This is a genomic window from Oceanobacillus sp. FSL W7-1309 (assembly GCF_038002145.1).
GTDB lineage: Bacteria > Bacillota > Bacilli > Bacillales > Amphibacillaceae > Oceanobacillus > Oceanobacillus profundus.
Genome location: NZ_JBBOBX010000001.1, coordinates 403,202 through 460,872 on the forward strand (window position 1 = coordinate 403,202; position 57,671 = coordinate 460,872).

43 protein-coding genes, 20 tRNA genes and 3 rRNA genes (2 of these 66 running past the window's edge) are annotated in these 57,671 nt (G+C 38.9%); 5 read left to right on the forward strand and 61 right to left on the reverse strand.

Going from position 1 to position 57,671, the window contains the following annotated elements; genetic code table 11:
- The 9 genes from NST46_RS01805 to NST46_RS01845 form a co-directional block, all read right to left on the reverse strand.
- On the reverse strand, positions 1-209 hold the 5' portion of the coding sequence (locus tag NST46_RS01805) for a PRD domain-containing protein (protein ID WP_095313337.1). The gene continues 175 nt to the left of window position 1, outside the view; only the first 209 of its 384 coding nucleotides appear in the window; it begins with the start codon at positions 207-209; its stop codon lies off the left edge, out of view.
- A 41-nt stretch (positions 210-250) separates the two neighbouring features.
- On the reverse strand, positions 251-1,324 hold the full coding sequence (locus NST46_RS01810) for an amidase (protein WP_095313339.1): 1,074 nt from the start codon (positions 1,322-1,324) through the stop codon (positions 251-253).
- An 86-nt stretch (positions 1,325-1,410) separates the two neighbouring features.
- The gene (locus NST46_RS01815; RefSeq protein ID WP_095313341.1) at positions 1,411-2,580 is read right to left on the reverse strand and encodes a YhfX family PLP-dependent enzyme; all 1,170 of its coding nucleotides are present in this window, start codon (positions 2,578-2,580) and stop codon (positions 1,411-1,413) included.
- Between the two features lie 15 nt (positions 2,581-2,595).
- Positions 2,596-3,804 (reverse strand): phosphopentomutase, encoded by a 1,209-nt coding sequence (locus NST46_RS01820; protein ID WP_095313342.1) that lies wholly within the window; start codon positions 3,802-3,804, stop codon positions 2,596-2,598.
- 12 nt (positions 3,805-3,816) lie between these two features.
- Complete coding sequence (locus NST46_RS01825) at positions 3,817-4,926, reverse strand: aminotransferase class V-fold PLP-dependent enzyme (RefSeq protein ID WP_187393184.1); 1,110 nt, start codon at positions 4,924-4,926, stop codon at positions 3,817-3,819.
- A 10-nt stretch (positions 4,927-4,936) separates the two neighbouring features.
- Positions 4,937-5,821 carry a phosphotriesterase family protein gene (locus NST46_RS01830; RefSeq protein WP_340002227.1) on the reverse strand — a complete coding sequence of 295 codons (885 nt, stop codon included), beginning with the start codon at positions 5,819-5,821 and terminating at the stop codon, positions 4,937-4,939.
- Positions 5,822-5,880: 59 nt separating this feature from the next.
- Positions 5,881-6,807, reverse strand: coding sequence for a GntR family transcriptional regulator YhfZ (gene yhfZ, locus NST46_RS01835; RefSeq protein WP_095313345.1), 927 nt, complete (start codon positions 6,805-6,807; stop codon positions 5,881-5,883).
- Between the two features lie 99 nt (positions 6,808-6,906).
- Positions 6,907-8,268: an FAD-binding oxidoreductase gene (locus NST46_RS01840; RefSeq protein WP_095313346.1), complete on the reverse strand. Its 1,362-nt coding sequence runs from the start codon at positions 8,266-8,268 to the stop codon at positions 6,907-6,909.
- Between the two features lie 240 nt (positions 8,269-8,508).
- Positions 8,509-9,360, reverse strand: a complete 852-nt coding sequence (locus tag NST46_RS01845; protein WP_341136657.1) for a MurR/RpiR family transcriptional regulator — start codon at positions 9,358-9,360, stop codon at positions 8,509-8,511.
- A 154-nt stretch (positions 9,361-9,514) separates the two neighbouring features.
- Here NST46_RS01845 and NST46_RS01850 point away from each other — a divergent pair, with 154 nt between their 5' ends.
- Together NST46_RS01850 and NST46_RS01855 are read left to right on the forward strand one after the other, a co-directional pair.
- Complete coding sequence (locus NST46_RS01850; protein WP_341136658.1) at positions 9,515-10,858, forward strand: sodium/glutamate symporter; 1,344 nt, start codon at positions 9,515-9,517, stop codon at positions 10,856-10,858.
- The gene (locus tag NST46_RS01855; protein WP_341136659.1) at positions 10,858-11,982 is read left to right on the forward strand and encodes a tyramine oxidase subunit B; all 1,125 of its coding nucleotides are present in this window, start codon (positions 10,858-10,860) and stop codon (positions 11,980-11,982) included. Before NST46_RS01850 ends, NST46_RS01855 begins: the two co-directional genes overlap by 1 nt.
- 158 nt (positions 11,983-12,140) lie before the next feature.
- Here NST46_RS01855 and NST46_RS01860 read toward each other — a convergent pair whose 3' ends face one another.
- Complete coding sequence (locus NST46_RS01860) at positions 12,141-12,857, reverse strand: HAD family hydrolase (protein ID WP_341136660.1); 717 nt, start codon at positions 12,855-12,857, stop codon at positions 12,141-12,143.
- 203 nt (positions 12,858-13,060) lie between these two features.
- Between NST46_RS01860 and NST46_RS01865 the strand changes: the two genes are divergently transcribed.
- Complete coding sequence (locus tag NST46_RS01865; protein WP_205126996.1) at positions 13,061-13,363, forward strand: PepSY domain-containing protein; 303 nt, start codon at positions 13,061-13,063, stop codon at positions 13,361-13,363.
- Positions 13,364-13,572: 209 nt separating this feature from the next.
- Here NST46_RS01865 and NST46_RS01870 read toward each other — a convergent pair.
- From NST46_RS01870 to NST46_RS02095, 46 genes are all read right to left on the reverse strand, one after another.
- Positions 13,573-13,663: transfer RNA gene (locus NST46_RS01870), tRNA-Ser, on the reverse strand.
- A gap of 3 nt (positions 13,664-13,666) precedes the next feature.
- Positions 13,667-13,741: transfer RNA gene (locus NST46_RS01875), tRNA-Asn, on the reverse strand.
- Between the two features lie 10 nt (positions 13,742-13,751).
- Positions 13,752-13,825 (reverse strand) — tRNA-Arg (locus NST46_RS01880).
- Positions 13,826-13,891: 66 nt separating this feature from the next.
- Positions 13,892-13,965: transfer RNA gene (locus NST46_RS01885), tRNA-Ile, on the reverse strand.
- Between the two features lie 14 nt (positions 13,966-13,979).
- Positions 13,980-14,053: transfer RNA gene (locus NST46_RS01890), tRNA-Gly, on the reverse strand.
- A 16-nt stretch (positions 14,054-14,069) separates the two neighbouring features.
- Positions 14,070-14,155: transfer RNA gene (locus tag NST46_RS01895), tRNA-Tyr, on the reverse strand.
- A gap of 9 nt (positions 14,156-14,164) precedes the next feature.
- Positions 14,165-14,240: transfer RNA gene (locus tag NST46_RS01900), tRNA-Phe, on the reverse strand.
- A 25-nt stretch (positions 14,241-14,265) separates the two neighbouring features.
- A tRNA-Ser gene (locus tag NST46_RS01905) sits at positions 14,266-14,358 on the reverse strand.
- A 20-nt stretch (positions 14,359-14,378) separates the two neighbouring features.
- Positions 14,379-14,452 (reverse strand) — tRNA-Ile (locus tag NST46_RS01910).
- Between the two features lie 22 nt (positions 14,453-14,474).
- Positions 14,475-14,550, reverse strand: a tRNA-His gene (locus NST46_RS01915).
- A 25-nt stretch (positions 14,551-14,575) separates the two neighbouring features.
- Positions 14,576-14,652 (reverse strand) — tRNA-Met (locus NST46_RS01920).
- A gap of 10 nt (positions 14,653-14,662) precedes the next feature.
- Positions 14,663-14,735 (reverse strand) — tRNA-Ala (locus tag NST46_RS01925).
- A gap of 90 nt (positions 14,736-14,825) precedes the next feature.
- A tRNA-Arg gene (locus NST46_RS01930) sits at positions 14,826-14,899 on the reverse strand.
- An 81-nt stretch (positions 14,900-14,980) separates the two neighbouring features.
- Positions 14,981-15,062, reverse strand: a tRNA-Leu gene (locus tag NST46_RS01935).
- Between the two features lie 8 nt (positions 15,063-15,070).
- A tRNA-Lys gene (locus tag NST46_RS01940) sits at positions 15,071-15,143 on the reverse strand.
- 13 nt (positions 15,144-15,156) lie between these two features.
- Positions 15,157-15,232, reverse strand: a tRNA-Thr gene (locus NST46_RS01945).
- Between the two features lie 3 nt (positions 15,233-15,235).
- Positions 15,236-15,312: transfer RNA gene (locus tag NST46_RS01950), tRNA-Asp, on the reverse strand.
- Positions 15,313-15,402: 90 nt separating this feature from the next.
- Positions 15,403-15,479: transfer RNA gene (locus NST46_RS01955), tRNA-Met, on the reverse strand.
- Positions 15,480-15,507: 28 nt separating this feature from the next.
- Positions 15,508-15,583: transfer RNA gene (locus NST46_RS01960), tRNA-Val, on the reverse strand.
- 4 nt (positions 15,584-15,587) lie between these two features.
- A tRNA-Glu gene (locus NST46_RS01965) sits at positions 15,588-15,662 on the reverse strand.
- Between the two features lie 129 nt (positions 15,663-15,791).
- Positions 15,792-15,907, reverse strand: a 5S ribosomal RNA gene (gene rrf, locus NST46_RS01970).
- A gap of 65 nt (positions 15,908-15,972) precedes the next feature.
- A 23S ribosomal RNA gene (locus NST46_RS01975) occupies positions 15,973-18,891 on the reverse strand.
- A gap of 258 nt (positions 18,892-19,149) precedes the next feature.
- Positions 19,150-20,711: ribosomal RNA gene (locus NST46_RS01980) — 16S ribosomal RNA — on the reverse strand.
- The 16S, 23S and 5S rRNA genes sit together here with 20 tRNA genes alongside, the layout of an rRNA operon.
- Before the next feature lie 772 nt (positions 20,712-21,483).
- Positions 21,484-22,158 carry a serine/threonine protein kinase gene (locus NST46_RS01985; protein WP_095313905.1) on the reverse strand — a complete coding sequence of 225 codons (675 nt, stop codon included), beginning with the start codon at positions 22,156-22,158 and terminating at the stop codon, positions 21,484-21,486.
- 297 nt (positions 22,159-22,455) lie between these two features.
- Positions 22,456-25,005 (reverse strand): EAL domain-containing protein, encoded by a 2,550-nt coding sequence (locus NST46_RS01990; protein ID WP_341136661.1) that lies wholly within the window; start codon positions 25,003-25,005, stop codon positions 22,456-22,458.
- A 637-nt stretch (positions 25,006-25,642) separates the two neighbouring features.
- The gene (locus NST46_RS01995) at positions 25,643-26,473 is read right to left on the reverse strand and encodes a glycerophosphodiester phosphodiesterase (protein ID WP_341136662.1); all 831 of its coding nucleotides are present in this window, start codon (positions 26,471-26,473) and stop codon (positions 25,643-25,645) included.
- Positions 26,474-26,670: 197 nt separating this feature from the next.
- Positions 26,671-27,972 carry a S8 family peptidase gene (locus NST46_RS02000; protein ID WP_341136663.1) on the reverse strand — a complete coding sequence of 434 codons (1,302 nt, stop codon included), beginning with the start codon at positions 27,970-27,972 and terminating at the stop codon, positions 26,671-26,673.
- 290 nt (positions 27,973-28,262) lie between these two features.
- On the reverse strand, positions 28,263-29,930 hold the full coding sequence (locus tag NST46_RS02005; protein WP_303451323.1) for an alpha amylase family protein: 1,668 nt from the start codon (positions 29,928-29,930) through the stop codon (positions 28,263-28,265).
- Between the two features lie 171 nt (positions 29,931-30,101).
- Positions 30,102-30,812 carry an alpha/beta hydrolase gene (locus NST46_RS02010; RefSeq protein ID WP_341136664.1) on the reverse strand — a complete coding sequence of 237 codons (711 nt, stop codon included), beginning with the start codon at positions 30,810-30,812 and terminating at the stop codon, positions 30,102-30,104.
- 23 nt (positions 30,813-30,835) lie between these two features.
- Positions 30,836-32,404, reverse strand: a complete 1,569-nt coding sequence (locus NST46_RS02015) for an FAD-dependent oxidoreductase (RefSeq protein ID WP_341136665.1) — start codon at positions 32,402-32,404, stop codon at positions 30,836-30,838.
- Positions 32,405-32,443: 39 nt separating this feature from the next.
- Positions 32,444-33,964: a DUF4127 family protein gene (locus NST46_RS02020; protein WP_341136666.1), complete on the reverse strand. Its 1,521-nt coding sequence runs from the start codon at positions 33,962-33,964 to the stop codon at positions 32,444-32,446.
- Positions 33,965-33,979: 15 nt separating this feature from the next.
- The gene (locus tag NST46_RS02025) at positions 33,980-35,647 is read right to left on the reverse strand and encodes an ROK family protein (protein ID WP_341136667.1); all 1,668 of its coding nucleotides are present in this window, start codon (positions 35,645-35,647) and stop codon (positions 33,980-33,982) included.
- A 62-nt stretch (positions 35,648-35,709) separates the two neighbouring features.
- Positions 35,710-36,534, reverse strand: coding sequence for a carbohydrate ABC transporter permease (locus NST46_RS02030; RefSeq protein WP_341136668.1), 825 nt, complete (start codon positions 36,532-36,534; stop codon positions 35,710-35,712).
- Positions 36,535-36,836: 302 nt separating this feature from the next.
- A complete protein-coding gene (locus tag NST46_RS02035) occupies positions 36,837-37,739 on the reverse strand; it encodes a carbohydrate ABC transporter permease (protein ID WP_095313890.1) in 903 nt (300 codons plus the stop codon).
- Positions 37,740-37,801: 62 nt separating this feature from the next.
- Positions 37,802-39,124, reverse strand: a complete 1,323-nt coding sequence (locus tag NST46_RS02040; RefSeq protein WP_303448704.1) for an ABC transporter substrate-binding protein — start codon at positions 39,122-39,124, stop codon at positions 37,802-37,804.
- A gap of 647 nt (positions 39,125-39,771) precedes the next feature.
- A complete protein-coding gene (locus NST46_RS02045) occupies positions 39,772-41,019 on the reverse strand; it encodes a lactate racemase domain-containing protein (RefSeq protein ID WP_341136669.1) in 1,248 nt (415 codons plus the stop codon).
- Between the two features lie 162 nt (positions 41,020-41,181).
- A complete protein-coding gene (locus NST46_RS02050; protein WP_303448707.1) occupies positions 41,182-42,171 on the reverse strand; it encodes a hydroxyacid dehydrogenase in 990 nt (329 codons plus the stop codon).
- A gap of 248 nt (positions 42,172-42,419) precedes the next feature.
- A complete protein-coding gene (locus NST46_RS02055) occupies positions 42,420-43,097 on the reverse strand; it encodes a FadR/GntR family transcriptional regulator (RefSeq protein ID WP_392391126.1) in 678 nt (225 codons plus the stop codon).
- Between the two features lie 79 nt (positions 43,098-43,176).
- On the reverse strand, positions 43,177-44,532 hold the full coding sequence (gudD, locus tag NST46_RS02060; RefSeq protein ID WP_341136670.1) for a glucarate dehydratase: 1,356 nt from the start codon (positions 44,530-44,532) through the stop codon (positions 43,177-43,179).
- Positions 44,533-44,729: 197 nt separating this feature from the next.
- Entirely contained in the window at positions 44,730-46,193 is a 1,464-nt protein-coding gene (gene gucD / locus NST46_RS02065; protein WP_095313881.1) for an alpha-ketoglutaric semialdehyde dehydrogenase GucD, read from the reverse strand.
- Between the two features lie 9 nt (positions 46,194-46,202).
- The gene (gene kdgD / locus NST46_RS02070) at positions 46,203-47,138 is read right to left on the reverse strand and encodes a 5-dehydro-4-deoxyglucarate dehydratase (protein ID WP_095313880.1); all 936 of its coding nucleotides are present in this window, start codon (positions 47,136-47,138) and stop codon (positions 46,203-46,205) included.
- A gap of 104 nt (positions 47,139-47,242) precedes the next feature.
- A complete protein-coding gene (gene garD / locus NST46_RS02075) occupies positions 47,243-48,775 on the reverse strand; it encodes a galactarate dehydratase (protein WP_095313879.1) in 1,533 nt (510 codons plus the stop codon).
- A gap of 49 nt (positions 48,776-48,824) precedes the next feature.
- Positions 48,825-49,841 (reverse strand): mannonate dehydratase, encoded by a 1,017-nt coding sequence (locus NST46_RS02080; protein WP_303448716.1) that lies wholly within the window; start codon positions 49,839-49,841, stop codon positions 48,825-48,827.
- A gap of 163 nt (positions 49,842-50,004) precedes the next feature.
- On the reverse strand, positions 50,005-51,012 hold the full coding sequence (locus NST46_RS02085; RefSeq protein WP_095313876.1) for a tripartite tricarboxylate transporter substrate binding protein: 1,008 nt from the start codon (positions 51,010-51,012) through the stop codon (positions 50,005-50,007).
- A gap of 54 nt (positions 51,013-51,066) precedes the next feature.
- Positions 51,067-52,572 (reverse strand): tripartite tricarboxylate transporter permease, encoded by a 1,506-nt coding sequence (locus NST46_RS02090; protein ID WP_316246668.1) that lies wholly within the window; start codon positions 52,570-52,572, stop codon positions 51,067-51,069.
- Between the two features lie 21 nt (positions 52,573-52,593).
- A complete protein-coding gene (locus NST46_RS02095) occupies positions 52,594-53,109 on the reverse strand; it encodes a tripartite tricarboxylate transporter TctB family protein (protein WP_303448721.1) in 516 nt (171 codons plus the stop codon).
- A 296-nt stretch (positions 53,110-53,405) separates the two neighbouring features.
- Between NST46_RS02095 and NST46_RS02100 the strand changes: the two genes are divergently transcribed.
- On the forward strand, positions 53,406-53,573 hold the full coding sequence (locus tag NST46_RS02100; RefSeq protein ID WP_158586299.1) for a hypothetical protein: 168 nt from the start codon (positions 53,406-53,408) through the stop codon (positions 53,571-53,573).
- A gap of 244 nt (positions 53,574-53,817) precedes the next feature.
- Here the strand turns inward: NST46_RS02100 and NST46_RS02105 are convergent, their stop codons facing one another.
- On the reverse strand, positions 53,818-54,717 hold the full coding sequence (locus tag NST46_RS02105) for a glycine betaine ABC transporter substrate-binding protein (RefSeq protein WP_118890208.1): 900 nt from the start codon (positions 54,715-54,717) through the stop codon (positions 53,818-53,820).
- Positions 54,718-55,204: 487 nt separating this feature from the next.
- On the opposite strand from NST46_RS02105, the gene NST46_RS02110 reads away from it, so the two are divergent.
- Complete coding sequence (locus tag NST46_RS02110; protein WP_341136671.1) at positions 55,205-55,612, forward strand: hypothetical protein; 408 nt, start codon at positions 55,205-55,207, stop codon at positions 55,610-55,612.
- 132 nt (positions 55,613-55,744) lie between these two features.
- Here the strand turns inward: NST46_RS02110 and sipW are convergent, their stop codons facing one another.
- The 4 genes from sipW to NST46_RS02130 form a co-directional block, all read right to left on the reverse strand.
- Positions 55,745-56,317 (reverse strand): signal peptidase I SipW, encoded by a 573-nt coding sequence (gene sipW, locus NST46_RS02115; protein WP_341136672.1) that lies wholly within the window; start codon positions 56,315-56,317, stop codon positions 55,745-55,747.
- Positions 56,311-56,634 (reverse strand): hypothetical protein, encoded by a 324-nt coding sequence (locus NST46_RS02120; RefSeq protein WP_118890210.1) that lies wholly within the window; start codon positions 56,632-56,634, stop codon positions 56,311-56,313. The genes sipW and NST46_RS02120 overlap by 7 nt, the downstream gene beginning before the upstream one ends.
- Positions 56,635-56,732: 98 nt before the next feature.
- Positions 56,733-57,299: a TasA family protein gene (locus NST46_RS02125; RefSeq protein ID WP_341136673.1), complete on the reverse strand. Its 567-nt coding sequence runs from the start codon at positions 57,297-57,299 to the stop codon at positions 56,733-56,735.
- Positions 57,300-57,423: 124 nt separating this feature from the next.
- A protein-coding gene (locus NST46_RS02130; RefSeq protein WP_341136674.1) for a phosphodiester glycosidase family protein crosses the window boundary here: on the reverse strand, positions 57,424-57,671 show its final stretch. Its footprint extends 3,172 nt past the window's final position; the window shows 248 of its 3,420 coding nt (coding positions 3,173-3,420); the start codon falls outside the window, past its right edge — the gene reads right to left on this strand; its stop codon occupies positions 57,424-57,426.

Below are 57,671 nucleotides of genomic sequence, written 5' to 3' on the forward strand. Positions count from 1 at the left end.
GCTGGTTCTTCTACTTCCTCTCCTGCATCAATTCTTGTAAGTGCCATTGGCAGGTGGGTAAAGAGCATCTCAGCTTGGTCAATATCCGTTTTATTAACAACCCCCATGATTTGCGTGAATGCCTGTAAGGCAACTTCATGTGCAGTATTAGAAATTACCTTTTGCTCGAGCAAAAGTTGTAGCCTTTCCTTATAAGCCTGTAAATTCATAAAAACACCTCCAATTCTTCTAATTGTATGATGAATAACCACTACCAAAAATCTAACCGCGAAACGTGCTGATCATTTTCCAGGTAGTATCTTCTCCAAACCTCCGGCAAATGAATAGCTCCCTCCAACTGCTGGGCTAAATCAAAAGCGTATCCACAATGAGCAATTCCGCTTTTGGCAATTATCGTGATGCCACTAGCCAACGTACTTGTAGGAACAGTAATAGCTGTCGTTTGACACATATTAGCAGCTCGAATAAGGTATTTACCATGGTTTTTGGTTAAATTTATACCTGCTTCTCCAAAATGCTGTGGGATGGTTTCCCCATATCCATATACGTCAACAGGTCCTTCACAGGTAAGAATCATATCCGCTTGTCTCTCTTGCAAACAATAACGAATGACGTCAATAGCTGTCTTTCTCTCATCAATTCCATTCATATCAATCTCTTCGATTTGATAGTTGCTCAATTGAATAGAAGCTAAGTGTTCCATTACTTTATCATGCATATCTATCTGATCGGGACCGATTATAGATCCCTTTTTAGGAATTACAATTTTTAACCTTTTCTCTGAAGATGGCGTTAACTTTTGTTCAAGCATGCATTCCATTACTTCTTTTAACATCGAAATACGCTTTGCAATGACACCTATACTCCCTGTAAATTCATATTGGTCAGTGGACAGCTTTTTATTTTTTACAAACAGCCCAGTTCCTGCACCAATTATGGATGGAAGCTGGCAGCTCATTGCAGGAGCAAGCACAGAACCACCACCGTCTGTACCTATAACAAAATCGTTGATTCCTTTTAAAATATTAATAGGTCCACCACTAGTTGAACCGGTCATAGCGCGATACGTTAATGGGTTTATTAAATCCGTATCTATCGCCCTCCCCTTATCAGCAGATTTATCAATGGTTAGCCAAGCAAAATTCGCATGTGTCCGAACCTGCCGGATTATGTTTTCCGGAATTTGACTCGTATTCTTTATTCCGAAATAGAGCATATTCCTATTTTTATCCCTTATTTCATTCACTATCATTGGATTAACTGCAATTACAGATCTGCCTATTTCTCCTTTTGCTAGCTGGATTTTATCTATCAGGCCTGGCATGATAGCTCCCTCCATATTTTCTTCATAACAGGTTATTGTTGTAATACTTACCATTCCTTTCATTTATAGATTTCAAAAGCCATCATTTATTCGTCTATATTATTAGTTGGAATGACATGTCCTACTGAATCATAAATCCCTAAAAGCTTTGGATCATCATTTATATTTTCAACGATTGCTATCTGGGCATTTGTTACAAAAACCTGTGTACGAAACGCATAAATAACGGTATCGCCAACATGTACATCCTCGGTTTCCAATGTTCCATAATAATCAATATTTGCTGGGTCATTTTCAATCACTGAAACTCTTTGCAAATTCCTTTTATCCGTTGCAACTAAAGCACCCTCCATACGTGATCGTGGATAGAAGCCACCTCCAAACACATATGCCTGGTGATTATATATATGAGATACCTCGGTTACATAAACCATCGATGGCTTTTCAGGCAGGTCACCCGAGGCATGTAAAGGAGTCGTGCCAGTCATAGCATGACCCGGCTCCCCTTGTGTAGCGCCATTTTCTTTTAATAGTTTCATCGTAGCTGTAGAGGTGGCACTTGGCATATTCATCTCTAAGTCATGGATACCTTTTTCAGCTAACAATTTCTTTGCTTGTTGCATCGTTAAAACGTTTTGTGTTACCTGTGGTGAATTATCCTTAATTAATATACATGGGAAACTCGTTAATCCTGCGATTTCGATACCTGTTAATCGCATTAAATTTTCCACATCATGATGCAGTTGGGATAATGTAAATCCTCCATTTTGTCCGTTATACAAAAAATCCTCTGTATCGGCAATTCGTAAATATATTTTCTGCTTTTTATTCATTTGTACCGCAACTTCACTAATCTGACATGCATTTTCATAACTAAAAACGGTTACAAATTCTGGTTCTAATTGCAAGATTGTACGAATCATCCCCTTTGGAATTTGCACCAAATGTCCAACATGGCCAATTTTAATGCCATATTGATTTAATGTAATTGCTTCCCAAGGATCTACTGCTACCGCTTTCTTAATACCAGCTTCAACAATAGCCTTAGCAACTAATTCATTTCTGCCAAACTGTTTTGTCATAAACAATAATTCAATATCCTGTTTTTTGGCTTCTTTGGACAACAGTTGAACATTATGCTTCACCATATCTAAGTCCAGTACATATGTGTTCGGCGAAATTAGTCCTTGCTGATGAAACTCAATCGCTGTTTCAATTAATTTTCTATTCTGTTTTAATGTTGCATCTAAGAACATATGAAAACCTCCTCTCTACTTTATTAAAGGAAGAAATGACGTACCATTTTCTGTCCTATCCAACCCTAAATAGGCTGCACCTGTAGCTGCAATATCAGATAATGTCTCTCTTTCCCCAAGATATTTAGACTCCTTTTGCTTCTGATACGCTAATAAATACGTTTTTTCTCGGGTATGCTGATTATGACCAATCGTTGGGTCATTCCCATGATCAGCACTCAATATTAAAAGATCTTGTTCCGTCATTTTTTCGATAATTTCTGGTAAATAGCGATCGACTAACTCAATCCGATCTGCATACCGTTCAGGGTTTTGAGCATGCCCTGCTAAATCTGTTTCCTGAATCGTGGCTGCAATTACACCATGCTGCACATGGTCCATTTCGTTTATAATTTCCTTCATGACTTGTTCTGTATCAACTCCGGGTAATTTTGTAGCACCTTCACAATAAATGACATCCTGCATTTTCCCAACTAGCGATACATCCAGACCAGCTTTTTTTGCCAGAGTAGGTAGTTGATATTCAGGTGATATACCGTATCCTAAATGACGTACCTGATACCCTTGTTTATAGACATTTGATTTTGGTGAGTTTACTCCTACTAAGCCATCTTCTCTTCTCTCTACTGATTTTCGTAAATGCTGGGGTGTTACATTTTCTCCACCGAGTGCAATAACACGATTAACCTTCACCTGTTTACGTACACATTGGCCAATTCTTAATACCTCTTCAAAGGATATATAATCAAGTGGTGCGGTTACATTATAAATTTGACCAAAGTCCGTTTCGATATTGTCCGCAACAATAACTAAATCATCTACTAATAAATAAGCTAGATTAGCATCTGGTATTCTCACATTATATCCTTCTTTTTCCAATGCTCGCTTTACCTCTTCCATATTGTCAATAAAGGGTGCTAAATATGTTTTCTTCGGTTTAGAGCCCATGATTTCATTATGACCCTCAAAGCTATCCGCTCCGTTATGCATCAAATTTAAGCAACCATAGCTGGCAAGTTGATTCTCACCTGTCTTTAAGGCTGGATGATTCACAATCTTGTTAATCCCTAGTTTCTCCAGAGCAGGGATTTGTATGGATGGAACCGCATCCATAATATGATAGAATGTATTCGCTCCTATATCCTGTGGGTGGTAGTATTTGGCGTCCTCCATATACCCAACACCTAAGCTATCTAGGATGATTATTATAACTCTTTTCTTCAAGCTAATTCCTCCCTATTTACTTCGCTGCTTTGCTTGCTCAATGGATAAGGTAAGGATTCTAAGAACGGTATCAACTCCACTTCGTAAAGGATTTATCCGAATCATCGTTTTCTCTAATGATGGATCAGAAGCTAAAAACGTACCAGACACCTTATAGAACATTGGTACAAATTCATATTTCGATTCTGCTCCTACTGGATTCGGTGCAGCCCCAAGTTCATTAGCATGATGAAGTACTTGATCTGCAATTGGTTCGTCGAATTCCACCAGTAGTACCTTCGATTGAGCATTTGCGAGAAAGGCGCTTTTCACACCAGGGATAGCTCCATGGTTAAGCTGTTTAACTAATTGCTCATTAACTCCAGCTTGAATTGCTAACATGACAGGTGCATAAATAAGACCTCTTAATGCTTCTAATGCTTCATATCCTTGAATTTGACTTCCACCAGAATAGTTAAATGCTTCTATCTTTTCGATCAAATCTGCTTTCCCTGCGATTAGACCTACACCTTCTGGCCCTAATAACTTAAACAGAGAAAAGGTAGATAAATCAGCTCCGATTTGTGCTCCAATCTGACCAACTTTCATCGCAGCATAGTTATCATCCGTAATAATAGTCAGAGATGGCTCAACCGATTGAATAACTTCAATTATTTCGGCAAAATCATAATGATCATTTATTTGCTGACGCGTGTGTTGGATCAGTACCCCTTTTAGATCAGGATGTGCAGCAATCCCTGCTTTGATTTCCTCATGTTTATGGAAATCAACTGCAATCGGAATTATCCCCATTGATTCTAAGGTTGTTTTACTAGTTGGATAGATAGGAGCGTCATGCACTAAAATCTTATCATTCGGTTTTAAGAAACTCATAAAACCATAGCGTAATGCACCGGTTCCAGCTCCACGTACTAGTTTCGCCCGCTCAACACCAAAGAACGCTGCTAATACTTCCTCTACCTTTTTGGTATAAGTCGGTTTATTCAAGCCCTTTACCACACCCAAATCACCAAGTGAAAGTATCTCATCACCTCTAAAGTGCTTTGTAATCACATCGATTAATAAAAATTGTCTTTGCTGTGCTTCCTCTAAGGAAATACTTTTTAGTGGGCTTGTTTGCATTAAAATCACCTTAGCCTTTCATAAACGTGATTGGATTTTTTACCAGCAATTTATCAATGGAAGCTTCTGTAATTCCAGAACGTTCCAGCATCGGAATAAATGCATCTAATAAATATGCATAGCCAAGTCCACCTTGATACTCTAAATGTGACTTTCTTGTTATATCCATTGATAAAACGACTTGATCCATGTAGCCTCTTTCTTGTATTTCCTTTAATATATCTGCTCGCACTTGATCCGGCATATAATTCTCTTTGCCGATTGTATCAAATTCAACATATGCTCCTTCTCGCAACATGTGGAGAATATAGTCTCTATCCCCGGTTAAATCGACATGTCCGATAATAACTCTGCTTAAATCAATCCCATTTTCTTTGAAAAATGCTACCTGTTCATGACCTAGTGTTCCTAAAGTCGTATGCGTTGTAATCGGCTTTCCTGTTTCTTTATGTGCAATAACAACCGCTTCAAATACCTTTTTTTCTGTCTCCGTCCATTTATGATGGCTCGTGCCAATTTCTCCAATGATTTCAGCCTTTACAGACGTTCCTTTTATACCCTCATTTATGTCTTTAATCATTCTTAACGCAAGCTCTTCCCTTGTTTCCCTGAATACTTGAATCGGATAAAACTTCTCCTGGTAAAAGCCAGTTGAAGAAATTATATTTATACCACTTTCTTCGGCTACTTTTTGGACATAGGGAATATTTCTCCCCATTCCAAAGTTAGTGACATCAATAATATTACGAACACCTTTATCATATAGCTTCGTATATTCTCGAACTGTCTCCGAAAATACATCCAGCTGACAATCTTCATTATTTTTAATTTCCGATAGATCAATCGTTGTATGCTCGTGCATATAGGTAATTCCATCTACTAACAACTGGATCACTCTCCCTTAAGTGGGACAGGGGATAGATTCCTGATTTCTCTGTTCCTGTCTGCACATTGTTAATACCGTGGAATTTTATCCCCTGACTCAACTTGCTTTTGAATTTCTAAAATGCTTTTTATTTCAACAGTCCCCCACTTTTCAGCAATTTCTTGCTCTCTATCACCATCGATTATAATAACTGCTTCTGATGTTTCTTCTGCTATTTTCTTGGCTTCCGGCAATTGGAAATCTATTGCTTTAAAAGATTTTGTTATTCGTTTGTCATCTATACTCCAGATAGCAGCATCTAATTGCTTCGAATCTAGCATATCTAAAAGTTGCATATAATTAATATGCACATACTCTACGTCCAGCCCCTTGAATTCATTGAACGTTAATTCTTTCTGGTCAGGTGAATCCATATCGACTCCTACTCGCATTCCATTTCGAATCGAATTTTCATGTTGATCAGCCAAAAAGATTTTATGTGCTGATACATAGCTATTAATGCCAAATTCCTTCATGATTTTTAAGTTGGGATAATTCGATAAGCTATTAACTGCTGTCATTTTCGAAACAATTGAAAAATCACTTCGCTTTGTGCGGATAGATTCAATACGGTTTAAACCTCCACGCATGTAAGATAAATTAATTCTTTTGCCAGATAATTCAAAGGCTTCCACCATGCCAGTGGCGAGCCCTTCATATTTTCTTGAATATGGCAGCGGCATGGAACCAATCAATGGTGCTATACCAGCGATTTCCTGCAATAGCTCTATATCTTTATCTACTAGATATGTTCCTAGATGCCCTCTTGCCTCCAGTCGAATTGCTTTTAATTCTTCTAATAAACCTAGCGCAATTTGTACGGTTCCTCTACCGATGGATAACTTCACACTATAGTCAGTAACTCTAGGAATCTTATTACCAATCTCCACGTCTAATAATTCTTTTGCAATATTTTTGGCCGTTAACCCATTTTTTGAATATAACTTTTCCCACATATCATTACCTCAAATCAATATACTATTTTTTGTATATTATAATTATAAGCGTTTACAACAGGTAAATCAATGGGTTTATCGAATTAAAAAGTTACTATATTAAAATAACTTCCCTGGATTTAATCTGGTATTTGGATCAATCGCATTTTTAATTTTACGCATCAAATCCAATTCTACAGGATTACGCATTTTTTCTAGATAAGGTTTCTTTATAATGCCTATCCCATGTTCAGCTGAAGGTAATCCACCCAACTCATTAACTTTTTTATAAAGATCTTCTAATAGAGCTTGTCTCCTTACCTGCCATGTTGCTTCATCTAAACCTTCCTTCATTAAAACAGTATGGATATTTCCATCCCCTGCATGCCCAAAATTGATTACTTTCAAGTCATACTTTGCTTGTAATTCTTTTGTATAATCAATCATCTCACTAAATCTATTAATCGGCACAACTTCATCTAACATTTCATATTCTGTAAACTGCATAAGCGCAATCAGTATATTATCTCGAAGTAACCAAGCCTTTTCCTCTTCTTCTTGGGTAAGTAAAGGAATAATTTCTGCTGCTTGACCTTTTAAAATATTATTCACAGTATTAATCTTGCGAAATACAGTCTCCTGTTCATTACTATCAATTGTCATTAAGACATATGCTTCGCCCTTTTGACTTTGTAATAAAACCTTTGTATATTTTTCACTATATTCAATCGTTCCTCTTTCAAATAATTCTAATGCTGTTGGCTCGATGCCATTTTGAAGAATAGTTAATACACCATTTGTCGCATCTTTTAATGTATGAAAAGCCAATAGAACCGATTCTTTATATTTTGGCAGCGGTAACACTTTTAATTTGATTTTCGTTGTTATTCCTAATGTCCCCTCTGAACCTATAAATAAGTTCTTCAAATCGTATCCAGAACTGCTTTTTATGTTTAAACTTCCCAGTGTAACCTTTTCTCCTTCTGGCAAGACAACTTCCAATTCACGAACATAGTCTTTCGTTGTACCATATTTTACTGCTCGCATACCGCCTGCGTTTGTGGCAATATTACCTCCAATAGTAGAGTTTTTTGAGCCCGGATCTGGTGGGTAAAAATAACCTCTATTTTCAACAAATGCTTGAATTTCATTTAACTGCACTCCTGGTTCCACAGTTAATGTCATCGTCTCTTCATCTAATGCTAGAATGCGATTCATTTGATGAACATCAATAATTAATTCTCCTCCGTTTATTGGAACTTGAGAGCCTGCTACACCTGTACCAGCTCCACGAGCAATAATGGGGATATTTTCTTTATTAGCAAACTTGACTAAATCGATTACTTCTTGTGTTGTATTGGGAAGCGCAACCGCATGTACAGTAGCAACTTGTTTATAAGAGAAATCCGTTTTGTATACATCAGGAACTTCCGTTTCTAGGAATAGACGTTCTTTATCGGTTATGATATCTTGCAATTGCATTTAGATCCTCCTCTTCTTTCTATAGATTTTTAGATTAATTTCTTAGATTACAATATACTAAATTTCGTATATTTATATTGTAAACGTTTTAGTTTTATTTTGCAAATAGAAGAAACGTAGACTAGCAAGTGTCAAAGCAGTCTACTCCCCCTACAAAAAGAATAGAAATAGCTCATCTTAAACAACAGCAGGATAGCTATTTCCTTCTATATATATCAATTTACGATTATCCACTCAAATTCAGATCGTAGTAACATTATTATCCTGGTGGATTTGATTTAACTTCGAAATCTTTGAAATAGAATCCGGTTGATTTTTACCAAGGTCAATGATGAAAGATTCAATTAAAGCAATCGTAGAAATAATACTATACCGATTTTTACTTTGACCTACGATTAAATGCGTATCACAATATTGTATAATTGGACAGGTTTCTATATCAGTGATTAGAGCGATGGAAACATCTTTCTTTTGACGACAGTATTTTATAAAATCAATAGTCTGCTTAGCATAAGGTGATAGCGCGATTACAACTATCGTATCGTTTTTATGAAAATTCAAGGAATCATCGTATAAGAAATCAGGATTCCAACTCAGTTGTGCTAAATTATCAAGTATTCCCCGCAGCATCATTTCAAAATAAAGTGCAATCGACTTTGAAGTTCTCATCCCTAAGAAACAAACTTTATTCGATTGTAGAAGCAGATTTAGAAATTTATTGTATTCCTCTACATCCAATTCTCTTAGCATTGATTCTATATCCTGTATACTGCTATTCCCCACTTTAACCAAGGAATTCTCTGCTTCATCCATTTCCTCTAAAGACTTCTGCAGGTGCCACCATGTATTTTTTCGATCATTGAAAACATGTTTAATCACATCTTTTTTGAAATCCGGATATTTTTTATAACCCACCTTTTCAATCAACCTTAAAATGGTTGTTGTACCTACTTGGCTTTTTATTGACAATTCATTAATTGTCATTGTTGAAATTTCACCTATATTTTCAATCATATATTTACAAAGCTTTTGTTGTTGCCTTGGCAAGTCATATTGAATTGCTATTAGCTGATCTTTTATGTTTGAATCCATAATTATCACCCCTATTAATCTATTATATATAATATAACTTTACCTGATACCCATAAAAATTAAAAGGAAAAAAAATTCCTATCATACTAAAAAAGGTTTATTTTTTCCTGAGATAATGATATAGTATTAACAACTTAATGAAAGGGGTTACAATATGGAGTTTAGTGTTTGGGATATCTTAGTTGATTTAGGTATCATTTCTACGTTATTGCTGATTGGAGCATTTTTGAGGGCAAAAGTAGGGATATTTCAACGATCTTTTATGCCAGCTAGTATTATTGCTGGAATCCTAGGACTTATTCTAGGAAAAAGTGGATTTAATATATTACCATTTTCGGATTTTATTGATAGTTATCCATCCATATTAATTGCAATTGTATTTGCTGCCCTCCCTTTATCTACCCCGAAATTTAAGTGGTCGGATATGTTTGATAAAGTTGGAAGATTATGGTCCTATTCGCAAATTATTATGCTATTCATGTGGGGCGGTGGATTACTATTTGCGCTGATATTATTGGTACCACTATTTGATGTTCATAATGGCTTTGGTTTATTACTAGCAGCAGGATTTGTCGGCGGCCATGGTACCGCAGCAGCATTAGGAGGAGCTTTTCAAAGCCAGGGTTGGGAAGAAGCCACTTCCCTTGCAATGACCTCAGCAACTATAGGAGCAATTATTGCAATCGGCGTTGGACTACTATTAATTAAGTCAAATGCCAACAAAGGAAACACAAATTATATTAGCAGTTTTGACAAGCTCCCGGATGAATTAAAGTCGGGCTTATTACCAAAAAATAAGCGTGATTCATTAGGTGAAAATACTGTTTCCAGTATATTAATCGACCCTTTTGCATTCCATTTGATACTGGTACTATTCGCAACCATGATTGGGTATTATTTAAGCCAATTCGGAGAATCTTTATATGCAAATCTATCTATCCCTGCATTCTCACTTGCCTTTTTAGTGGGACTAATATTAAAGAATCTTATGCAATTGGTAAAAGCAGACGAATATATTGATAACAGGATAATGAATAGTATTGGTGGAACTGCTACTGACTTGCTTGTCGCTTTTGGAATAGCATCTATTAATTTAACAGTTATTGTTGAAAATATGATTCCATTTAGTATTCTCATCGTCTTTGGAATTATCATTAGCTATTTCTTCTATAGAATTCTATCGAAAAACTATTTCCAGGAAAACTGGTTTGAAAAAGGTATCTTTACATTTGGATGGATTACAGGTGCTGTTGCAACTGCAATTGCTTTATTGAGAATTGTTGATCCAAAGTTTAAAAGCAATACATTAGATGAATTTGGTCTCGCATATATTCCAATAGCTCCAGTCGAAATAGCAATTATTACATTTTCACCGTTGTTTATATTAAATGGACAACATTGGCTTCTTACAGTAATTACTATTGGTCTCGGATTCGTGATATTGCTGGTTTCTTACTATAAAAAATGGTTCAGATTTAATTTAAAGGGGAGAGCATAATGAGTCAAAAAGTTGAATTTTTATATCTACAAGAAGAGGATCTAATTGAAGCTGGTGTTTTAAATATGAAAGAATGTGTGGATACGATTGAATCCATGTTTCATTTGATTGGTAAGGGCGACTATATGATGGGAGGCCCCAATAGAAATGATCATGGGTTAATGCTCTGGTTTAATAAAGAAGAGCCATTTGAAAACATGCCTAAAGCTGGTCCAGATAGAAGATTCATGTCACTTATTTCCTATCTCGGAGGAGATTTCAATGTAATTGGTAATAAATGGTATGGTTCTAATATTGAAAATCTCAATAATGGACTACCACGCTCTGTTCATACATTTACGCTTAATGATAAAGATACTGGTGCACCACTTGCGATTATGGCAGGGAATCTGATTAGTTCGATGAGAACCGGCGCAGTTCCTGGAGTTGTGTCCAAGTATCTAGCCAAAAAAGATGCAAAAGTAATAGGTGCTGTAGGTGGAGGAGCCATTAACCAGTCTTGTATTGAAGCAATCATTACTTCAATTGATAGCATTGAAAAGGTGGTACTCTTTGATATTAACCTCGAAAAAGGAAAACAAATTGCAAGTAAACTTGAGCAATTATTCAATATACCAATTGAAGTCGTCGACGATCTAGACCGATGTATAAAACAATCCGATATTGTGACAGTTGCCACATCAGGGAAAATAAAACCACAAATAAAAGCAGAAAGCATGAAGCCCGGATCGCTCATTATCCTTACAGGAGCAGCTGATTTATCAGATGGAGTCTATGCAAACGCTAGAATAGTGTCAGATTTATGGTCGATGCATGAAAAATGGCTAGAAGATGGATTAGCGCATCCTGATGGACTCTCGAGTATCCGCGACTGGACCATGTCAGGTCAATTACTAGAATTAATCCATAATGGTGAATTTGATAGCAGCACTGTTGACGATATCGGTGACATTATTACCGGAAGAAAAACAGGGCGAAAATCAGATGATGAAGTTATTATCTGTATGACCGGGGGACTTCCTACAGAAGATGTTGCATGGGCATATAAAGTATACCAAAATGCTTTAAAGAAAAATGTTGGTACCGTACTACCATTATGGGAAAGCTCGTACTTAACAAAATAAAAAATAAGTATAAAATATTTTCTATTAACCTATATAAAAGAAGCCGATTCTAGATAATCGGCTTCTTTTTATAACATATGGTTAAGAATGTTCGACTTTCAACTAGAAACCGTCCATACCATTGCGTCAATATTACTTAGTTAATATGAATGTGATAGCTATCTAACTACAAACAACTCATCTGAAAATAAGTCCAATAACTCTCTCGCACTATACACTACCTTATCTGGTTTAACAGTACCCTCCGGCATATCTCGCTTTCGATGGTTCATCCACACAGCATGCCAGCCCACTTGTTTTGCACCAACAATATCATTTGCAAACGAGTCCCCAATATAAATCGTTCTATTCTTGTCCAACCCAAGTTTATGCTCAAGAACTTCGAACGCTTCTTTGGATGGCTTGGCGTGACCAATGGCACTTGAAATAAACATATTTTCTTTAGAGATCCACCTATCTAACCTTAATTGTTTAATTTTCATCGATTGATGCCCTTCTGCTCCATTTGTTAAGACAGCAACTTGCTTATTATTGGCTATGAGAATATCCATCAGTTCCATAACTTCATCAAATAACGCTATCTTTCGCTGTTCAGCTACATAGGCTTCTTGAAAATCTATTGCTTGTTGCTCCGTCATTTCAATACCAATCTCCGTACATGCATCCTTAATCCGGCGGATATGCATTTCCTGAACGGTTAGTTTCCCTGCTACTTGATCGTCAAATAATGCATCGCTGTATTTGCGACTTATGATATAAAAATTATTTAATTCCTCATCTGTAAAAGGTACATCAATCATTTTCTTACATGTATTTTTAAATGATGCTGCTTGATCGTACAATGTATCATCTACATCAAAAATAATCGTATCCATGCTATCGACCTCCATTACTTACTATCATACTATATTATAAAAGACAGGAGAAGCGCTGGATATATTCCATTATTGATCAAATGTAACGCAATAGTTCGGTTAAACTAAAATAGGCTTCTTCACTATTTTATTCGGGCATCAACACAGACTCGGGACATATGCATAAAATGTGACTGAATGAATTCAAAGAAGGAGCATGATACATGATGCATCGAAATTGGAATTACCAAAATCTATATAACCAGCCTCAACACCACTGGCAAAATCAAGGATGGAATGACCAAATAAATTACAACCAATCCCCACAGTTTCAACGTCAAATCACTATTCAAGAAGCAATAGATATTGCACTTGCACAAGTACCTGGTCAAGCTGTTAAGGCAGAATTAGACACAAAACAAGGTGTAAGGGTTTATGAGGTGGATGTTATAACTGCCCAAGGAGTAAAATATGAAATAGCAATAAATATGAATACTGGAGAAATAGTTGAAATAGAGTTAGATTAATCGGTGGGATGAGGAATGGAGTTATGCTCTTTTCCTCATTTTATATGTAATTGTGTATGAATTACTTCAATCAGTTTGGAAAAGATTTAAAAGTAGTGGACCTACATAATTGTGGAGTGATATTTCATTATATAGTTAAGGGGATAACAGAATTTAAACCTATGATAAAAAAACAAACCAAAATCCTTATCACTTGGTGAACCAAATACTGGCGGAGAAGGAGGGATTTGAACCCTCGCGTCGCTTACACGACCTACACCCTTAGCAGGGGCGCCTCTTCAGCCTCTTGAGTACTTCCCCAAATGGCTCCACAGGTAGGATTCGAACCTACGACCGATCGGTTAACAGCCGATTGCTCTACCACTGAGCTACTGTGGAATAGTTTATACGCGCCCTAGAGGATTCGAACCTCTGACCCACAGCTTAGAAGGCTGTTGCTCTATCCTACTGAGCTAAGGGCGCAAATGTAAAAGTATATAATAACATACAATTGTATGGAATTTAATCCAATGTAAGAATATATAGGAATGGGCCTGAGTGGACTCGAACCACCGACCTCACGCTTATCAGGCGTGCGCTCTAACCAGCTGAGCTACAGGCCCAAAGAAAAGGTAATTGGAGCGGGTGAAGGGAATCGAACCCTCATCATCAGCTTGGAAGGCTGAGGTTTTACCACTAAACTACACCCGCATTGTAATATATAATATGGTGGAGGGAGTAGGACTCGAACCTACGAACCCGATGGGAGCGGATTTACAGTCCGCCGCGTTTGGCCAACTTCGCTATCCCTCCACATTATAATGGTGGCTCGGGACGGAATCGAACCGCCGACACACGGATTTTCAGTCCGTTGCTCTACCGACTGAGCTACCGAGCCAATTATTTAATTAACTATTTATGTATGGAGGAGGTAGAGGGATTCGAACCCCCGCGCGGTTTGACCCGCCTGTCGGTTTTCAAGACCGATCCCTTCAGCCAGACTTGGGTATACCTCCACATTACGGTGAACTTATAATGGACCCTGCAGGATTCGAACCTGCGACCGATCGGTTATGAGCCGATAGCTCTAACCAACTGAGCTAAGGGTCCTAATATTTTCTTCATAATATAATGGGGCGACCGGTGGGGATTGAACCCACGTATGCCGGAGCCACAATCCGGTGCGTTAACCACTTCGCCACGACCGCCATTATACAATTATTTAATTTTGAATGGTAGCGGCGGAGGGGATCGAACCCACGACCTCACGGGTATGAACCGTACGCTCTCGCCAGCTGAGCTACGCCGCCAATATTCAAATGGAGCCTAGCGGGATCGAACCGCTGACCTCCTGCGTGCAAGGCAGGCGCTCTCCCAGCTGAGCTAAGGCCCCATGTAGAAAGATAATCGGGAAAACAAGGTTCAAACTGCAATACCTTGGTCCTGAACCAAGGGCTCTACCAAGCTAAAGTTCCCGGAATAACGCGCCCGAGAGGAGTCGAACCCCTAACCTCTTGATCCGTAGTCAAACGCTCTATCCAATTGAGCTACGGGCGCCTATAGTGCTGAGTAAGAAAATTGAAACGGCAAGATAATGCTCTACCGCTGAATTACTTATACGCTTGACAAGTAATAAAATGCGGGTGAAGGGACTTGAACCCCCACGTCCGAAGACACTAGATCCTAAGTCTAGCGCGTCTGCCAATTCCGCCACACCCGCATATGAGATGAGCCATGAAGGATTCGAACCTTCGACCCTTTGATTAAAAGTCAAATGCTCTACCAACTGAGCTAATGGCTCCTACTGTAATAAATGGTGCCGGCCAGAGGACTTGAACCCCCAACCTACTGATTACAAGTCAGTTGCTCTACCAATTGAGCTAGGCCGGCATCTGGCGGTCCGGACGGGACTCGAACCCGCGACCTCCTGCGTGACAGGCAGGCATTCTAACCAACTGAACTACCGGACCAATAATAATAATATATGTTAAAACTAGCGGATACATTTATCCAGTATTTCTAGCTTTAGCTTATTTCAAGTTAATTTAATTTTATATTTTTGGTTGCGGGGGCAGGATTTGAACCTACGACCTTTGGGTTATGAGCCCAACGAGCTACCAGACTGCTCCACCCCGCGGTATGAAATAAAGTATTAAGATGAAATATGGTGGAGGATGCAGGGCTCGAACCTGCGACCCCCTGCTTGTAAGGCAGGTGCTCTCCCAGCTGAGCTAATCCTCCATATTGGTGACCCGTACGGGATTCGAACCCGTGTTACCGCCGTGAAAGGGCGGTGTCTTAACCGCTTGACCAACGGGCCAGGTAAATTTTCCCAAGTATAAACAAAGAAATAATTTCACAGGTAGATTTCAAAAGTTAAACTTCGAATCCACGATCAATCGACAAATAGTCGTTGTGCTACCATTTAGGTACTGTGAAATAATCTTTTGCCTGGCGGCGTCCTACTCTTGCAGGGGCAAAGCCCCAACTACCATCGGCGCTGAAGAACTTAACTTCTGTGTTCGGCAAGGGAACAGGTGTGACCTCTTCGCTATTGCTACCAGACCTATTTTTTTTAGGTTTATACCTTAAAAACTAAATAAGAGTAAACAAGACATCAAATAAAGAATTTAGTTAAGTCCTCGATCGATTAGTATCCGTAAGCTCCACGTGTCACCACGCTTCCACACCGAACCTATCAACCTCATCGTCTCTGAGGGATCTTACTCACTCGAAGTGATGGGAAGTCTCATCTTGAGGGGGGCTTCATGCTTAGATGCTTTCAGCACTTATCCTTTCCACACGTAGCTACCCAGCGATGCTCCTGGCGGAACAACTGGTACACCAGCGGTGTGTCCATCCCGGTCCTCTCGTACTAAGGACAGCTCCTCTCAAACTTCCAACGCCCACGACGGATAGGGACCGAACTGTCTCACGACGTTCTGAACCCAGCTCGCGTACCGCTTTAATGGGCGAACAGCCCAACCCTTGGGACCGACTACAGCCCCAGGATGCGATGAGCCGACATCGAGGTGCCAAACCTCCCCGTCGATGTGAACTCTTGGGGGAGATAAGCCTGTTATCCCCGGGGTAGCTTTTATCCGTTGAGCGATGGCCCTTCCATGCGGAACCACCGGATCACTAAGCCCGACTTTCGTCCCTGCTCGACTTGTAGGTCTCGCAGTCAAGCTCCCTTGTGCCTTTACACTCTACGAATGATTTCCAACCATTCTGAGGGAACCTTTGGGCGCCTCCGTTACCTTTTGGGAGGCGACCGCCCCAGTCAAACTGCCCGCCTGACACTGTCTCCGAACCGGATCACGGTCCTGGGTTAGAATGTCCATACAGCCAGGGTGGTATCCCACGGATGCCTCCACCGAAGCTAGCGCTCCGGTTTCCAAGGCTCCCACCTATCCTGTACAAGCTGCACAGACATTCAATATCAGGCTACAGTAAAGCTCCACGGGGTCTTTCCGTCCTGTCGCGGGTAATGCGCATCTTCACGCATAGTATAATTTCACCGGGTCTCTCGTTGAGACAGTGCCCAAGTCGTTGCACCTTTCGTGCGGGTCGGAACTTACCCGACAAGGAATTTCGCTACCTTAGGACCGTTATAGTTACGGCCGCCGTTTACTGGGGCTTCGGTTCAAAGCTTCGCCTTGCGGCTAACATTTCCCCTTAACCTTCCAGCACCGGGCAGGTGTCAGCCCCTATACTTCGCCTTTCGGCTTCGCAGAGACCTGTGTTTTTGCTAAACAGTCGCTTGGGCCTATTCACTGCGGCTCCATGTAAATGAAGCACCCCTTCTCCCGAAGTTACGGGGTCATTTTGCCGAGTTCCTTAACGAGAGTTCTCCCGCTCACCTTAGGATTCTCTCCTCGCCTACCTGTGTCGGTTTGCGGTACGGGCACCTATGATCTAACTAGAGGCTTTTCTTGGCAGTGTGAAATCCGGAACTTCGGTACTAAATTTCCCTCCCCATCACAGCTTGAAATTGCCAGACGGATTTGCCTATCTGACTTTCTCACTGCTTGGGCGCACATATCCATCAGTGCGCATTCCTTATCCTACTGCGTCCCCCCATCGCTCAAACAATCATGAGGTGGTACAGGAATATCTACCTGTTGTCCATCGCCTACGCCTTTCGGCCTCGGCTTAGGTCCCGACTAACCCTGAGAGGACGAGCCTTCCTCAGGAAACCTTAGGCATTCGGTGAAAGAGATTCTCACTCTTTTTTCGCTACTCATACCGGCATTCTCACTTCTAAGCGCTCCACCAGTCCTCACGGTCTGACTTCACAGCACTTAGAACGCTCTCCTACCATTGTTCGTAAGAACAATCCGCAGCTTCGGTGATACGTTTAGCCCCGGTACATTTTCGGCGCAGAGTCACTCGACCAGTGAGCTATTACGCACTCTTTAAATGATGGCTGCTTCTAAGCCAACATCCTGGTTGTCTGGGCAACTCCACATCCTTTTCCACTTAACGTATACTTTGGGACCTTAGCTGGCGGTCTGGGCTGTTTCCCTTTCGACTATGAACCTTATCACCCATAGTCTGACTCCCAAGTAAAAGTAACTGGCATTCGGAGTTTGACTGAATTCGGTAACCCGGTGAGGGCCCCTAGTCCAATCAGTGCTCTACCTCCAGTACTCTATTTCTTGAGGCTAGCCCTAAAGCTATTTCGGAGAGAACCAGCTATCTCCGTGTTCGATTGGCATTTCACCCCTACCCACACCTCATCCCCGCATTTTTCAACATACGTGGGTTCGGGCCTCCAGTCAGTGTTACCTGACCTTCACCCTGGACATGGGTAGATCACACGGTTTCGGGTCTACGACCGCATACTCATTCGCCCTATTCAGACTCGCTTTCGCTGCGGCTCCGTGTCTTCCACTTAACCTTGCATACGATCGTAACTCGCCGGTCCATTCTACAAAAGGTACGCCGTTACCCATTAACGGGCTTCGACTACTTGTAGGCACACGGTTTCAGGTTCTATTTCACTCCCCTTCCGGGGTGCTTTTCACCTTTCCCTCACGGTACTGGTTCACTATCGGTCACTAGAGAGTATTTAGCCTTGGGAGATGGTCCTCCCGGATTCCGACGGAATTCCACGTGTTCCGCCGTACTCAGGATACACTCCGGAGGGAATTCTTTTTCAACTACAGGGCTGTTACCTTCTGTGGCTGACCTTTCCAGGTCGATTCATTTAAAGAATTCCTTGGTAACTCCGAGTGGAGTGTCCTACAACCCCAGAAAGCAAGCTTTCTGGTTTGGGCTCTTTCCGTTTCGCTCGCCGCTACTCAGGAAATCGATTTTTCTTTCTCTTCCTCCGGGTACTGAGATGTTTCAGTTCCCCGGGTCTACCTCATGCACCCTATGTATTCAGATGCATGTACTGTTCCATTACGAACAGTGGGTTCCCCCATTCGGAAATCCCCGGATCAAAGTTTACTTACAACTCCCCGAGGCATATCGGTGTTAGTCCCGTCCTTCATCGGCTTCTAGTGCCAAGGCATCCACCGTGCGCCCTTATTCACTTAACTAAGTTACAGTAAATAAGCGTACTAATTTATTAGCCTTGCTTTTATTTAAAAATATTGATGTCGTTGTTACTCTTATTTAGTTTTCAAGGTACAAGCTTCCACAGGATGTGGTGACTTCTGTGTTCGTCACAGGACGTGACGGGTTTTAACAGAAGATCCTTCAATCCTTTGAGAGATCTTTTTTACTCTCTCAAAACTGAACCAAACAACACAGTATGTCCTTCCTACCCGAAGGTAGGGTTCCGTAATAATCCTTAGAAAGGAGGTGATCCAGCCGCACCTTCCGATACGGCTACCTTGTTACGACTTCACCCCAATCATTAGTCCCACCTTCGGCGGCTGGCTCCAAAAGGTTACCTCACCGACTTCGGGTGTTACCAACTCTCGTGGTGTGACGGGCGGTGTGTACAAGGCCCGGGAACGTATTCACCGCGGCATGCTGATCCGCGATTACTAGCGATTCCGGCTTCATGTAGGCGAGTTGCAGCCTACAATCCGAACTGAGAATGGTTTTATGGGATTGGCTTGACCTCACGGGTTCGCTTCCCTTTGTTCCATCCATTGTAGCACGTGTGTAGCCCAGGTCATAAGGGGCATGATGATTTGACGTCATCCCCACCTTCCTCCGGTTTGTCACCGGCAGTCACCTTAGAGTGCCCAACTGAATGCTGGCAACTAAGATCAAGGGTTGCGCTCGTTGCGGGACTTAACCCAACATCTCACGACACGAGCTGACGACAACCATGCACCACCTGTCACTCTGTCCCCGAAGGGAAAACTCTATCTCTAGAGGTATCAGAGGATGTCAAGACCTGGTAAGGTTCTTCGCGTTGCTTCGAATTAAACCACATGCTCCACCGCTTGTGCGGGCCCCCGTCAATTCTTTTGAGTTTCAGCCTTGCGGCCGTACTCCCCAGGCGGAGTGCTTAATGCGTTAACTTCAGCACTAAGGGGCGGAAACCCCCTAACACCTAGCACTCATCGTTTACGGCGTGGACTACCAGGGTATCTAATCCTGTTCGCTACCCACGCTTTCGCTCCTCAGCGTCAGTTACAGACCAGAGAGTCGCCTTCGCCACTGGTGTTCCTCCACATCTCTACGCATTTCACCGCTACACGTGGAATTCCACTCTCCTCTTCTGTACTCAAGTCCTCCAGTTTCCAATGACCCTCCACGGTTAAGCCGTGGGCTTTCACATCAGACTTAAAAGACCGCCTGCGAGCGCTTTACGCCCAATAATTCCGGACAACGCTTGCCACCTACGTATTACCGCGGCTGCTGGCACGTAGTTAGCCGTGGCTTTCTGGTTAGGTACCGTCAAGGTTGGGTCAGTTACTACCCAACTTGTTCTTCCCTAACAACAGAGTTTTACGATCCGAAAACCTTCATCACTCACGCGGCGTTGCTCCGTCAGACTTTCGTCCATTGCGGAAGATTCCCTACTGCTGCCTCCCGTAGGAGTCTGGGCCGTGTCTCAGTCCCAGTGTGGCCGATCACCCTCTCAGGTCGGCTACGCATCGTCGCCTTGGTGAGCCGTTACCTCACCAACTAGCTAATGCGCCGCGGGCCCATCTGTAAGTGACAGCCGAAACCGTCTTTTATCTTCTCACCATGAGATGAAAAGTGTTATCCGGTATTAGCTCACGTTTCCGCGAGTTATCCCGATCTTACAGGCAGGTTGCCCACGTGTTACTCACCCGTCCGCCGCTCATTCCATAAACATTACCCCGAAGGGTTCTGTTTATTTCCTGCGCTCGACTTGCATGTATTAGGCACGCCGCCAGCGTTCGTCCTGAGCCAAGATCAAACTCTCCATAAAAGTTTGTAATACTTAGCTTTTGTAGAAGCTGACTTCTACTTGTTTTAAAAAGAAAAACGAGTTTCCTTTTTCTTGACATACTGGTTGTTTTGTTCAGTTTTCAAAGAGCAAATTTGTTTGCCGCCTTCTTTAAAGCGACTTTATTAATCTATCACAGATTAAAATATAATGTCAATAACTTTTTCGAATTATTTTCTTGTTTGCATTGAACTTTTTTAGCGACAAGAAATAATTTACCACACTATTAAACTAAAAGTCAACAACTTTTTTATTATTTTTAGCTCCGTTTTGTGGCAGAAATTTAATATAACATAGATAGACAGCTATTGCAATACTATTTATTATCGAGATTTAATATTCTTTGGTGGGATGCTGGGTCAACTTCTGTCCCTAGTCACTTCTATAGTTAAGATATGAAAGATCTAATGATATCCGATTAAATTGATATCATCTGTTCTTCTAAATGACTACAAGTTTTTTTGCAATAAAATGTAATCAAAACAAGCTGCTATTTTTACCTTTAACCGAAAAGTGAAGAAACACCAAAGTTTAATGGTAATTCTCTACTATTATTAACATGATAGTAATTCTCCTATATATAACATCTACCCGCAAAATAAGAGGATGATGAAATTTGTTTGGATGAGAAACCTGTCCCCTCCCCTTTTACATTCAATTAACTTGATCTCAATTGTTTTTTACAATCGTTTGATATATTTAGGCGCTCCTTACCCTTTCTCTTGAACTCCTTTCGTAATATCAACCTTGTGTCCTATTTTTTATACAGGAAATTTAAAATGGATTTTATAAACTCTTCATATGAAGAGAAATATTTATCTCGGTGATTATACCATTTTCGTACCGTGTTAACTAACCAGTAAGGTACAGAATGTCCATCAATTAAGTGATAGTATTGTTCATAGCCTTTCTTTAGATGCTCCCATCTGAAATCATTACCTGGCTGAATGTATTCAGAAACATCGAGTATTTTTGCTCTTCCGTTTTGAAGTAATATATTTTTTAAATGGATATCACGTGGGTTAAGACCCTTATTACGAACATATTCCCGGGCATCCTCCACATCATTTATAACTTGCTCTGGAATGTGAATCCCTTGTAAAACGCAGTCAAAGAGAGTCATCCCTTCCTCGTAGCTTAAAACGAGGTATTCATCATACGCAGCAAAACATGTTGAAAAGAAAGAAGAGTCATCTATTATCTGATAAACACCTGCTTCTACTTTAACTTTATCAATTTTGTCCTTTGCATATTTTTTAAACACATAAGCTGGAGCATGAATCGATTGAAAAACTGCCGCATCTGTACCTACACCAATACACTTCAAATCTTTAGCGCCCCCACTTATCGTGACAGGCTCATTATTAGGATTTGATGAAACAGTGATTTTGGAAAGAGAATCCTTCGCTATATCCCAGTCGTTTTCCATTTGACTTCTCCTTTCATTACATAGGTAGAAAATTACTTTATTAAGAAGCAAGAAAGAAATCTTAATCCTAGACATTCTTACCGAGATAAAACAAAATTAACCGTTTTGGAGTAAAAATGCAAAAATAAAACCGCATGAAATCAAGTTTTAATTGATTTCATGCGGTTTTTTCATTTTAATGAAACGATCTCGCAGGTTCTTCTTAGGTTTCGTTTTTCTAAACAGCTTCAGATGAAGCACAATTGAAAGAGTAACCAAAGATTCCATATTCAAAGTCTATGTTGGATTTTACTATTTTCACTCCCTAAAAAAACTATATTTATTTACTGTCACAAAACTAGAATCAGGAGGAGATGGATTTTTTCTTAATACAATAGCTAATCTATTAAGTATTTGCGTTAAATCAGACTGAACATTATCATCGAATATAAATTCAATTCCATACTGATATATCCCATATCTTATTTCCTTCATCCAGACAACTGTACCTTGCAGATTAACTATGTTTCCCAATATCTCTGCTTCAAATTCTAAAATAATGTCTTGATGGACAGTTAGCCTTATATCGGATAAAAACCGCAGACCACCTAATCCAATATCTTCAATTAGCACCTCTGCTTTTCCAAGTTCAACATTTCTTCCAAGAATACGTGTAAGTGTCATAGATCCTTTTAATGGAATATCAAGGTCAATCCTGAAATAATTTCTTCTATTATCAGTTACTTTTTCTTCATTGGATGGTGCTTCAACTTTGATTTTACTTTTTTGCAGAAGTGCAGCAAACGCTTCTGCTGAAACAGGCTTTGAAAATATATAACCTTGTATTGCGTTACAATTCATTTCTTTTAATAGTTCCACCTGTTCATTTGTTTCCACTCCTTCCGCAATAACATTCATATTAAGATGTTGAGCTAAATCAATAATTGTTTTTGTAATAAAATTGGTTGATTCAGAATCCTTGCGACTTAATCCATTAATAAATGTACGATCTATTTTTAATGTATCGATTCGCCCTTTAAATTTCTGCAAGTAAGAAAGTGATGAGTAGCCTGTCCCAAAGTCATCTAATGAAACCCGAATGCCCATCTTCTTAAAATCATCCAACATAGAGAGAATCATCGTTTCATTATCCAGAAGTGACGATTCAAGTATTTCAACTTCCAAGTACTTAGGGTCAAGTTTCGTCCTTTGTAAAATATTTGAGATATTAACAAGCATTTCTTTTTCCATAAAACGCTGTGCGGATAGATTGATAGAAATAGGGATAGCCGGCAACCCATTATCCTGCCATGCTTTATTTTGGATACATACTGTTTCTTTAATCCATTTGCCTATATCCACAATTAGCCCAGTTTCTTCTGCTAATGGTAAAAATTCATTCGGATTAACTAATCCCCATTCTGGATGATTCCAGCGAATTAAAGCTTCTGCACCGATAATTTGATTCGAATTTGTACATATTTTAGGCTGATAATACATTTCTAGCTGTTTCAACTTCAATGCCTTTCTAAGATCTGACTCAAGTGTAAAGGTTTTATATGTTTCTGCATCCAATGAGGAAGTATAAATTTGATATGTATTATTTCCTTTGCTTTTAGCCTTGTACAAAGCAGAATTAGCATGCTTGACAATTGTTTCATAATCCTTTCCATCATTTGGATAAAAGCTAATCCCAATACTCGTAGAAACAAAAAGTTCATAATTGTCGATATGAAATGGCTGATCGATTGATTCGATCAACTTTTTCGCATATGCTATAACCTGCTCTGAATTTACGATATTGGGTAATAAAATAACAAATTCATCTCCATCTACCCTTGTAAGAACCGCTTCATCCTCAAGCTTCTCTTTTAATCTATCGGAAAATGCTTTAAGTAGCTTATCACCGGTCAAATGACCCAACGTATCATTCACATACTTGAAACGATCTAAGTTTAAAATCATTAGCGCAAATCGTTTTTCTAGTGTATTACTAATAACGATTTCCTGTTCTATTTTCTCATTCAGAAATCTACGGTTTGGAAGCTTTGTTAATGCATCATGATAGACCAAGAAGTTATTCAACTCCTCAGCCTTTTTACGTTCCGTAATATCAATAATTGTCCCAATGATTGTTGAATAATTGTGATATAAAACCTTTTTCACACGGAACTCTACATCTATCCTACTCCCGTCTACTTTAATCATTCTGATGGATTGCTCAATACTTTCTTCCCCATCCATTAGATTATTAATTATAGATAGAAATATAGCTTGATCTGCTCGATGTATATAGTGGTAAATATCGAAATCCGAGCTAACATTTGATGAGTGTATACCAACAATTTCGGATAGCCTCGGATTCCCGTAAACTAATTTTTTATTTTGTATAATAAAAACTCCAAAGCTAGATTCTTCAACGAGACTTCTAAACTTCAATTCCGATTCAGTCAGCTCATACTTCGCTGTATTCAATTCTGTCCGATCTTTAAATATCCCAAAAATACCAATCGTCTTTCCTTCTGATATGGCAGGAATAATATGTATTTCCACTTGAAGTGGAGCACCATTTTTCTGAACGATAACAGTATTATCATGTTCAATTCTTCCAGAAAGGGTACTATTAAATAACGCTCTAAACTTAGGGACTTCACTTTTTAAGAGAATTTCTTCCAACGGGTATAATGCAATTTCCTCTTTTGAATAACCTAGGGCATCCGTAAACCCTTCATTTACTGATGCAATAACCCCCTCTTTATCTGCAAAAAAAACGATATCAGGATTATACGTAAACAAAGAACGAAAAAATAAATCTGTATCTACCACTTCATCATGATTCGATCGATCTTCCTTTAAATTATTGTCCATTTTCTTACCCCTTTATTTTTAGAATGATAATATTTTTCCTTACACTGTTATACTCCTTATTCTATGAAGTACATTTATTTCTGTCTTTCACACGACAGAAATGATGTACGATAATTAATGACAGCTATATCATTAATAATATTAATATATAGAATTATAACATTATTTTATAGATCTTATGCTCTATTTGATCAAAATTAACACTAGGTAAATATACTTACTGATTATCCATTAGAAGATATGATTATGAGGTCAGCTCTTGATTCATGACCTCAAGTAGCAATACCTACGCCTCAAGCCATTGTAACGGCAGTCGGTTATGCCCCATCCATACTCCCGAGGCTTTTGGTACATCCTATATAATGGATGTATTCTTGCTGTTTTTTCAAATTATACCTTACACATTAAGCACTACACCACCACACAAAACAGCACACTCGCCAAGTGAGTGTGCTTATAAATTATTACCAAATCTTTAATCTAGTCTCTATTGGTAAACGGTTAGTAATTTATTTTCATATGATAATATATTTAACTCTTAACATTAAAAGCCTAATGTCCACTTCCTTAAACACAGATGAATTCTACGCATTTATTCGAATATTCCATTACAAGATTGCTAACCACTTCAGATTCCTCAATTCTTCACCGGATGCCGGTAAACATACTCAGGAAAGTCCGTAATGATACCATCAACCTCAAGTTCAAATAAGTTATCTGCTTGCTCCTGAGTTCGTACAGTGTAAGCGTAAATTTCCATCCCAGCGAGATGAACACGGTCAACCAGATCTTCTGTGACAATATTCATATTTGGATTGAAAAAATCAGCATATGTTGCAAATTGTGCTAGCTGTTCATCCGTAACATCCGCCCATGTTAATCCAGCAAGAACCCCATGTGGGATATTTGGCAGAAGTTGCTTTGATAGCTGTACCGATTCATGATTGAATGACTGAATAATAATTTTACCGTTATTAGGCTTGTGCATATTACGCTCGATCAGAGCCTCAGCAACTTTTTCTTCCATGCCTGGATATAATTCAGGAGATTTTAATTCTATTAATATTCTTATCTTTCCGCGATATTCATCTATTATTTCCTCAAAAGTAGGAACCCGTTCACCTGCAAATTCCTCTCCGAACCAGCTGCCTGCATCCAATTGCTGAATTTCTTCTAGAGTATAATCTCCAACAAATCCATTACCATTGGTTGTACGATTTACGGTTGTATCATGAATAGCTACTAATCTTCCATCTCGTGTCATTTGAACATCAATTTCTATAAAATCAGCTTTCATTTCGAATGCCTTTTCAAATGCAGCCATTGTATTTTCTGATGCATGTCCTGAAGCACCGCGATGTGCAACATTAACCATTTCGCTTTTTCCATTCGATGCGAATACAGGAACTGCAAAAATAAACATAAAGAATATTGCCGACAATGCTAAAACCGTAAATTTTCGTATCATGAGCTGAATCTCTCCCTTTACCCGTATTTGTCTTTAATTATAGAGAAAATCTATTAAATGACTGTAAATTGCATGATAAAGAAATGTATGGAAATGCAAGATATTTGTAATGCTTCTAAAGACCTTCATAAAATCCCTTACAGCAAAAAGAGGCATAAAAAAGAGAGAACGATTTGTCCTCCCTTTTCGTTTCTTATTTAACTTTCCGGAATGGCTTCAGCCGGAGCTAAATAATTCTGTGCCATACGGGCAGCACTCTCCGCTTCAATATATCCCCATACATCATCTAGTGTTGGGTGAGAAGTTGCTTTTAGAATACTCTTAATATCATTTGGACTGAGACTCGGATTAGCCTCTAGCATTAGGGCAATGATACCCGCACAAATCGGAGTTGCCATCGATGTACCAGACAACTGAATATAGTTTTCGTCAATAACCATCTCCGGCAATTCAGATTCAAGCGCCGATCCCGGAGCTAGCAAGGAAATAATATTTGTACCTGGTGCATAAATGTCCGGTTTAACGAACGTATCAATTGTAGGGCCTCTACTAGAATAATCTGCTATCACATCATCTGCGCGCTCTAATGTGTTCTGATCATCCGTTGATCCAACTGTAATAATAAATGGGTCGATTGCAGGAGTGCTGATAGTTGCTGCAGAAGGCCCACTGTTTCCAGCAGCAGCACATACAACAATTCCTTCATGCCACGCAGATTGAGCAGCTAATGCTAATGGATCATCCCTGAACGATTCATAAGCAGGAGCTCCAAGTGAGAGTGAGATTATACGGATATTATGCTCCTCTTTATGATCGATGCACCATTCCAAGCCTTCAATAATGGTGGATAATCTCCCACTCCCTTGTTCATCTAAAACCTTTATTCCAATGAGTGAGGCTTCTGGTGCTGTCCCCACGTATTTTCCATTGGACAGGCTTCCATTTCCAGCAGCGTCACCAGCACAATGGGTGCCATGTCCATTATCATCATAGGCTTCACTTTCACCGTTTATTAAGTCTTGAAAAGCTATTATTCGATTTTCTGGATTGGTCAAGTCTTCATGTGGATGGATACCAGTATCAATTACGGCAATCGTAACGCCCTTCCCAGTTAACCCAAGCTGTTCTCTAACTTTCACAGCTCCTGTTTGCTCACAGGCAATATCCATAAAGGAAGTTACAATCCGATCATAAAATATTCGATCTACTGCTTCATGATCTTTAATTTCTTTTATTCTATCAGGTGTTAAATGTCCTTGCATCGCATTTATACTTCGGAGTTCTCTACCTAGTTTGTTTTGGGAGTCAGCATTGCATACTTTCAGGAGGTCGTCTTTTTTGCCTTGATCGCAATTCTTTTTCAAATAAACGATAATGGGGATTTCCTTGTTGTCGTTTTCCTGTTTGGGTACTTTTCGAGAATTTCGTAATTGTTCCACTAAGCCAGGGTCAAGTTTACGTTCGGCATCTTCGAACCACACTTTTTTCCGATCGCTCATCTTACTCCTCCTCGTAAAAATGTTTTTTTACCTCATTAATAGATTATCAGCGAAAAACAACTAAAACAATCAGACAAGTTTACTATTTTTGGAAAATTAAGATAAAAATCTAGTAATTTTGTTGGTAGTTTGAATAATATGAAGGGAGATACAAGCAAATATCAGCAGTTTATTTCCCTGCTTCTTTAAACTAGTACTCTTCTATAATGAACAAATAAAACCAAAACCTCTATCAGCGGAAATCTAAAAAATTTTCCACCAATTGAAGTTTTGGTCAAGGTCACATTATCTTACTTATCTTTGCGAATCATTTTCAATAGCCCAGGAATTTGATGTGGTGCTTTCGTATCTTTAGCAAACTCTTCTTCTATAATATCCCACCAACCATACATTTCTAGATATACTAAGTCGAATAACATAATCCCATGTGTGTTATCTTCTAATGTACGGATTGCTTTTCGGAATTGTTCTGGGTCACCTTCATATTGTTGAAGATAGAGAGAACCATATACTGGTGCAGCATAATCTACTACTTCCATTACGAGCTGTGCAGACCCTTCGACACTATACCAATACGGCAAGTCGGAAGCATCCGATTCTTCAATACTTACATCATAATAGTAATTACCGGTCATGAGGAAGTCGAGATATTCAGCATAACCAGTTTTATGGTAGTCTTCGCTAGCCCAATCATACTCTGGCTTGTAATCTTTGCTTGCCCAGTTTACACCTTCATTATAGTAGAGTGGATACCAAGAACCAACATAGGTGGTAAACAATAAATCATCGTCATAAGAATGAATGAGATCTTCTGCATCTTTGAAGAAAGATTGGATATTATGTGCACGGAATTCAACCCATTCTTTATATAACGGTCCTTCAACGATTATCTGCTCTGTTCCATCTAACTGGATTTCATAGATGTCTTCTGGCCAATTAGTCACTTCCTCGCCAATATATTTTTCAAATTGCTCACGACTTAAATCACTAAAGTCAGCATGTTCATTCGAATATCTTGCTCTGTCAAGCACAATACCATCTAAATCATAGTTCGTGATTAGCTCTTCTATAATACTCAATTCATAGTTACGAACATCTTCCTGGATTGGATTTACAAACACTGAAGAAGAAGGATATTCTGAAGCTGGTATAATCCTCGTTTCAGACTCTTCATGTGCAACTGGATCACCAACCTTCAGATTTTCCAATACCCAAGTTCTTGCTTTTCCATGGGCAGATAACACGACACCATTTTCCGGAATTTCTAAAGCCTCTCCATTCGTAGCCACTCTGTCTTCGATTTGAGAGATTACGCCATCAACAACTTGAACTTCAACTCCCCAGCGATTAGAAGGGGAAACATCATATTTATCAGGAGTAAATAAAATAATTTGGTTTTCCCCTCTTTCTGTATTCACCCCATCTAATGGCACTGTCGCTCCATTTTTTGCCTCAACGATTTGTACGGCCGTATAGAATTGGGATTGCCATTCCGGATGATCAAAAGCTGGACCATCTTTATACGTGTTGTTTCCTTCTGAGAAAACATTGATATTCGCTAAAACTTCCAAACCGTACTTATCTGCTTCATCAAGAACTGTTTCCAGTAAATCATAGCCAGCTGGAAAATCGCCATAGTCGGCAATCTCCGCTGTACTCATATGTGGCGCAATATCACTGTCATAGCCGACGAAACCAGTATAATTCTTCACATCTAAAACAATGGTGTCGATATTCGCATTCGCTGTTTTTTCCACAATATTTGCTACCTTTTCAGGTGTATCTAGGTTGTGAATGTTTGCAGATAAATCATACCAAAGCACACGCCCTTTAATGTTTTCATTTTTTACAAGATTAGAAAGGACCTTCTCAAGGCCTCTCCCAGGTGCTGCTTGAATTGGGGTTGCTAACGTCAAAAACAAAACAATAGTCAGTAACATACTAAACCATTTTCTCATTTTCTTTACCTCCAAAAAAATTTATTAGCAACCTATTACGTTGATGGATGTTTTCTATTTATTTATCTCTATACAAACGACAAAACAAGCGAATACATCACCTCCTTTAAAGATGTAACCCGTTTGCAGTTCGAGCTGAGCATCGCGCCAGGCCAAACTCCAAGAAACAAACTAAGAAGTAAAAAGGAAAAACTCTAACGCATTCATTAAATCCGACTTCCAAAAACGCCATTCATGCTTCTCTTCCTGCTCGGAATATACAATCCGTGCACCTTTTTTCACTAACATTTCGTGTAATTCTCGATTTCGAGTCAAAATATATAAGTTTTCATTTGTAAGCAACGAAACATATTCATCTTCGTATTTTCCAACAGTTTGATAAACGCGCCATTGCACATGCTTTAATTGTTCTACCATTTCAATATCCTTTTCGGAAACAGCTGCCGATTGCAACAAGAGATGTGTCCATGTCTCTGGACTCATTCCTGCAATGTTTAGCGATATATTTGCTGCTAATGAATCCCCTAGAAGACCACGACGGACTATCTTCCTACCGATTTCTACTTCCACTTCTGGTAAAAATTCTTCTGTCATAAAGGTGAGGTATTGTTTAAATTTTTTTCCCTTATGATGGTAGGCGTTCCACCTGTCCATCGAATTCCCTGGGTGCACAAGTATAAAAACTAACTTCCTAGCAATCTCTGGTTGTTTTTCCAATAAATTTTGGAATGCATTCTCTAATTCTCCAAGTTCTAAATAATCTTTTCCGTCCTGAACATATAAAAGATAAGCTTCCTCTGTTTCCTCGTCTGAAGTTAAAACGCAGTATTCATAATCTTGTTTTAATATATTGCTATGAAAGGTTTTTTTCGTTCGATTCAACAACGTATAATATCCTTTCTTTTTTAGATTTCCATCTCATCTGGCCAGTGTAGCTCGATACCTTTTTCGATTAATAACTGTTGATAAGCTTGTAAATGTTTCGAGTTTTGTCTAACTTCCTTTGGTTCAACCTCATTTGCAATGGCGTAAGCGGCTAAATATCCGACTGCCTCCCCAATATTCCATTCAGTGGGATGCAGTCTGTAACATCCATTGGTAATTTGCGTGGTTCCAATATTTTTACATGCTGGCAGTAGATTTGTTACGCGCAATGGAATCAATGCACCAAGCGGGATTTCATAGGGATAGGTAGGAATATAAAATGTGCGATTTGAGACAGTCGTATGGTGTAAATCAAGGTGATAGCTTCCTACGCCAACACTATCCGGATAGGTGCGAATGCTTTCCCGTAAATCTTTACTAACATCATTCTCTGTTATCGTATATTGCGCCTTTATTCTCCGCGACTCGCGAATATAAGGATATTTAGCAAGTCCGTCGTCCGTTCCCAAAACATCCATACGTAATCGTAAGCCTGGATAACCCTTCCCACCATCCAATCTTGGAGCCTCGGTTTGCAACCAATATAAAAGAGACAGACTTAGCTGCTTTGCGCCTTTTAAATGCTTTTCTCGCTCCTCTTCCGTAACATCAATAATAGAACCTAAAAAATAATCATTTTGCGGCCAATTTATTAGTGACACATCACCGTCATATATTGAATCTATTAAATGCGTAACGTCTAGTACCCTTCGATAAGTAAAAAGAGCTGGAATATCCTGTTCGTTAGGAAACAACGTGAACTTCTTCATCGTACTTGTATCCAAAGAATTCACGGCATACCAACTAAGTAATGGCCATTTCGAATAACTCGGAATATAGCGTTTCCAAAAATCATACTGGTCGGGTTTCTCAATAATACTATTCCTTTCTTTTAGGTAGTCGACTGCAAGTACATGTGTAACAGCCTGTACATCTTTTGAATCTGCCTGTAAAGGAGCATGCGGCTCGCCCGTTTCCTTCTGGGACTCAGCACCAATCACGTATTCTACCCCTGCAAGCGGAAGGACGTCGCCACACTCCGTAGCATCTAAAAAGTAGTTTCCAGTAAGTTCTGCCAGCTCTCCTTTTACATTATCTCGAATAACTACAGATTCTATTACTTCGCTACTTGTTTGGACATCAATAGGTTTATGGTTTAACAGGATACGAAGTTTTCCACTGTTTACATAAGGTGCTAACATATCCTCAAGTACCTGTAAAGCAACTTTTGGTTCATGTGAAAGACGACTAACCCATGCATTTCCGGGATTCAATCGTTCTTCCTTCATCGCCTTTTCTGTTAAGGCATAGTTCTGTTTATAATAATCTCGTACACGATTTCTAAAATGACGATAAGTAGTCGTACAACCGAACTCCTCAATCCAAGGATGCTCATCAGGCGGGACCGCTTGGCTTGTCAATTGGCCGCCGATCCAATCGGTTTCCTCCGTTAACATAACGGATAACCCCATTTTTGCTACCGACAATGCCGCAATGCATCCACCAAGACTCCCGCCGACAACGATGACGTCTGCCGCTTCCTTCCTCATCCCGTCAACTCCTTCCTTTTACAATTGATTGACTTGTAATTAAATTGTTTTCGTTTCCAGTTCTATACCGCATTCAAACATCCGATTCCAGGGTGCATTAGTTTTTAGCTTTTCAATTTTTAATCGCTTAAAGCTATTTATCAATAAGTCGTTATAACGTTTCCATAAACGCTTATCTCGTTCTGCATTCACAATGTCTGCTTTATCTTTTAAATCAAAATACGATAGATTATGTGCAGCAAGAAAATCTGCTAGCATCTCCATACGAATTTCGGCTTGATAAAAATAATCATCTAACAAATGATAAATTAAGTTTTGTTGGATTACAGTTTGGTCTCCATCCATCCCAATGACTCCTTGGGCAATCGTTGTACCAAGCGTATTACAATTTGTATTCCAGCCTTTATAAGAAAGTAATTTATCTAAAATCCCAGCTTCATCTAACAGTGTAATAAACTGAGAATCACCACCATTTGCATATGCAGAATCTGCTACAGCCACTTTTTTGCCTTCCTTCACATAAGAGGCAATCTGATCCACGAAATGCAATAAATTACGAAAGCTAGAATACGTTATGTCCTTCTTACCTTGGTCCCAAGCTTCTTGCATCACGCGACCTGGTGTATTATAGGCGAGAATTATATCCGCTTCTTCAGCTTGATCAACCAGCTGACAACCACTAGCTAAAACATGTGCCTTGAGACTCTCGGCAAAAGGGCGATCCTCATACATTGGAATAATCTGAGGACCTAATATGCTGCTCCAAATCGGATAAATTCTTGGCCTCTTCTGATAATGGGTATTATAAATTCGAGTGAGCAGGGTTGCACCAACCTCATCTGCACCGGGATAAATATGAACGTCGTTATAAAGCCTGAGCTGTTCACGTTTTACTGCGACAATAGCTTGGTCCCTTGCGGTGTAACCATATTCCGCACTATCATCCTGTGGAATTGCAAGAAAACTAATAACTCCCTCTTTAACTAATTCCAACATAGATTGATTGATATGCAGGTTAAAGCTTCGGCGATTTTCATAATCCTCCACATATTGCTTTGGGAGATTTTGCTGTATTGCTATAAGTTCAGCTGTTTCATCATCCGTTAATCCACTAACATTTTGCTTGTCTTCCAAATAAGCATGCAGGAAAATTTCTCTTCCCCACTCCTCATAATAGGTGGGCTCCTCATCACTAGAGCTATACTTAGGAGTGCGCATAATCATGTTAGATGCATAGATAGGTAATGCCGGATACTGTTGATGGAAACTTCGTAACCTTTCTATCCATTTCTCGACGGTTCCATCCGACAAATAATGAATACGAGACGGAAGTAATCCACCATAGACAAGCATATCGATACTAAGAATAATTGCATCCACCTCAGGAGCTGCACGCTGTATCCATTGCCACATCCCATCTGTATCGGCAGGTTGCTTTTTAAACCCAAACAGTACCTTAGGGGGTAACAATAAATCAATATCCTTCGCTGTAGCTGCGATTCGTTCTACAACATGTGTATTACAAGGTCGTTCGTCAATTGGAGTATAGATGATTTTCATTTACACACCTCTTTATTACATAACTTTCGTTTTTTTCAATGTTTGTATTTCCTTTAAAAAAGTATCAAGTAAATAAAATAAGGATACTTCACTAATCGAATGAGTAACTTTTCCTACGTCATTGCCGGAAGGGATAAAAAACGTAATATCTGCTCTTTCTGTTATCGGTGAATCCTGCTGGCTAGTCATTCCAATCGTTGTTGCATTACACTTCCTAGCAGCTTCAAGCATTTTTAGTACATTTGCGTTAAATCCTGAAATACTTAATCCCACTGCTAAGCAGTGCTGATCCAGTAAGTGAACTGAGCGATCCATTTGATAGCGATTGGAAAAAACGTCAACAGGTATGTGAAGTTCCATCATTTTATACTTGAGTTGATTCATAACATATTCCATTTCTTCAGATCCGTATAAAATAATGCGTTTCGCAAGCCTAAGCTGTGATCCAATTTCCCCAAAATCAACTGATTGGTTTAACGTATCGATTTTGTTCAAGATGTTAATATAGTCTTCTTTAATCTCTACTTGACTAGAATTCTCTGTTTTATCGTGAAGCCTTGTTCCAATCGTTGCTTCTTTTGCCATCATACGCAACTGATTGTAGGAACCAATTTCAAGCTTCTTGCAAAATCTCGTAATCATCGATTCAGAAACATTGATTTTGTCGGCCATGTGAGAAATGGTATGATTAGGTACGTCGCTTAAATTCATCGTTACATATTTGGCTATGGCAGCTTCGCCTTTGGTTAATTTATGTTTATTTGATTCAATCATCGTCGTAATCCGATTAAAAGGTTGCAAGGATTCTTGAAGTAGGAAATGCCGTAATGCACCAACCATTCCTGCATCATTTAAATTACCCGCAATTTCAATTTTCGTTTTATCTAGTAGTGCAGGTATAAGATCCTTCTCTAATTGCTTCCTAATAAGCGGATAAAGATATTCCTTTTGATTGGTTATTCCTCCACCAACCACAATCATTTCTGGATTCATCATATAGGCAATCGTTGCCATCCCCTTTGATAAGTAATACACAAGCTGATTGATTTCTCTTATGCAAACCTCGTCTCCACTCAATGCTAATTTAAATATTTCCTTCCCATTAAGCTTATCCTCAGCAAAGCCTTTTTGCTTAGCCACATTTTTTACCAGAGTTCTTGTTGAAGCAAGTTCCTCAAATTGACTTCCTTCAATTGGAATATAACCAATCTCTCCACCACTATAGCTATGACCACTGTGCAGCTTATTGTCGATAACATAACTCCCGCCAATTCCTGTACCAATTGTGAGGCAGAACATGCTTTTAACATCTTTTCCTTTTCCAATCCAAGATTCTGCTAATCCCACACAATTTACATCGTTCTCCACTTCCACCTGTAATTGAAAATAAGTTTCCAACTCTTTTTTGATTTGCATTCCGGTATAATTTGGAATGAGGGAAGAGGCATATAGTATTTCCCCTTTTTTAGAATCCACCTGGCCAGCCGTGCTAATGCAGATTCCAGCAATAAGATAGGATTGAAGCAGTTCATCCCCAATCTTTTTTACTTTATTGATCACTTCTAATCCTCCTAAATCTGCCTCGGTAGGGACTTCATTTTTATAAATAATACTGCCATTCTCTTTGAGAACACTGTATTTGATTAACGTGCCACCTATGTCAAATGCGATAAATTCTCTCATTGTACCTCTCCTTACAAACTCGGATCACGTTATAGTGATCTGGCCAAATTTTAATTGTGCACTTATCCCTTAACTGCTCCATCCGTTTGTCCGGAAATAAAGTATTTTTGTAACCAAATAAAGATGAGCAGACTAGGTATCGTCGTTAAGATGGAAGCAGCACTTATTAATTTTAAATTACCCCCATCAAAGTTTTGTGACATTTGTGCTAACGCAATTGATAATGTATACATGCTGCTTTCTGTCGTGTTGATGAGAGGCCATAAGTAATCTCCCCATGTAAAGGTAAACGTATAGATTGCTAGCGATATTAACGTCGGTTTCACAAGCGGCATAGCAACCTTCCACCATACTTGAAAACGATTCGCACCATCCAGATACGCAGATTCCTCCAATTCTTTAGGTACAGTCAAGAATGCTTGGCGCATAAAATAAATACCAAATGCAGTCGAAACCTGCAGCACAGCTAAACCTACATAACTGTTTCGCAACCCAAGCTCACCTGCGATTTGAAATAGAGGTGCCATATATAATTGGAAAGGAACGGTCATCGTAGAGATGATAAGCGTAAGAACAATACTTCTTCCTTTAAAATTCATTCGGGCAAGTGCATACCCAGCCATACTGCTGAATAGTAAGTTAAACGGTACTGCAATGCCAGTTACGATGATAGTGTTTAAAAGGTAGCGTAAGAAATCAGTCTTATAAAATGCATCAACAAAATTTGCAAACGTTGGATTAGCAGGTAATATTCCATCATAGATTCCTTGTGTTGCAGGCTTTAATGCAATAAATAACGTATATAAAAACGGACCAACCGTTACAACACAAATTGCGAGCATGACAATATAGAGGATAATTTTCTTTGTTTGTGTCTTTGCTTTCACTTTCTTTCAGCTCCTTTTAGAGGTTGTTCAAAAAGTCCGGTAAAAATGACACTTCGAATTTCCTCGTTGGCGAAATAGGAACTTCTACTAAGAGCGCCCACGTCCTGTGGGCAACGTAGAAGTCAGCACATCCTGTGCAAGCCCGTTCCTCACGTATTAAGGGATTCAATGAACTTCTGTTAAAACCGTCCACGTCCTGTGGACAATACAGAAGTCACCACATCCTGTGAAAGCCCGGTACTCAAAGCTTCGCCGCCTTGAACTTCTTGGTCCTTTTTATCCTCCCTTTGAACACACACTTTTTAAGCCTTCAAATCATCTTCCCGACCACTTGTTAGCTTCATTTGAATGAGTGATCCAATAATGGCTAACAGTAATAAGACTAGTCCAGCAGCAGAAGCAATGGACACATCCAAATTCATGAACTTATCGTAAATATACATAACAAGTGTAGTAGTAGCCCCAGCTGGACCACCATTGGTTGTCAGAGCTATTTCTTCAAAGACTTTCAATCCGTTAATAATAGTTAGAACCGAAACCAATGTCATGGAAGGAACCATCATCGGTACCGTAATCTTAAAGAATTGTTGTATGCCATTCGCACCGTCAATACTTGCTGATTCATACACTTGTTTTGGAATAGATTGCAGGTTTGCTAGATACATAATCATATAGTAACCTAGCCCTTTCCAAACGGTAATAAATGCGACCGCGATAAGTGCTGTTGTTGTATTCGTTAAAAAATTCATTGGAGAATCAATTATGCCTAGTTTTACGAAGAAGTTGGATACCGTACCATCCTGGGAATAAAGCATTTTCCACATTAATGCGGCTACGACAATCGGCGTTACAACTGGTAAATAATAAAGCACCCGAAAAGCCCCAACAGCACGTATTTTTTGATTAACTAAAACGGCTAAAATCATCGGAAGAAATATGTTTAAAGGAAGAACAATGGCAACATATAAGATTGTGTTCACAAATGCCATCCAAAACATTTCGTCCGAGAATATCTCTTTAAAATTAGCAAAACCTACAAATTCACTTGTATCTGCAATAATCTTATAATCTAGAAAACTCCATTGAAACGCTTCTATAATTGGTATTGCTAAAAACGTTACTAATATCACAATAGATGGAAGTAAGAATAACCAAGGTGTAATAGCTTCTGTTAGACTCTTTTTGGAGAAAGGATGTCTACTCATTCATATCCCTCCTGAATTTAGAGACTAGCAAGGGCTGCTAGTCTCTTCAGTTTTGTAATGTATTAGAATGTTGGTGTTAAACCAGCCTTTTCAAAGGATGCATCCCATTTTTCTGTGATTTCCTGCAAGGCTTCTTCAGGAGTTATATCTCCTTGGATATTTTTTACAAATGCCATTTTAACTATTTCATAAAGCTCAGAAGAATTTTCTACCGGTGGAATAAGCACCTTCGAACGTTCAAGAGAAGTTGATGCTTCTAACATCCCCAACGCTTTAGGTGAGTCCCCTGGATTCGTAAAATATTCATCCTCCAATGATTCCGTTGTGGAAGGAAGTACCGTTCCAGCAACTTTTGCAAACTCTAATTGATTTTCTGCATTCGTAACAAATTCCGCTAATGCAACTGCCGCATCTGGGTTATCTGTTTTTGATGGAATAGAAAAATTCATAACAGCTACGTTCATTGGCGCATCTAAGGCATTTAATGGTTGACCAGCTTTTGCTGCATTATATACATCTGGTGCACCAGATTCAATCGGTCCCAAGAAGGTTACCCCACTTTCAAGGAGGGATACATTATTAGCCATAAATAGTTCTTGTGCAGTAGAGAAAGATCCTTCCGCATTTTCCTGTGGCATAATCCCTTCTTCATACATTTTTTGTGTTAGCGTAAAGAACTCAAGAATCTCTTCATTTTCAGTTAATAACGCTTTTCCTTCTTCCACAATCGGCTCACCATTCGCTATGGAAATCATCTTTTCGATTACCGTGTCACCTTGGTTGATGATTTGGTAGTAAGAAGGTTTACCTGTTGCATCTGTAATAGTCTTGGCTGTATCATAGATTTCCTGTGTGGTTTGAGGAGTTTCCGTAATTCCAGCTTGTTCAAAATGGTCATTATTGTACCAGCTTACCGTAGTTGTTAAATACCAAGGTAAGGCATATAAGTCTTCTTCAAAATACCCTGCTTCAAAAGGGCCATCTAAATAGGAATTTTGGACTTCTTCACTTACTAAGTCATTTAACTCTAAAAGCCCACCTTGTGCAGCAATATTAATCATATAACGCGGTGCTAGGTTCACAACGTCTGGAACATCATCACCAGTTAGTGAAGTAAGTACTTTTTGTTCAATTTCATTTTGTGGAATATCTTCTATGATGACATCAACTTCTGGATGCATTTCTTCAAATGCTGCTTCTAAATCAGCAAAATAACTATCAAATGGTTCACCAGCCAATGAAGCAGTCCACATGGTCACTTCCCCTGAAAGTTCACCTGATGATCCAGCGTCTGAAGTAGCATTTCCTTCATCCTCACTACTACAAGCCATTAAGCCAACTAAAAGTAAAGCAGTAACTAATGCAAATGAAAGTCTCTTTTTCATTCTTTTTTCCTCCCTTTTAATTGTGAAAACGGAAATTACCTCTTTATGAAAGCGTTTCCTTAACCTTTATTTTAATTGTTTGATAATTATATAGCAAGACTTTTCAGAAAAAATTTCTACTTTTTATCCTAATTTGAAAATTATTTCTATTAATTACTGTTTGCCTTCATTCAGATATATACGATATACAACTCTCTCTTACATACATTCTTAAAAAGCAACAATAAAATCAGATGCATGTAGAACTCATGCACCTGATTAGAATAATATTATGAATAACTCTTAATCCTTCACAACCATACCTGATGGATATCCGATATACAGCTGGAATTAAAACTAATTTAACCATTATTGTAAACAGCAGAAGAGATATAATCGCTGTCTCCATTGGCACCTGTTAATCAATTTCCAGTTGCATGCAAGCTGCGTGTACTGTTCGACCGTTTCTGCATCTTTCGTTTTCAAGCGCTGGACCTGGATAATAAGTTCTACTGGGTTTAACAATGGAAAGCTCACAAGATCTTAAACACTACGAATCTCTTATCGTAACCTGCTTCAGTCGTTCCAACCCTAAATCCTCGTCATTTATTAAAAATCCTTTCTGACAAAACCATGGTAAAGACAAAAAATTCAGCTTCCATCCAATTTTACCAATTAATAATATGAGGCTCGCCAAGTATTTTAATATTTTCATTTTGTTTTGCTTCAGCCAATAGGCTCTCTGAAATATAAATTTCCTTTATATGGAGTGTATTTTTTATTCGAACTAGCCGCACTTTTGATGGATCAAATAAAGCAGATGTTTTTATTCCTGCTTTAACTGCTGATTCTGGAGTATCCATGAACATTGGAAACTTTACCACATCGGTTACAAGACTTGTAAGGGCATTGGCAAATCCTTTATCCCAGGCTGTTTTTTCAAATACTTTTCGAGTGGTTATATCCGCTAGACCTATTCCGTTTGCATTATGATGTGTTTGTTCAGTGAGATCCAAAACTATGATTTTTGAGGTTTTTTGATCTCCTGTTGCGTACGGAGTCGGATATCGCCCGGTGATATGAGGATCCATCCCGCTTCCTGAAATATCTTTTCCGAGCTCGTCCACCACGAGAACATCAATAGGATTAAACATTAATCTCGGCATAAGTGATTTGGCTTCAAGTAACAATTCAGGTTCAACTTCAACTATTTTTTCGGCAGGAACAGCTATAATTTTGGCCGGTCTGTCATACGCATTTTCAATTGTACCAAGCCCAAAGATTATAGGAGCGTTAGCTAAAGTTATTCTAGCCATTGCCGGTACATGTTCGGCCATATATTTGAAACTGTAAGAATGTGCAGCATCCGCCCCTTTTTGTTTGCCAAGACCAATCGTAATCATTTTTGCAAGACCACTCTCATGGGTACCACGAAAGGCAGTATGCGGTTTAATCCTTGCTATAAAGATAATTTTATCCGCCTCGTAAGCATTTTTATCGATATATATTGGTAACCCCTTTGGTAATCTACCTAATTCAACGACATCCATAGTAGATATAATCGGAGCTCCAATGAATTCCTCTATAACTCCCAGTTTCTCTAATACATCCCGTTGACCTTCTGCTGTTGCCCCTCCGTGACTACCCATAGCTGGTACAATAAATGGTAGCCCACCAACTGATTTAACAGCATTAACTACTTCCCTTGTTAAAATAGGAATATCCGCTACACCTCGGCTTCCTACGGCAATTGCAACGCGATCACCTCCTGTAATTCTCGATAGCACCCCTGCTTCCTTAATCGCATCATGTACAGCTTTGTCTACCTCTAAAATCTCGGGAGCGTAAAAATCTTGCTGCACTTTAACCATTCTAGGTAAAGGTATGTCTTTTATTAAGGTTTCAATAACACGCATGCCTGCCACCTCATTATCATTTGATTACTTCTCATAACACCATTCCTATTCGAATGTTTTATTCCTTCTATAGTCCGCGACATCTACAAGCATAGTGAACGACCTCTTCTTATCAACCCTGTTTGTACTTACATGAGAATTCTTTAGACGAATTTTAGTTGACTATTTGAATGCCTTACGTCTAGAACTCTTTTCAGTCATTTCCTGTTTATTCACCCAAAAATGCGGTTTCTCTTTGTTTTTAATTCGGATAATTTCCTTTGCGCAATCTAATGACATTTCGTTCATTGCTTCGTTGGTTAATGCGGCTATATGTGGTGTGACGATAATATTATCAAGTTCCCACAAAGAATGATTCAAGCAAGGTGGTTCTTGTTCAAAAACATCTAATGCTGCCCCAGCGATAGACTTTTCTTTTAAAGAGGTTGCTAATACTTCTTCGTCAACCAACCCTCCCCTTGCAGCATTAATTAAAAATGCTGACCGTTTTATCCATCCGATTTTTTCTTTATTAAATAGATGATGGTTGGATGTATTGTAAGGTAAATGCAAGGATATAAAATCGGCTTGTTTAATCAATCTTTCCAAATCATTTTCAATAGAGATATAATCAATCATTGGTTGATCTATATATGGGTCGTATGCAATTACCCTCATCCCGAATCCTAGAGCGCATTTTTCAGCTACCAACTTCCCTATATTACCTAAACCTAAGATCCCAAGGATTTTACCTTTTAACTCTGTTCCAGGTAAACTATTTCGTATACTAAAATCTCCCTCTCTAACTGCACGATCAACCTTATTTATTTGACGAGAAATGGAGAGTATCAATCCAACTACATGTTCTGCTACGGAATTAATATTAGCAGTTGGTGTATTGGTTACATAGATTTCACGATTCGTGGCTGCTTCTATATCAATGTTATCTAAACCAACACCGTACCGTGCTATAATTTTCAACTTAGTTGCGTTGGCAATTATTTCACTGTTTATTATGTTTGTTCTAAGCACTACCGCATCGTAATGTTGTATGGAACCCTTAAGTTCATCTGTAGTCATCTCCTGTTGCACATCAACTGTACAACCATTGTTTTCCAGATAATCAATACCTGCCTGCGCTATTTTCCTTGGAACTAATACGCTAAATTTCATTTTTCTCCTCCTAATTGCATTTCGTAAATAGTATGAATACACACAAATTACTTATTGGATAATTTACACTTCGGATGAATAAACGTAGCTTCCTGATTTTAGGGAAACAATAATCTAAGAAATATACATATCTCCTCTTATTTCATAATTTCATACACCTAAACAACTTTTTATACAAAATGAAAACAGGATAATAAACTGTTCCTGTTTACATCCTGTATAGTTCTTCTAAGAAGCAATTATTCAGATTAGGTATTCAATATCTTGTTTCGAACAAAACTCAAATGTTTGTACATTTGTTTAAAAGCTTCATGGGGATCCCGCTTTTTTAAGGATTCATATATTGCAAGGTGATGTTCCATCGTAATCTCGGGTTCGCGATATTCAATTAAACTATCCGTTTTTTCATGTGTAATAAGAAGTGATGTGATCATACCTTCTAAAACTGGATTATTTGCACTAAGCGCGATAATTCTATGAAATTCTTTATCGTATTTACCATAGTTTGTATGCGCGTTTATTTTAATATCATTGATTGAATTATATAAACGATCCAATTGTTCATCCGTAATTTTTTCAGCCGCTATCGTCACAAGTCCTAATTCTAATGACATACGTGCTTCAAACAGAGCAGGTAAATTATTAATGGAGAGTGAGATCATCGCTGTAAATGGATTACTTCCTACCTTGTCATTTACAAACGTTCCTCCACGGGGTTTGCGAGTAATTATTTCCAATGTTTCAAGCGAACTTAATGCTTCCCGCAACACTGGTCTACTAACATCTAATTGCTTCATTAATTGCATTTCAGGTGGTAGCTTATCACCTGATTTTAATTGCCCACTTACCAAAAGAGCGACAATTTTCTCTAACACTTGCTGTGAAAGTGTACTCCTTTGTACTGTATCGACAAAATAATTTTCCAAATTAGTCATTCCTCCTCAAACACTGCTATCTATATATGTTTTCCAACTAACGAACCCTCTTTATTTTAACATTTTATTATCATTCTCTAACTAAGCAAGGTTTTTTATTATTAAATTCCCATCCAGGAATTAAATATTGCATGGCGATAGCATCGTCACGTCCCCCAAGATTTTGTTCATTATATAATTGATTTGCCTCTTTGATTTTTTCCATATCTACTTCTATACCAAGACCTGGTACTTGTGGCACCTCTATTTTTCCATCGATAATTTGAAAAGGTTGTTTTGTTAATCGTTGTCCATCTTGCCATATCCAATGGGTATCTATCGCTGTAATATGCCCCGGGGCTGAAGCAGCCACATGTGTAAACATCGCGAGTGATATATCAAAATGATTATTTGAATGGGACCCCCAGGTTAATCCCCATTCATTGCACAATTGCGCCACCCTAACTGATCCTTGCATTGTCCAAAAGTGGGGATCAGCAAGTGGTATATCAACCGCATTCAGCTGTATGGCATGTGCCATTTCTCTCCAATCCGTTGCAATCATGTTCGTGGCGGTAGGGATACCTGTCGCACGACGAAATTCTGACATTACCTCACGTGACGAATAGCCACCCTCGGCACCACAAGGATCTTCAGCATATGAAAGAACATCTTGCTGATTTTTACATAGATGAATTGCTTCATTCAATGACCAAGCTCCGTTCGGATCCAATGTGATTCTTGCATTGGGGAAACGTTTGGCCAGTGCCTTTACAGCTAATATTTCTTCTTCTCCCTTTAAGACCCCACCTTTTAATTTAAAATCATTAAAGCCATATCGTTCATGTGCAGCTTCAGCAAGAGAAACGATTGCATCAGGGGTTAAAGCCTCTTCATGGCGTATCCTCATCCATTTATCTTTTGAATTGGGATTACTTACGTAGGGAAGATCTGTTTTCCGTTGATCACCGATGTAAAAAAGATACCCTAGCATCTCCACATGTGTTCTTTGTTGTCCATCACCAAGCAGTTCCGAAACTGGAACTCCAAGAAATTTACCCAATAGATCAAGCAAGGCTGCCTCCAGAGCGGTTACTGCATGTATTGTTGTCCTAAGGTCAAATGTTTGAGAACCTCTTCCACCCTCATCCCTAAAAGAGAACATTGTTCGAACAGTATTTAAAATATTATTATAAGCACCAATTGGTTTACCTATTACATAAGGTATTGATTCTTCAAGCGTTTGACGGATCGATTCTCCACCTGGAACTTCACCTACTCCTTTATTCCCATGATTATCTTCTAAAATTACAATGTTGCGCGTAAAAAAAGGACCGTGTGCTCCACTTAAATTCAATAGCATACTGTCATGACCAGCTACTGGAATAACGATCATTTTCTCAATTCGCAATGTATTAATTCTTTTTGGATATTCTGTACTTACCATACAGCATTCCTCCTATATTGTTAAAATTAGTTTTAATAGAAATTATTAAATTTTAAACGCTAATCGTTTATCGAATTCTAAAATATGTATTGCCTTTTGATCAAATGTAAGTGTAAATAAAAGGATGCCACTATATATGCTTTGAAACTTTAAAAAATGGGGAGTAAGCATAGCGTGCATAACTCCCCTTTCCATTATTATTTTACAAATACCGTTTTTATTGAAGTATAAAATTCTATCGCAGCCCGCCCTTGTTCACGGGAATGGGAACTTGATTGTTTCATGCCTCCAAATGGGGCTTGCAGCTCTACCCCAGCGCTTTCTGCATTGATTCTAACCAGTCCAGCATCCATTTCATTTATGAACTCCAACATATTTCGAACTTTCGTTGTAAAAATAGAGGCACTTAGACCATATTCCGAATCATTTGCCATTTCTAATGCCTCTTCGACTGTATCTACCTTCATAAGGGCCAATACTGGTCCAAAAATCTCCTCTTTGGCAATGATCATGTTCGTTGAAACCTCCTCAAAAACAGTTGGTTCCACAAAATAACCATTTGTTGTATCGGGGGTAGAAACACGCTTACCACCAAATATTAGTTTAGCACCTTCCTTCTTGCCCTTCTCTATATAGGAAAGTACATTCTCAAGTTGACCTTCACTAACAACAGGTCCCATCCAGTTACTTTCTTCCATTCCACTTCCGACAGTTATCTCAGCAACTTTTTTAAGAAGCTTTTCCCTGAATTCATCATAAACCCCGCTTTGAACGATCACTCGACTGGTTGCCGTACATTTTTGTCCAGTCGATTTAAGTCCTCCACTGATAGTTGCATCAACAGCAAGATCCAGATCTGCATCATCCGTAACAATTACAGGATTTTTCCCTCCCATTTCGAGTTGGTATTTAATTCCGCGATTCAAAGCCGCACTACCAATTTTTTTACCAACATTATTTGACCCAGTAAAAGTAATGCCATCAACCTTGTGATGTTCAGCCAACCCTTGCCCAATGACAGACCCCGATCCTGTCACCATGTTAATGACACCTTTTGGAAGCCCAGCATCATGAAAGCATTCAATAACTTTTGCACAAGTTACCGCTGTATCACTGGCTGGTTTAATTACTACTGTATTTCCATAAATAAGTGCCGGGGAGATTTTCCATATAGGAATCGCAACAGGGAAATTCCAGGGAGTTATTACCCCTACTACCCCAAGTGGCGCCCTTGTAGTAAACATAAGTGCTTCACTGTCCGATGACGGTATAACATCGCCTACAGATCGCATTCCCTCCCCCGCATAATAACGTAAAATCGCAACACCTCGTGCTGTTTCACCTTTTGCTTCAGCGAATGTCTTGCCCATTTCCTTCGTCATTGTTTCAGCTATACTTTCCAGGCGTTCTTCCATAACAGCAGCAACTTTAAACAGATAATCGCCTCTTGTACTTCCTGATAGCTTCCTCCAACCTTTTTGGGATTGACTAGCTGCAACAACTGCTTCGTCTAAATCATTAGCAGATGATAGTTGATAAGAACCTAAAACTTCGGCATTTCGGGAAGGATTTAAACTTTCTGCTGTTTTACCTGAATCAGATGCAATCCATTCACCATTAATATAGTTTAAATATGTCTTGGTTTTCGTTTCAGTAGTCATAAGAACCTCCTATTTTAATGTTGTTGCTGCTTTTGCAGGGTATTTTTGTGAAGCTTTATTAATAATTTCTTTTAGCTGCTCATAATGTTGATCCTCCACCTTGGCGACTGGTGCTCTTACATGTAAACTTACCGGAAGACCAATGGCTTTCATCCCAGCCTTAATAAGTGAAACCGCATATCCTTTCTTTTGACTTCTAATTCGATGAATCGGTAAAATAATTTCTTCATACAAATTGTGAGCCATCTCTTTATCCCCACTTAAAAGTGCTTCATAATACATCGCTGAAATATGAGGGATATAGTTGGATATTGCCGATGAATAGGATCTGAATCCAAGGTTTATATAGGCCTCCATCGTAACTTCTGCTAAGGGCATTCCGTTTATCCATGCAAGACGATCACCAAACAAATGTGTAAACTCTGCGATTTGTTCCATATTACCAACACCGTCTTTAAAGCCTATCAACTGCGGAAACTCACATAATCTCCTTAATGTATCCGCATTCAAAATACAGTTATCGCGGTTATATACAATAGCATTGAGATCAGTGTTTCCTATAATCTCACTCAAATAATTGTATAAACCGTCCTGTGACGGATTGATTAAGTATGGTGGCATGATCAAGTAACCATCTACCCCGAGTTCTTCGGAAATCTTTGTCTGTTCTAGAGCAGATGTGATATTGCCGCCTACACCTGTATAAAGTGGAACGCTCCCCTTTACTCTTTCAACAGCTACTTCTACTATTAACCGGTATTCTTCATTACTGAGAGCATGAAATTCCCCGGCCCCACATGCTACAAATATGGAAGATAGTCCTTCCTTTAGCAAAAAGTCAATATTGGCTTCTAATCCGTTTAAGTCTAATTTCCCTTGTTCGTTCATTGGTGCAACCGGAAAACCTAAGATCCCCGATGGGGCTTGTCTTTTCTTCGTAACCATATAAATTCCGACCCTTCTTCATTATAATTATGAATATTATGTTAATTATATTGTAAGACAAATAATAATAGATGTCAATCGCATTGACCGATTATTTATATTTATCATGTAACAGGAGATGGATTAAATAGTGCAAGATCATTGTGAATCCCCCATTTATCCGCCCATGTCTTTTTCGTTCCACTGGCAACCTCAAGAATATCCTTAAAAATCTCCCATCCTATTTCTTCTATCGTTGCTTCCCCATTGGCTATTTTCCCTGCATTTATATCGATGAGATCATGCCATTGTTCTTGCAAAGTATTTCTTGTTGAAACCTTCAGCACTGGGGCAATCGGCAGATTATAAGGTGTTCCCCGCCCTGTAGTAAATACTTGTAAATGAATACCTGATGCGAGTTGAAGTGTTCCGCAAACAAAATCACTTGCAGGAGTAGCAGCGAAAGTTAATCCTTTCTTCTTTACCTTTTCTCCAGGCGCAAGTACATCCGTTATTGGCAAGGTTCCCGATTTAACAATTGAACCTAATGATTTTTCAACGACATTTGATAAGCCACCCCGCTTATTTCCTGGAGATGGATTTGCACTTCGATCCGCCTGCCCTTTGTTCAAGTAATTGTCATACCACTTCATTTCGCGGATTAAGCTATCCCCCACCTCTTTTGTAGCAGCACGAGGAGTTAACAAATGAACCGCGTCTCTTACTTCTGTTACTTCCGAGAATAAAACGGTTGCTCCTGCTCTGACGAGAAGATCTGTCGCAAACCCTAACGCCGGGTTTGCAGTGACCCCGGAAAATGCATCACTACCACCGCACTGTACCCCGATTACCAAATCTGAAACGGAACAGACTTCCCTCTTACGTTTGTCTAATTTATCCAATCTTTCCTCTGCCATATTAATAATGGACTGGACCATATTTACAAATCCACTTTCGTTCTGTAAGGTCAAAATATTATCATTATCTTCTCCATCATTTAGACGCTGTGGTATTAGTTTTTCACAGCCCAATCCAATAATCATTACTTCTCCACCAAAGTTTGGATGTTTGGCTAAATTTTGTATGGTACGAATTGGTATTGTGGCATCAGGAGCATTGATGGCAACACCGCAACCATAGTTATGATTTAAAGCAACTACATCATCTACATTAGGAAAACGAGGTAACAAATCTTCTTTAATTCTTTTCACTGCGTATTCCAAAACACCCACTACACATTGAACACTAGTTGTTATACCTAAAATATTTTTTGTACCTACACTTCCATCGGAATTGCGATAGCCAAGGAAAGTGAATCCTTCTTCCAATGGAGAAACATCTACTAGATTAGTAGAAAAAGGAAGATTGTCTAATCCTGGGGGAGAAGGCATATCGACTAAAGATTCCCTTATCCAGCTCCCTTTTTTTATATGATCTTTTGCATATCCTATCACTTCACCGTAACGGATAATTTCTTCTTCTGCCGCTATATTACATAATGCTACTTTATGCCCCTCGGGGATTCTTTCGTTAAGTGCCAAACCACATGAAAATTTGGCGCCTTTCGTTAGTCCCCCCGAATTTACGATAATTGCTGTATTATCCTTGGTACTCACTTTAATATATATAGGAGTATCAGTATCTAATTTATTGCCCATTTACTTCATTCCCTCCTCCTAAAATATAAATTACATTATCAAAACTACTTTATTTCCCCTCGAATTCAGTCAACGCTGCTAATAGTGCTTTTATATAGCCTATAGAATAGGAAAATCCTAAACTCGAAGCTTTCCAGCCAATATTGGAGTGTCCCCATCTATCATCCAGATCGGGTGTGTCCCCTGCCATTGTTGGTACGTGATCTGGATTTATGCAGCCGTTGTAACCAACCTTCCTCAGTTCTAGCAACAATTTAAACATGTTCATATCCCCATCATCTAGTAGCGCCTCCTCAAAAGCTCCAGCAGTAGGTAAACTCCCCCTTACATTTCGGAAATGAACCAAGAATATTCTACCTTTGCGTCCAAAATGGTTGATTTCATCAAGAACGAGAGAGGATCCCCCTGCTTCTGCACGTGTTCCAATACAATATACTAACCCAACATTCTTATTAGGAAAATCATCGATAATACGGTGCAAACCCAATCCTCCAAATGGTGAATCTGGATGTGGCGTATCAGAAGGATGCATTGCAATGTTGACATTACTATTTTGGGCTGCCGGGACAAGCTTTCCATATGCACCTTGAAAAGCAGCCCACCATTTCTCTAATTCTTCGAATGTAGGTGTTTCCGCCTTTTCTTTCATGATCCCAAGACTTTCCCCACGTGAAATGGCCCCACCTCGCTGTATTGCTTGATAGCTTTTAGATAAACCGTAAAACACATCGCCTTCAAACCGCTGTCTAACAATATCAATATTGGCTTCCCCAAAAGTCTTAACTGCATTAATGGAGTTTTCGAGTTCGCGTTCACTACCTGGACGATTTCGCATAAAGTTATCACTTAAGTTTGGTAGTGTAACCCTATTAATATCCATGCCATATGACCGTATTTTCCTTTGTAGTTCTAGTAATTTATCCAAGTCAGGATAGCCTTGCTCTTTTACTCCTGCAAATGAGTTACCTGCACCAAAATCGATGCAGTCTACACCCAGCTGGGACATTTGCTTTAAGTCCAACTCAGATAAATCTGTGGTATTCACAGTTACTGAAACCTTCATCATTTTGCGTCACCCCTATTTATTAGTTAGATAGATTCACTCGGTTTTATATTGATTCCTCGTTAGAGTAAAATAATATTTTGACAGATCATAATATTCTTGAATATATTGGAATAAATTCCTAATTTATCAGCATCTTGATATTTCCCCACTCTATTTTTGGATATTAGTTATCTTCCTCTGATTTCTTATAAGCTTCTTGATAACTTGCATTGATTTCTTCTAGCTTTTTATTCGTCTCTTCGGAGTTTAAAAAGGTTGGACTAAGCCAAGAATTTTCAATCTCCTCTTGGTAATCTTCATTCGCAACTACCCGGTCCATTGCATTCGAAAATTTAGTTACTATTTCTTCTGGAGTATCTTTATGGAAACCCCAATAAAATGCTTTATCGATAACAATATCTACTCCCTGCTCTTTAAACGTCGGAACGTCTGGAGCTCCTTCAAGTCTTTCCTCACCCATTATTCCAAGAGGAATCATATCACCAGACTCAATATAGCCGCTAATTAATCCGAGTGATGTTGGAACAATATCCACACGTCCTCCAAGAAGTGCAGAGATCTTATCGGATGCTCCCCCAATATCAACGATGTTAAATTCTACACCGGTAAGTTCCTGAAATTGTAGTGTTTGAATATAAGTCATGGAACCTATTTCAGTTGCCATCGTTACCTCTCCAGGGTTTTCCTTTGCATATTCTATCAATGAAGGTAGATCATTAAACTTCGAATCTGCTGAAGTAACAAACGTATTAGATTGGTCTAATACCCCAACACCCGCCATTTTAAAATCGGTATAGGTGTAGTCTGTAAGCCCAAAGATATTATTCAGAAGCATAGAGTTATGAAAGGCTAGTACTGTATGTCCATCTGCTTTAGCATCCAAAACATTTTGCGTACCCGTTGCTCCTCCCGCACCAGTTACGTTTGATATAACAATGTTAGTGTCAAGTTCCTTTTCTAAATATTTGGCCATAATTCTTGTATTCAAGTCTGTATCTCCACCTGCCCCTGCTGGTACAACAACCGTAATTGGACCTGAAGGATAGTCACTTGCCGGATCATCTTTAGCATCTGAAGATCCATTAGCTGCGTTTTCAGCACAAGCTCCTAGAAGCACTAGTAATGCAATAAAAACAGAACCCAAAAGCGTTTTTCTTAAAAAGTTTCTCATAAATTTTCTCCCCTTATTTTTTATTTCAATGGGATTTACCCATAAAAAGTGGATTTAAGTACCGGTTTTTTCTAAGTTATCGGTGGACTCTTGCTTTTTATTTTTCTTGTTTTTATATATCGCAAAAATCAATGAAACTATCGTGATTGATAGAAAGGTTGCTGCAATTGGTGAAGTTAGAAATGGCATAAAGTCACCTTGCGATAGCATCAATCCCCTTCGTAAATTTGTTTCTAAAAGCGGACCAAGAATGAACCCTAAAACTAAAGGAGTCAATGGAAACCCAAATTTAATCATCAAATAACCTATTACACCAAAGAAAATCAACGCTCCTACATCAAACAATCGATTATTAACTCCGTAAGCACCAACTACACAAAGAACGAGGATAATCGGCAATAGTATATAGCCTGGAATACTTAATAGCCGTACAAATCCCTTCATACCTAAGAACAAGAATAGAGCCATAAAAACATTCGCAATCAGTAAAGCAGCAAATATACCATAGACTATATCCCCACTATTTTGTATTAACAAAGGACCTGGCTGTAAACCATGTAATACGAGTCCGCCCAAAAGCATTGCAGTTACAGTATCACCTGGTATTCCAAGAGAAACGAGTGGCACAAGCGCTCCCCCTACAGCAGCATTATTCGAAGATTCGGAAGCAACGACCCCGTCAGGAATCCCAGTGCCAAATTTCTCAGGCTTTTTGGATGAATTTTTTGCGGCAACATATGAAATGATATTAGAAGTTCCACCGCCAATCCCCGGGAGGATTCCAATCGCAATGCCAATGACACTTGACCTTAGAAAGTTCCATCCTTGTCCCAAGTATTCTTTTATACTTACCTTGTAATTTACCTTTTTTAAATTCGCCTTAACTGAACCCTTCATTTTCTTTTCCGCTGAAATAAAGATCTCAGATAAAGCGAACAGCCCAATTAGTACTGGTAATATATTAAAACCGGCATCCAAACTATGGAAGCCAAATGTAAATCTAGGAAATGCATCAATAGGTGCTGAACCTACCATCGCAAAAGCGATACCGAGTAAACCCGCCATTATCCCTTTTGATAATGAATTGCCAGAAAGACTTGCAATCAACGTTAAAGAAAAAATGACAATGGCAAAAAATTCATACGGACCAAATTGAAGAGCTATTTTGCCTAGTGGTGGGGCTATCATGATTAGAACAACAATACTCAATAATCCCCCTAGAAACGAGGAAACAATAGCAAAACTAAAAGCTTTCCCTGCCTCTCCCTTCTGAGCCATTGGATATCCATCGAAAGTTGTCGCAATGGACGATGGTGTACCTGGCAACTTTAAGAGGATTGCGGGTATCAATCCACCCGATACGCCCCCAATGTATAGCCCCATTAATAAGGACATTCCTGCAACTGGTTCCATTCCATAAGTGATTGGCAAACAAATAGCAACTGCCATTGTTGCTGTTAACCCAGGTATAGATCCAAATATTAGCCCTAAAAATACCCCTACTATAATAAGTAAAATAATGTAAATCGTTAATACGGATTCAAACCCTGCTAAAAGCATATCTAACACATGATAACCTCCTTAGCCAATAATTCCTGTAGGAAGCATGACATAAAATACGGAACGAAAAACGTAATAAATCAAGGTGGATGTTGCGATTGATAGAATAGCAAAAAGCCAGATTTTTCGATTTGACTTATGTGACAAAAGAAGCATTTGAAGAAATAAGTAAAGCGCTGTCATTATCAAGAAACCTAAGATTGGTATTAATACAAAGTAACCAATCATTAAACCCAATGTAATCATTACTGGAAGAAGGTTCTTTTTCTCGTCTTGGGATGCCGATTTCGTACCCTCTTCTTCGTCTGTCTGGTATGCACCTGTACTTTCTTTTTCGATTTTTGCCCTTTTTAAACCATTTACGATGATGATAATACTCAAAATCATCATCATAGATGCAATAATCTTCGGCATAAAGTCTGGACCTACTTGGCTTTCAGTAAGCGCTTCAAAACTGAACGTCGCCAAAAACATGGTAACGCTTACAATCAGGAGAAAAAAACCAGAAAAAACATCTTGATATTTCACTGCCATCATCTCACACACCTTCCGTTTAATAATATGTAATTTTCACCCAATTTTTATAATTCATATTGTAAGACAAATTATATGGATTGTCAATAATAAAATCTAACTTTTATGCAAGTTTACTAAGATTAAAAATATTTTGCTTACTTTCAAAAAACAATTATGAAATCGATTCACTTGTATAAACTATAGCAGTAATAGGTTCATGGAATATCGAGACTCCATGCAATTTTCTATTAATGAAGATAGCTATACATAACTTCAATCTCCCTGGAAATAATATTCGTACAAGGAGGCCTCCATTTATGAAGAAAAAACCAACTAAAACAGAAGAAGCAAATATTGAGCTGAATAAAGCATTTTATGGAGAAGAGCAAAAAGAGCCAGATTTGGATCCATTAATAAACAATAATAATATTGCTTTAGTTCTCAATGATAGTAAAAATAATGATAAAGATAATGAAGACATGTAGTCTTTATTATTGATATTGCAATGAATCCGGGCAGGTTTATATTTTAAATGATGTTACTTGATACTTAAAAAACCGCTCTCAGTAAGGACTCGGCTCCTACAATATAATGTTCTCGTCATCGGGGTGATTCATACAGTGAGGGGTTTCCTGCTCACTCTGAGCTGTGCCTGTCTAGCAATTTAATAATCCACATTACTTTCCTAACAACAAAAAAGGCCAGGTATCACTACCTAGCCTTCATGCTTTATTTTGTTGGCAAGTCTTCAATACTGTCAATATCCATATATTCAGGAACCACAAACCCTTGCTGGGCACCTTCTAAGCTCGGTCCTAAATCAACAATTTCATCTTTATATTGCTCCGCATAAGATGCTGCACCTACTGGAAGCCAAGCGATTAACATCCCATCTACTTCCCCTACTGAAAGACTTTCAAATGCGATTCCCATGTCAAGCGGGGTTAATTCCACCGTATAGCCCAATTCTTCAAGCACAAGTGCAACCACATTTGTTGATGAAAGTTCCGTATCCCAGTTAACATAGGCCAACTCGATTGTCTCATTTTCAACTGTGTCAATGCCTTCTGTCCAAGCATCAACTTTGTCACGGTTATCTGCAATCCATTCCTCGGCTGCTTCTCGTGGTTCAACGTCCTCATTTTGCCCAAACTTTGCCATCACTTCATTCATATCGGGCACTTCCCAATAAAAGTTGTCCAAAAGCTTGTATGCTGATGGATGCTCTTCCTCAAGACCTTGTCTTACCATCGTATGAATATTTTCTGATTCACCCAGTGTTCCTTGTGGATCCTTCAAGAATTTCAAATCATATTCGCTGAACATCCAATGTGGCTGCCATAGTGTGACAACAATCGGTTCTTCATTTTCAAGCGCAGTTTGCAATTCGGTAATCATCGCAGGTTCAGTACTTGGTAACAAATCCAGATCCAAGTCGTATGCTTCAACCGTTTCCTCTGCGATGGTCATTGTGCCGGATCCTGGTTCAATCCCGACAATTTCTGAAATGTCAGCTGCTGCATTATCTTCTTCTGAGTTATTATCGCCAGCCTCTCCCTGACATGCTGCTAATATCATTAATATACTTATGCTTATGAAAGCAATGCCTTTCTTTACTATCTGTTTCATTATTATAGCAGAACCCCTTCTCTATTCAGTAAATTTAAATAAGACAAACTTTTTCGACCAACATTAAGTAATAATAAAATAGAACAAATTTTATAGCAAAGCTCTTAAATCGTGATTATCAGCCATTTTCAGGACTCAGGTTCACCCACAGGGATTATGGTCGGGAATGGTTAAAATTATTAGTGTGTTTGAATATTACAAAAAATATTCACTACTAAAAATAGGAACTTGAGACCAACATATTAATAATATGTACTTTCTAATCGGAAATAACTAATAATACTGGTACTGCTAAGTGATCAATTAATTGAAGATTTCTCAATACTTCCAGCATGATTACCAATACTATCTTCTAACAACTGGAATAGTTAGCCACGATTGGGAGTTGTGTTAAATAGTGCATAAAAGGACCAAACGAATTCAATGTATTATTTTAGCTATTTTACAAAGGGTAATAGTGTAAAACCATATGAGAGGAGGAGTTTCCTTGAAATTTTCTATGCGAGGTGATGCACATAAACTCTATCTTCGACTAAAAGAGATGCCAATTGAAGACATAAAAGAGAGCCGATATTTGAAGGAACCGGCATCTATAAAAGAATTTTATCAGTTTCTCGACAGTGAAACCCTAAAATTAATTTATTACCAAATCGTAAAGGAAAAGAGTGGGATTGGAATCATTCCAATTTTTGCTACAGCTATACCATGGCTACTCTTTCTCTTTGCGAATCCATTGGAAAACTTTCTCTTTCACGATGGAAGTTCAAATTGGATGATCTTCTCCATTATTTACTTAATATTACTCACGATTAGCCTGATTCTGCATTTTAAAGAAAAGGCATGGGCGGGGGTGCACACGGAGATTATCCAAGATATTCTAGCCAAACGAGACTAATCGCAGACTTCAAAAAGCAATCCGATTCTTTGCAGACGTTTGAAGGGGCCGGAGCTTCGCCAACGAATACTTTGAACCGGATTGCTCAGCTATATAGCAATTTTATTGCCGTTTAAAACATGACTACTACGTTCATTCCGCACTATCCACAATATGTTTTATTTTATCATCCAGTTCCCTTAGAGTTCTCCAAATAGTGAACACAGCGTATCCAACCATAAATAAGCCAGGTATGACCATAAATAATATATATCCGTTGGGGGATTGGACAAAATTAATGACATAGCCGACATACGGAATCGTTAATCCAGAATACAGCCCAACAACATTTTCAGCTAAAACCGGTGCTGTATCTGTCGCATTATTATTATCCCCTTTTGTAGTATAAACCGTACCGCTGTCTGTTAATGCAATATCAGAAATCCGGTGGGTAATTAAATTATTTTCTTCTCCAATAAATGTAATTACATCACCTTCCTGTATATGAGGTATCTTTTCTCCCTTGACTGACTTTATTGCGATGAGGGATCCCGTTTGAATACTAGGCTCCATAGATCCCGACAAAACAGATTTCAGTTGATAGCCGAATATTTCCGGCTGCTCTCCAGTTATTTTAGCAGGAATAACCAATGTGGCTACACCTATTAATAAAATGAATAAAACACCTGTCACTATCCTGTTCGTCCATTTTAATAGCATCAGCATTTTTCACCTTCTTGCAATAATTTTCTCTCTTCTGTATTTCCATTTACCGGTAGTTCCTCAGAAGATTCCTCCGAACAGTTCGTCTTCACAATGCCGCTCATTTTTTCTTTTACACTATGTTCATTAGTTTTTCTACTATCCCAAGCACCTATGGTTACCTCTCCATCTACGCTATGGTAGTAATGAAAGAATGAATTGGTATTGCTAGTTAGATAGCTTGTAGACAAGAAAAAGACATACAAGCTTATAAAAGCCTTTAAAACAATTAGCGAAGCTTTGTTCCTTGATTTGCCACGATATTTAAAAAGCCATCCCATATTGATCCCCTCTTCCTCATGTCGCCTTACATGGCAACAAAATATACTTGACGGGGAAAAGCTGGATTAAAAAATAATTCCCTTATTCCATCAATGCTTTATTCAGCATCTGTATTACCACTTAGCTGGACTGCCTCAAATTCCCAATTGAATTTTAATTGGTCTGTCTGAAAATGATTTTGATTTTCTCCATTATCCACAAAGGTAATTCGGATTGTGAATTCTTTTGCCGTGCTTCCAGCCGAAAATTCCTTTGTGATTTGCTGTGGGCTAAGGCTTAATTCCGCGAGCGTTTTTTCAAAGATTTGTGTCTCTTCTCTGCCCTGATTGGATAACAGCTCAACAATGAGGTGATTTCCGAGGTCATCACCATTATTTGGTTCACCATTGTCCATGATTTCATAAGAAGTATGTAACGTAATATCTCCCATGTCCACACTTCCTTCATTGGTAAGTTTAAATTGAGTTTCCTGTATATCTCCTGGAACTAGATTCTCAATATGAAAAATCTCTTGTTTATTTAACCCAAGAACCAATGAACCATTTGTAATCGTATTATTAGTGGATACAACAGAAGTAAAATAAGCACTCGTGCCTCCGGCTATTAAACTTATACCAAGTATAGCTAAGAAGCTGCTCATGATAAGCTTGCCTTTTATACTCACTTCAGCCCCTCCTTAAAATGGTAGTCCGTGAGACTCCCACCTCTTTTCAAATTTATAGGTGGGAGTCTAGCTTACGGACGCGTTAGAAAGCGGCTTTCCCTAATGCAATTGACCATTTATGTTCTTACTCGTTAATCTGAATTTTAACTTCAGATTCCATCTGATTGGATTGAACTTTTAATGTAACCTCACCTTGTTGTAATGCACGAAGATTACCTGTTGTATAATCAAATACGGAAGTATATTCTCCAGATCGAATCGCTTCGTTAGATTCTTCACTGTTACCTACAAAAACATTGTCACTTCCTGACCAGTTTACACTTGCTGGGTATCGAAGCGGGAAGTTAATTCCTCCAGGTTGATGTCCGGTAG

Bases quoted from the DNA above. Each gene is read 5' to 3' on its own strand.
- NST46_RS02090 (WP_316246668.1), bottom strand. From the start codon at position 52,572: ATGCTTTTAGCAGGGTTTGAATCCGTATTAACGATTTACATTATTTTA.
- sipW (WP_341136672.1), bottom strand. From the start codon at position 56,317: ATGCTGATGCTATTAAAATGGACGAACAGGATAGTGACAGGTGTTTTA.
- NST46_RS02040 (WP_303448704.1), bottom strand. From the start codon at position 39,124: ATGAAAAAGAGACTTTCATTTGCATTAGTTACTGCTTTACTTTTAGTT.
- NST46_RS02105 (WP_118890208.1), bottom strand. From the start codon at position 54,717: ATGAAACAGATAGTAAAGAAAGGCATTGCTTTCATAAGCATAAGTATA.
- NST46_RS01815 (WP_095313341.1), bottom strand. From the start codon at position 2,580: ATGTTCTTAGATGCAACATTAAAACAGAATAGAAAATTAATTGAAACA.
- NST46_RS02085 (WP_095313876.1), bottom strand. From the start codon at position 51,012: ATGAGAAACTTTTTAAGAAAAACGCTTTTGGGTTCTGTTTTTATTGCA.
- NST46_RS01840 (WP_095313346.1), bottom strand. From the start codon at position 8,268: ATGCAATTGCAAGATATCATAACCGATAAAGAACGTCTATTCCTAGAA.
- NST46_RS01845 (WP_341136657.1), bottom strand. From the start codon at position 9,360: ATGGATTCAAACATAAAAGATCAGCTAATAGCAATTCAATATGACTTG.
- NST46_RS02005 (WP_303451323.1), bottom strand. From the start codon at position 29,930: ATGAGAAAATGGTTTAGTATGTTACTGACTATTGTTTTGTTTTTGACG.
- NST46_RS01860 (WP_341136660.1), bottom strand. From the start codon at position 12,857: ATGGATACGATTATTTTTGATGTAGATGATACATTGTACGATCAAGCA.
- NST46_RS02020 (WP_341136666.1), bottom strand. From the start codon at position 33,964: ATGAAAATCATCTATACTCCAATTGACGAACGACCTTGTAATACACAT.
- NST46_RS02100 (WP_158586299.1), top strand. From the start codon at position 53,406: ATGAAGAAAAAACCAACTAAAACAGAAGAAGCAAATATTGAGCTGAAT.
- NST46_RS01855 (WP_341136659.1), top strand. From the start codon at position 10,858: ATGAGTCAAAAAGTTGAATTTTTATATCTACAAGAAGAGGATCTAATT.
- NST46_RS01995 (WP_341136662.1), bottom strand. From the start codon at position 26,473: ATGATACGAAAATTTACGGTTTTAGCATTGTCGGCAATATTCTTTATG.
- NST46_RS01985 (WP_095313905.1), bottom strand. From the start codon at position 22,158: ATGGAAAACGACTGGGATATAGCGAAGGATTCTCTTTCCAAAATCACT.
- gudD (WP_341136670.1), bottom strand. From the start codon at position 44,532: ATGGTAAGTACAGAATATCCAAAAAGAATTAATACATTGCGAATTGAG.
- NST46_RS01810 (WP_095313339.1), bottom strand. From the start codon at position 1,324: ATGCCAGGCCTGATAGATAAAATCCAGCTAGCAAAAGGAGAAATAGGC.
- garD (WP_095313879.1), bottom strand. From the start codon at position 48,775: ATGGGCAATAAATTAGATACTGATACTCCTATATATATTAAAGTGAGT.
- NST46_RS02050 (WP_303448707.1), bottom strand. From the start codon at position 42,171: ATGAAATTTAGCGTATTAGTTCCAAGGAAAATAGCGCAGGCAGGTATT.
- NST46_RS02000 (WP_341136663.1), bottom strand. From the start codon at position 27,972: ATGAGCGATCGGAAAAAAGTGTGGTTCGAAGATGCCGAACGTAAACTT.
- NST46_RS02015 (WP_341136665.1), bottom strand. From the start codon at position 32,404: ATGAGGAAGGAAGCGGCAGACGTCATCGTTGTCGGCGGGAGTCTTGGT.
- NST46_RS02045 (WP_341136669.1), bottom strand. From the start codon at position 41,019: ATGCGTGTTATTGAAACCTTAATAAAAGACATACCTTTACCTAGAATG.
- NST46_RS02025 (WP_341136667.1), bottom strand. From the start codon at position 35,647: ATGAGAGAATTTATCGCATTTGACATAGGTGGCACGTTAATCAAATAC.
- NST46_RS02080 (WP_303448716.1), bottom strand. From the start codon at position 49,841: ATGATGAAGGTTTCAGTAACTGTGAATACCACAGATTTATCTGAGTTG.
- NST46_RS01825 (WP_187393184.1), bottom strand. From the start codon at position 4,926: ATGCAAACAAGCCCACTAAAAAGTATTTCCTTAGAGGAAGCACAGCAA.
- yhfZ (WP_095313345.1), bottom strand. From the start codon at position 6,807: ATGTGGGAAAAGTTATATTCAAAAAATGGGTTAACGGCCAAAAATATT.
- NST46_RS01865 (WP_205126996.1), top strand. From the start codon at position 13,061: ATGATGCATCGAAATTGGAATTACCAAAATCTATATAACCAGCCTCAA.
- NST46_RS02035 (WP_095313890.1), bottom strand. From the start codon at position 37,739: ATGAGTAGACATCCTTTCTCCAAAAAGAGTCTAACAGAAGCTATTACA.
- NST46_RS02120 (WP_118890210.1), bottom strand. From the start codon at position 56,634: ATGGGATGGCTTTTTAAATATCGTGGCAAATCAAGGAACAAAGCTTCG.
- NST46_RS01990 (WP_341136661.1), bottom strand. From the start codon at position 25,005: ATGGACAATAATTTAAAGGAAGATCGATCGAATCATGATGAAGTGGTA.
- gucD (WP_095313881.1), bottom strand. From the start codon at position 46,193: ATGACTACTGAAACGAAAACCAAGACATATTTAAACTATATTAATGGT.
- NST46_RS02095 (WP_303448721.1), bottom strand. From the start codon at position 53,109: ATGATGGCAGTGAAATATCAAGATGTTTTTTCTGGTTTTTTTCTCCTG.
- NST46_RS01850 (WP_341136658.1), top strand. From the start codon at position 9,515: ATGGAGTTTAGTGTTTGGGATATCTTAGTTGATTTAGGTATCATTTCT.
- kdgD (WP_095313880.1), bottom strand. From the start codon at position 47,138: ATGGTTACGAAGAAAAGACAAGCCCCATCGGGGATCTTAGGTTTTCCG.